This window comes from Embleya scabrispora DSM 41855 (assembly GCF_000372745.1).
Lineage (GTDB): Bacteria > Actinomycetota > Actinomycetes > Streptomycetales > Streptomycetaceae > Embleya > Embleya scabrispora.
Window position 1 is genome coordinate 22499 of sequence record NZ_KB889677.1, and the last position, 56138, is coordinate 78636.

Annotated in this window: 56 protein-coding genes and 1 other RNA gene (1 of these 57 cut by a window edge); 39 read left to right on the forward strand and 18 right to left on the reverse strand. The window is 71.1% G+C overall.

All coding sequences use genetic code 11. The annotated features are described in order from the left end of the window. Positions 1 to 287 (reverse strand): hypothetical protein (locus tag A3IC_RS71400; protein ID WP_245599579.1); only part of this gene is annotated, 287 nt, incomplete at its 3' end. Between the two features lie 708 nt (positions 288 to 995). Further along, positions 996 to 1178 carry a hypothetical protein gene (locus A3IC_RS0127695; RefSeq protein ID WP_020553325.1) on the reverse strand — a complete coding sequence of 61 codons (183 nt, stop codon included), beginning with the start codon at positions 1176 to 1178 and terminating at the stop codon, positions 996 to 998. A 236-nt stretch (positions 1179 to 1414) separates the two neighbouring features. On the opposite strand from A3IC_RS0127695, the gene ftsE reads away from it, so the two are divergent. The 7 genes from ftsE (at position 1415) to A3IC_RS0127725 (ending at position 7936) form a co-directional block, all read left to right on the forward strand. Further along, positions 1415 to 2104: a cell division ATP-binding protein FtsE gene (gene ftsE, locus A3IC_RS0127700; RefSeq protein WP_020553326.1), complete on the forward strand. Its 690-nt coding sequence runs from the start codon at positions 1415 to 1417 to the stop codon at positions 2102 to 2104. A 56-nt stretch (positions 2105 to 2160) separates the two neighbouring features. Further along, complete coding sequence (gene ftsX / locus A3IC_RS0127705; protein ID WP_020553327.1) at positions 2161 to 3066, forward strand: permease-like cell division protein FtsX; 906 nt, start codon at positions 2161 to 2163, stop codon at positions 3064 to 3066. 154 nt (positions 3067 to 3220) lie between these two features. Continuing rightward, positions 3221 to 4471, forward strand: a complete 1251-nt coding sequence (locus A3IC_RS0127710; RefSeq protein WP_158696121.1) for a M23 family metallopeptidase — start codon at positions 3221 to 3223, stop codon at positions 4469 to 4471. A gap of 93 nt (positions 4472 to 4564) precedes the next feature. Further along, complete coding sequence (gene smpB / locus A3IC_RS0127715) at positions 4565 to 5044, forward strand: SsrA-binding protein SmpB (RefSeq protein ID WP_026218821.1); 480 nt, start codon at positions 4565 to 4567, stop codon at positions 5042 to 5044. A 169-nt stretch (positions 5045 to 5213) separates the two neighbouring features. Continuing rightward, positions 5214 to 5583: a transfer-messenger RNA gene (gene ssrA / locus A3IC_RS63905) on the forward strand. 430 nt (positions 5584 to 6013) lie between these two features. Continuing rightward, positions 6014 to 7420, forward strand: coding sequence for an NAD-dependent malic enzyme (locus A3IC_RS0127720; RefSeq protein WP_020553330.1), 1407 nt, complete (start codon positions 6014 to 6016; stop codon positions 7418 to 7420). A gap of 234 nt (positions 7421 to 7654) precedes the next feature. After that, positions 7655 to 7936, forward strand: coding sequence for an HU family DNA-binding protein (locus A3IC_RS0127725; protein WP_020553331.1), 282 nt, complete (start codon positions 7655 to 7657; stop codon positions 7934 to 7936). 157 nt (positions 7937 to 8093) lie between these two features. Here the strand turns inward: A3IC_RS0127725 and murA are convergent, their stop codons facing one another. Next, on the reverse strand, positions 8094 to 9437 hold the full coding sequence (gene murA, locus A3IC_RS0127730; RefSeq protein WP_020553332.1) for a UDP-N-acetylglucosamine 1-carboxyvinyltransferase: 1344 nt from the start codon (positions 9435 to 9437) through the stop codon (positions 8094 to 8096). A 151-nt stretch (positions 9438 to 9588) separates the two neighbouring features. Here murA and A3IC_RS56875 point away from each other — a divergent pair, with 151 nt between their 5' ends. From A3IC_RS56875 to A3IC_RS0127765, 7 genes are all read left to right on the forward strand, one after another. Further along, positions 9589 to 9963 (forward strand): VanZ family protein, encoded by a 375-nt coding sequence (locus A3IC_RS56875; protein ID WP_020553333.1) that lies wholly within the window; start codon positions 9589 to 9591, stop codon positions 9961 to 9963. A gap of 4 nt (positions 9964 to 9967) precedes the next feature. Continuing rightward, the gene (locus A3IC_RS0127740) at positions 9968 to 10525 is read left to right on the forward strand and encodes a YqgE/AlgH family protein (RefSeq protein WP_020553334.1); all 558 of its coding nucleotides are present in this window, start codon (positions 9968 to 9970) and stop codon (positions 10523 to 10525) included. A gap of 120 nt (positions 10526 to 10645) precedes the next feature. After that, complete coding sequence (locus A3IC_RS0127745) at positions 10646 to 10963, forward strand: DUF3039 domain-containing protein (RefSeq protein WP_020553335.1); 318 nt, start codon at positions 10646 to 10648, stop codon at positions 10961 to 10963. A 292-nt stretch (positions 10964 to 11255) separates the two neighbouring features. Beyond that, a complete protein-coding gene (locus tag A3IC_RS0127750) occupies positions 11256 to 12089 on the forward strand; it encodes an FAD binding domain-containing protein (RefSeq protein WP_079026724.1) in 834 nt (277 codons plus the stop codon). Next, entirely contained in the window at positions 12086 to 12655 is a 570-nt protein-coding gene (locus tag A3IC_RS0127755) for a (2Fe-2S)-binding protein (protein WP_020553337.1), read from the forward strand. The genes A3IC_RS0127750 and A3IC_RS0127755 overlap by 4 nt, the downstream gene beginning before the upstream one ends. Positions 12656 to 12685: 30 nt before the next feature. Then, positions 12686 to 14857: a xanthine dehydrogenase family protein molybdopterin-binding subunit gene (locus A3IC_RS56880; protein ID WP_020553338.1), complete on the forward strand. Its 2172-nt coding sequence runs from the start codon at positions 12686 to 12688 to the stop codon at positions 14855 to 14857. 350 nt (positions 14858 to 15207) lie between these two features. Beyond that, positions 15208 to 16614, forward strand: a complete 1407-nt coding sequence (locus A3IC_RS0127765; RefSeq protein WP_020553339.1) for an MFS transporter — start codon at positions 15208 to 15210, stop codon at positions 16612 to 16614. Between the two features lie 428 nt (positions 16615 to 17042). On the opposite strand, the gene A3IC_RS0127770 is transcribed toward A3IC_RS0127765, so the two are convergent. Further along, on the reverse strand, positions 17043 to 18602 hold the full coding sequence (locus A3IC_RS0127770) for an MFS transporter (protein ID WP_425387364.1): 1560 nt from the start codon (positions 18600 to 18602) through the stop codon (positions 17043 to 17045). Positions 18603 to 19196: 594 nt separating this feature from the next. Here A3IC_RS0127770 and A3IC_RS0127775 point away from each other — a divergent pair. The 3 genes from A3IC_RS0127775 (at position 19197) to A3IC_RS0127790 (ending at position 23217) form a co-directional block, all read left to right on the forward strand. Continuing rightward, the gene (locus tag A3IC_RS0127775; protein WP_020553341.1) at positions 19197 to 20978 is read left to right on the forward strand and encodes a DEAD/DEAH box helicase; all 1782 of its coding nucleotides are present in this window, start codon (positions 19197 to 19199) and stop codon (positions 20976 to 20978) included. A gap of 701 nt (positions 20979 to 21679) precedes the next feature. Further along, positions 21680 to 22351: an IclR family transcriptional regulator gene (locus tag A3IC_RS0127785; protein WP_026218823.1), complete on the forward strand. Its 672-nt coding sequence runs from the start codon at positions 21680 to 21682 to the stop codon at positions 22349 to 22351. Between the two features lie 86 nt (positions 22352 to 22437). Further along, positions 22438 to 23217, forward strand: a complete 780-nt coding sequence (locus A3IC_RS0127790; protein ID WP_040877268.1) for a YlbL family protein — start codon at positions 22438 to 22440, stop codon at positions 23215 to 23217. A 132-nt stretch (positions 23218 to 23349) separates the two neighbouring features. On the opposite strand, the gene A3IC_RS0127795 is transcribed toward A3IC_RS0127790, so the two are convergent. The 5 genes from A3IC_RS0127795 to A3IC_RS0127815 form a co-directional block, all read right to left on the reverse strand. Then, positions 23350 to 24324: a glycine betaine ABC transporter substrate-binding protein gene (locus A3IC_RS0127795; protein WP_079026720.1), complete on the reverse strand. Its 975-nt coding sequence runs from the start codon at positions 24322 to 24324 to the stop codon at positions 23350 to 23352. Positions 24325 to 24326: 2 nt separating this feature from the next. Continuing rightward, the gene (locus A3IC_RS0127800) at positions 24327 to 25142 is read right to left on the reverse strand and encodes an ABC transporter permease (protein WP_020553345.1); all 816 of its coding nucleotides are present in this window, start codon (positions 25140 to 25142) and stop codon (positions 24327 to 24329) included. Continuing rightward, positions 25139 to 26395 (reverse strand): ATP-binding cassette domain-containing protein, encoded by a 1257-nt coding sequence (locus A3IC_RS0127805; RefSeq protein WP_020553346.1) that lies wholly within the window; start codon positions 26393 to 26395, stop codon positions 25139 to 25141. Before A3IC_RS0127805 ends, A3IC_RS0127800 begins: the two co-directional genes overlap by 4 nt. Further along, complete coding sequence (locus tag A3IC_RS0127810) at positions 26388 to 27035, reverse strand: ABC transporter permease (RefSeq protein ID WP_020553347.1); 648 nt, start codon at positions 27033 to 27035, stop codon at positions 26388 to 26390. Before A3IC_RS0127810 ends, A3IC_RS0127805 begins: the two co-directional genes overlap by 8 nt. 251 nt (positions 27036 to 27286) lie before the next feature. Beyond that, complete coding sequence (locus tag A3IC_RS0127815) at positions 27287 to 27757, reverse strand: Lrp/AsnC family transcriptional regulator (protein ID WP_020553348.1); 471 nt, start codon at positions 27755 to 27757, stop codon at positions 27287 to 27289. 72 nt (positions 27758 to 27829) lie between these two features. Here A3IC_RS0127815 and A3IC_RS0127820 point away from each other — a divergent pair, with 72 nt between their 5' ends. Beyond that, the gene (locus A3IC_RS0127820) at positions 27830 to 29197 is read left to right on the forward strand and encodes an FAD-binding oxidoreductase (RefSeq protein ID WP_020553349.1); all 1368 of its coding nucleotides are present in this window, start codon (positions 27830 to 27832) and stop codon (positions 29195 to 29197) included. Between the two features lie 487 nt (positions 29198 to 29684). Beyond that, on the forward strand, positions 29685 to 30533 hold the full coding sequence (locus A3IC_RS0127830; RefSeq protein WP_020553351.1) for a helix-turn-helix transcriptional regulator: 849 nt from the start codon (positions 29685 to 29687) through the stop codon (positions 30531 to 30533). Between the two features lie 367 nt (positions 30534 to 30900). On the opposite strand, the gene alaS is transcribed toward A3IC_RS0127830, so the two are convergent. Further along, positions 30901 to 32199 (reverse strand): alanine--tRNA ligase, encoded by a 1299-nt coding sequence (alaS, locus tag A3IC_RS56885; RefSeq protein ID WP_020553352.1) that lies wholly within the window; start codon positions 32197 to 32199, stop codon positions 30901 to 30903. Between the two features lie 241 nt (positions 32200 to 32440). Between alaS and A3IC_RS62750 the strand changes: the two genes are divergently transcribed. The 4 genes from A3IC_RS62750 (at position 32441) to A3IC_RS0127855 (ending at position 35873) form a co-directional block, all read left to right on the forward strand. After that, positions 32441 to 32803: an FmdB family zinc ribbon protein gene (locus A3IC_RS62750; protein ID WP_020553353.1), complete on the forward strand. Its 363-nt coding sequence runs from the start codon at positions 32441 to 32443 to the stop codon at positions 32801 to 32803. Between the two features lie 85 nt (positions 32804 to 32888). Then, a complete protein-coding gene (locus A3IC_RS0127845) occupies positions 32889 to 33695 on the forward strand; it encodes an SDR family NAD(P)-dependent oxidoreductase (protein ID WP_020553354.1) in 807 nt (268 codons plus the stop codon). Positions 33696 to 33890: 195 nt separating this feature from the next. Further along, a complete protein-coding gene (locus A3IC_RS0127850) occupies positions 33891 to 35195 on the forward strand; it encodes a nicotinate phosphoribosyltransferase (protein ID WP_020553355.1) in 1305 nt (434 codons plus the stop codon). 54 nt (positions 35196 to 35249) lie between these two features. Then, complete coding sequence (locus A3IC_RS0127855) at positions 35250 to 35873, forward strand: isochorismatase family protein (RefSeq protein WP_020553356.1); 624 nt, start codon at positions 35250 to 35252, stop codon at positions 35871 to 35873. Positions 35874 to 36035: 162 nt separating this feature from the next. Here the strand turns inward: A3IC_RS0127855 and A3IC_RS0127860 are convergent, their stop codons facing one another. Then, complete coding sequence (locus A3IC_RS0127860) at positions 36036 to 37835, reverse strand: immune inhibitor A domain-containing protein (protein WP_020553357.1); 1800 nt, start codon at positions 37833 to 37835, stop codon at positions 36036 to 36038. Between the two features lie 182 nt (positions 37836 to 38017). Here A3IC_RS0127860 and A3IC_RS0127865 point away from each other — a divergent pair, with 182 nt between their 5' ends. After that, positions 38018 to 38221, forward strand: a complete 204-nt coding sequence (locus tag A3IC_RS0127865) for a hypothetical protein (protein WP_158696122.1) — start codon at positions 38018 to 38020, stop codon at positions 38219 to 38221. Here A3IC_RS0127865 and A3IC_RS0127870 read toward each other — a convergent pair. Then, entirely contained in the window at positions 38205 to 38939 is a 735-nt protein-coding gene (locus tag A3IC_RS0127870) for an RDD family protein (RefSeq protein WP_020553359.1), read from the reverse strand. The genes A3IC_RS0127865 and A3IC_RS0127870 overlap by 17 nt on opposite strands. Positions 38940 to 39054: 115 nt before the next feature. Beyond that, positions 39055 to 39993 (reverse strand): RDD family protein, encoded by a 939-nt coding sequence (locus A3IC_RS0127875; protein ID WP_020553360.1) that lies wholly within the window; start codon positions 39991 to 39993, stop codon positions 39055 to 39057. Between the two features lie 116 nt (positions 39994 to 40109). Between A3IC_RS0127875 and clpS the strand changes: the two genes are divergently transcribed. The 7 genes from clpS (at position 40110) to A3IC_RS0127905 (ending at position 44861) form a co-directional block, all read left to right on the forward strand. Continuing rightward, positions 40110 to 40400, forward strand: coding sequence for an ATP-dependent Clp protease adapter ClpS (gene clpS, locus A3IC_RS0127880; RefSeq protein ID WP_020553361.1), 291 nt, complete (start codon positions 40110 to 40112; stop codon positions 40398 to 40400). Between the two features lie 76 nt (positions 40401 to 40476). After that, positions 40477 to 41076, forward strand: coding sequence for a DUF2017 domain-containing protein (locus A3IC_RS0127885; RefSeq protein ID WP_020553362.1), 600 nt, complete (start codon positions 40477 to 40479; stop codon positions 41074 to 41076). A gap of 195 nt (positions 41077 to 41271) precedes the next feature. Next, positions 41272 to 42681, forward strand: a complete 1410-nt coding sequence (locus A3IC_RS0127890) for an amino acid permease (protein ID WP_020553363.1) — start codon at positions 41272 to 41274, stop codon at positions 42679 to 42681. A gap of 72 nt (positions 42682 to 42753) precedes the next feature. After that, entirely contained in the window at positions 42754 to 43167 is a 414-nt protein-coding gene (locus tag A3IC_RS0127895; protein WP_020553364.1) for a M67 family metallopeptidase, read from the forward strand. 186 nt (positions 43168 to 43353) lie between these two features. Beyond that, the gene (locus A3IC_RS73095; RefSeq protein ID WP_321184084.1) at positions 43354 to 43452 is read left to right on the forward strand and encodes a putative leader peptide; all 99 of its coding nucleotides are present in this window, start codon (positions 43354 to 43356) and stop codon (positions 43450 to 43452) included. Positions 43453 to 43629: 177 nt separating this feature from the next. Beyond that, a complete protein-coding gene (locus A3IC_RS0127900; RefSeq protein ID WP_020553365.1) occupies positions 43630 to 43911 on the forward strand; it encodes a ubiquitin-like small modifier protein 1 in 282 nt (93 codons plus the stop codon). Further along, positions 43911 to 44861: a PLP-dependent cysteine synthase family protein gene (locus tag A3IC_RS0127905; protein ID WP_020553366.1), complete on the forward strand. Its 951-nt coding sequence runs from the start codon at positions 43911 to 43913 to the stop codon at positions 44859 to 44861. Before A3IC_RS0127900 ends, A3IC_RS0127905 begins: the two co-directional genes overlap by 1 nt. A 157-nt stretch (positions 44862 to 45018) precedes the next feature. Here the strand turns inward: A3IC_RS0127905 and A3IC_RS0127910 are convergent, their stop codons facing one another. Further along, positions 45019 to 45633, reverse strand: a complete 615-nt coding sequence (locus A3IC_RS0127910; RefSeq protein ID WP_020553367.1) for a TetR/AcrR family transcriptional regulator — start codon at positions 45631 to 45633, stop codon at positions 45019 to 45021. A gap of 125 nt (positions 45634 to 45758) precedes the next feature. Here A3IC_RS0127910 and A3IC_RS0127915 point away from each other — a divergent pair, with 125 nt between their 5' ends. From A3IC_RS0127915 to rdgB, 6 genes are all read left to right on the forward strand, one after another. Next, positions 45759 to 46733 (forward strand): quinone oxidoreductase family protein, encoded by a 975-nt coding sequence (locus tag A3IC_RS0127915; protein WP_026218826.1) that lies wholly within the window; start codon positions 45759 to 45761, stop codon positions 46731 to 46733. A gap of 178 nt (positions 46734 to 46911) precedes the next feature. Continuing rightward, positions 46912 to 47256 (forward strand): aspartate/glutamate racemase family protein, encoded by a 345-nt coding sequence (locus A3IC_RS56890; RefSeq protein ID WP_020553369.1) that lies wholly within the window; start codon positions 46912 to 46914, stop codon positions 47254 to 47256. Further along, a complete protein-coding gene (locus tag A3IC_RS0127925; protein WP_020553370.1) occupies positions 47253 to 48008 on the forward strand; it encodes an MBL fold metallo-hydrolase in 756 nt (251 codons plus the stop codon). The genes A3IC_RS56890 and A3IC_RS0127925 overlap by 4 nt, the downstream gene beginning before the upstream one ends. A 54-nt stretch (positions 48009 to 48062) precedes the next feature. Further along, positions 48063 to 48788, forward strand: coding sequence for a ribonuclease PH (gene rph / locus A3IC_RS0127930; protein ID WP_020553371.1), 726 nt, complete (start codon positions 48063 to 48065; stop codon positions 48786 to 48788). Between the two features lie 254 nt (positions 48789 to 49042). Beyond that, the gene (locus A3IC_RS0127935) at positions 49043 to 49441 is read left to right on the forward strand and encodes a hypothetical protein (RefSeq protein WP_020553372.1); all 399 of its coding nucleotides are present in this window, start codon (positions 49043 to 49045) and stop codon (positions 49439 to 49441) included. 77 nt (positions 49442 to 49518) lie between these two features. Then, positions 49519 to 50121: an RdgB/HAM1 family non-canonical purine NTP pyrophosphatase gene (rdgB, locus tag A3IC_RS0127940; protein ID WP_020553373.1), complete on the forward strand. Its 603-nt coding sequence runs from the start codon at positions 49519 to 49521 to the stop codon at positions 50119 to 50121. 48 nt (positions 50122 to 50169) lie between these two features. On the opposite strand, the gene A3IC_RS0127945 is transcribed toward rdgB, so the two are convergent. The 4 genes from A3IC_RS0127945 to A3IC_RS0127960 all read right to left on the reverse strand — a co-directional run bounded on the left by A3IC_RS0127945 (position 50170) and on the right by A3IC_RS0127960 (position 54748). Beyond that, entirely contained in the window at positions 50170 to 51741 is a 1572-nt protein-coding gene (locus A3IC_RS0127945; protein WP_020553374.1) for an ABC transporter permease, read from the reverse strand. Continuing rightward, a complete protein-coding gene (locus tag A3IC_RS0127950) occupies positions 51738 to 52631 on the reverse strand; it encodes an ATP-binding cassette domain-containing protein (protein ID WP_020553375.1) in 894 nt (297 codons plus the stop codon). The genes A3IC_RS0127945 and A3IC_RS0127950 overlap by 4 nt, the downstream gene beginning before the upstream one ends. A gap of 156 nt (positions 52632 to 52787) precedes the next feature. Then, the gene (locus A3IC_RS56895) at positions 52788 to 54086 is read right to left on the reverse strand and encodes a sensor histidine kinase (RefSeq protein WP_020553376.1); all 1299 of its coding nucleotides are present in this window, start codon (positions 54084 to 54086) and stop codon (positions 52788 to 52790) included. Further along, positions 54083 to 54748, reverse strand: coding sequence for a response regulator (locus tag A3IC_RS0127960; RefSeq protein WP_020553377.1), 666 nt, complete (start codon positions 54746 to 54748; stop codon positions 54083 to 54085). The genes A3IC_RS56895 and A3IC_RS0127960 overlap by 4 nt, the downstream gene beginning before the upstream one ends. A 103-nt stretch (positions 54749 to 54851) precedes the next feature. On the opposite strand from A3IC_RS0127960, the gene A3IC_RS0127965 reads away from it, so the two are divergent. Together A3IC_RS0127965 and A3IC_RS0127970 are read left to right on the forward strand one after the other, a co-directional pair. Beyond that, complete coding sequence (locus A3IC_RS0127965; protein ID WP_020553378.1) at positions 54852 to 55961, forward strand: PucR family transcriptional regulator; 1110 nt, start codon at positions 54852 to 54854, stop codon at positions 55959 to 55961. Between the two features lie 169 nt (positions 55962 to 56130). Then, positions 56131 to 56138: the start of a hypothetical protein gene (locus A3IC_RS0127970; RefSeq protein WP_020553379.1), read on the forward strand. It continues 655 nt past the right edge of the window; 8 of the gene's 663 nt are visible here — the first part of the coding sequence; its start codon is at positions 56131 to 56133; the stop codon falls past the right edge of the window.

Genomic DNA, 56138 nt, shown 5'->3' on the forward strand with positions numbered 1-56138 from the left:
ACGGGCACGTCCACCGGGACCTCGACGGGCACGTCCTCGGGTACTTCGACGGGCACGTCCACCGGGACCTCGACGGGTACGTCCACGGGCACCTCGACCGGGACCTCGACGGGTACTTCGACGGGTACGTCCACGGGCACCTCGACGGGTACGTCCACGGGCACCTCCGCGGGTACCTCGACCGGTACGTCCTCGGGCACGTCCAAGGGCACGTCCGCCGGGACCTCGACGGGTAACTCCGCCGGGACCTCCAGCGGAAACTCGGCGGGCACGTCCAAGGGGAGCACCAAGGGCTCCTCGACCGGTGGCGGCAACACGTGTGACGCCACGCACGCCTCCGGCGGCCTCGACCTGAACTGCGGTGGCGACGGGAACACCCGCACCACCAGCGGCAACGGCGACCAGCAGAACGCGCCCGTTCGCGACTTCGGTGGCGGCGACACCGCTCCGGCCGCGCAGCAGAACGCAAACAAGGAACTGGCCGAAACCGGCTCCGGCGCCAACATGGCGTTCCTGATCGTCGGCGGCGCCGCGATGGCGGCCGGTGGCTTCACCTTCACCGTGCTGCCGGCGCGGCTCAAGCGCCGTCAGCAGGCCTCCGCGGCCTGAGTCGAAGACTTGTGCCCCGGTGCGGCGGTTCCGGGGCACTGAATCCGCCGTCCCGACGTTCCGAGCCGGGCGCACCGTGTCATCGCGAGTGCGTCTGTGAAACGGTCGGCTCGAAACCACGGACGGTGGGCGGCACCGCAGTGCGACGCCGGGCCGAGGCCCGGCGTCGACAACGGGGCGCCCGCTCGGTTCGGTCCGCGTCGGACAGCTGCCGACAACGCCCGATCCGGGTTCCGGAAGCTGCGGAGCGCCGCTGTACCGCACGAAGGCCCTGGGGGCACCCAGGGCCTTCGTGTCGTCTCGACTTCGTATCGTCCCGAAGGGGTCACGCACGGGTGGACCACCCGCGCCGCCCCCGATTCACCGGCGGCTCGGCCGCGGCGGAATCAGCCGCCCACGCGGGCCAGCAGCAGTGCGCACACCAGGACCAGCAGTGCGATCGCCGCGAGCATCGCGGGATTGAGTCCACCGGAGCGTTGGAGCCGTTCACGGCTGGCCCGGCACGTCGGGCAGCGACCCTCCGCGACCAGGCCGGCACAGTTCGCGCACACCAGGCGGTCCAAGGTCATCTCGACTCCTCCGCCTCGATTGCTCCGCTATCACGCATCGACACCCATAACGCTCACGACGCGGTGCGAAGTTCCCATGGCCTTCCACTGTGCCGCTTACACTCACGGAATGGCCATGCCCGACGACCACTCTGTTCGAGCCTGGGCGCCCGGCTCCGGGCAGTGTGGTCCCTTGGGCCCCGCTGTTCCCCCGGCCGTATGCCCTGCCCCCTACACTGGCGCACCGTGATGCAACCGTGATCCGATTCGACAACGTCAGCAAGACCTACCCGAAGCAGCCGCGCCCCGCGTTGCACGACGTCTCCCTCGAAGTGGAGAAGGGTGAGTTCGTCTTCCTCGTCGGGTCCTCGGGCTCGGGTAAGTCCACCTTCCTGCGGCTCGTCCTCAAAGAGGAGCGACCGTCGCTGGGCAACATCTTCGTGGCCGGCAAGGACCTCGGCCGGTTGTCCAACTGGAAGGTGCCCGCACTGCGCCGCCAAGTGGGCACCGTCTTCCAGGACTTCCGTCTGCTTCCGAACAAGACGGTGTACCAGAACGTCGCGTTCGCGCTCGAGGTGATCGGCAAGCCCCGAGGCACGATCCGCAAGGTGGTACCGGAGGTTTTGGACCTGGTGGGCCTGGGCGGCAAGGAAGACCGCATGCCCGGCGAGCTGTCCGGTGGTGAACAGCAGCGCGTGGCGATCGCCCGTGCCTTCGTGAACCGGCCGATGATCCTCATCGCCGACGAGCCCACCGGCAACCTCGACCCGCAGAACAGCGTCGGCATCATGAAGTTGCTCGACCGGATCAACCGGACGGGCACGACGATTTTGATGGCCACGCACGACCAGGCGATCGTGGACCAGATGCGCAAGCGCGTCATCGAGCTGGAGCAGGGCCGACTGGTCCGCGACCAGTCGCGCGGCGTGTACGGCTACCAGCACTGATCCACCGGACCACCACGGCGCGGCAGTCCGGCCGCGCCCTTAGCGACTAGGACATCATGCGCGCCCAGTTCGTCCTCTCGGAGATCGGAGTCGGTCTCCGCCGGAACCTGACCATGACGATCGCGGTGATCGTCAGTGTCGCGCTGTCCCTCACGCTGGCCGGAGCGGGTCTGCTGCTGCGCGTTCAGGTGAACGAGATGAAGGACTTCTGGTACGACCGGGTCGAGGTCTCGATCTTCCTGTGCGGCAAGAGCGACAAGGACGCCGGCTGCGCGGGCGGCGAGGTGTCCAACGAGCAGCGCGAGGCGATCAAGGCCGAACTCAGCCGGATGCCGCTCGTGGAGAAGACCTATTACGAGACCAAGCAGGAAGCCTTCCAACACTTCAAGGACCAGAACAAGGAATCCCCGCTCTCCGGCAGCGTGACCGCCGACCAGTTGCCGGAATCCTTCCGAGTCAAGCTCAAGGATCCGACCAAGTACTCGGTGGTGGCGAGCGCGTTCGCCGGCAGACCGGGCGTGCAGTCCGTGCAGGACCAGCGCAAGATCCTGGAACCGTTCTTCAAGCTGCTGAACAACGCGCAATGGGCCGCCATCGGCGTGATGGGCTTCATGCTCCTGGTGGCGATCCTGCTCATTGTCAACACAGCCCGGGTCTCCGCGTTCAGCCGAAGGCGGGAAACCGGCATCATGCGGCTCGTCGGGGCGTCGAATCTCTACATCCAGCTGCCGTTCATCATGGAATCCGCCATCGCCGGCCTGTTGGGCGGCGCGTTGGCCTCCGGCCTGTTGAGCACCGGGTTCTTCTTCGGCGTCAAGAAGGGGCTCGGCCGGCAGTTCAACGCATTCGAATTGATCGGTTGGGGCCCGGTTCTGGCGACCCTGCCGCTCCTGGTCGTCTTCGGGGTGCTGATGTCGGCGATCGCGTCGTTCTTCACGCTGCTGAAGTACCTCAAGGTCTGACCTGGGTAGCCGACCTCGGGATCGACCCGACGGCCCCGTTCCGCCTCGGCGGGACGGGGCCGTCGAACGTTCGTGCGCGGCCGGATGGGTTCGTATTACTTCCATATCGGTGTGGGTCGTGGCAATTTCCGGCAACTCGGCTTTTCTTATGATCATGCGCAGAATTCGGACCAGACGACTCGGACTCCCGGTGCTCGTGGTGATCACGCTTGCCGCGGTGGGCTTCGTGCCCGCGCGCGCCGACGGCGACGACGGCGACGCGCCCGCCCGCAAGCAGCGCGCCGACGTCGCGGCCGAGGACATGCGGGCCGACCTGGACGCCTCGCCGGCCCGCCTGGCGTCCGCGGAGACCGCGTACGCCGAGGCCGAGGCCGCCGGGCCGGGTGCGCGTGCCGCCTTGGACGCGGCCCGGGCGCGGGTGGCCGAGGCGCAGGCCCGGACCGCCGACCTCGGGCACGACGTGGAGCTGGCGGACGCCGCGGTGCGCACCGCGACGTCCGAGCTGCACGACGTGGTGGCGTCGACCCAGGCGGTGCGCGACGACGTCACGCGGTTGGTGGGTCGGGCGTACCGCAACGGCGGCATGGCGCAGTTGTCGATGATCCTGCGCGCGCAGACCCCGGCGGAGCTGCTGAGCAGCCTCCAGGGCTATCGGGAGATGCTTCAAGCGGACCACGAGACGATCGCGCGGCTGGAGCGCACCCGCGACGCGATCGATCTCCGGCGGGCCGAGCTGGAGCGGCGCCGCGAGGAGGCCCGGGTCCGGCACGCGCAGGCCGGCCGGCAACTGGCCGAGGTGGTCGCGCTGGAGAAGACCGCGGCCGACGCGGCGGCGAAGGTGGCCGCGCTGGCGGCGCAGCGCGAGGCCGCGCTGCGCATCGCGCGCCAGGAGAAGGCCGCCGACCAGCAGCGCTACGAGGCGATCCGGATCGAGCAGAAGCGGCTGACCGAGTTGGTGAACCGGCGCAACGCGGCGGGCGGCGCCGGTCGACCGGGGGTCTCGACGCAGGGCGGCGCGCTGTCCTACCCGGTGCCCGGGTCGGTCAACTCGGGCTTCGGGATGCGCTACCACCCGATCCTGGAGTACACGAAGCTGCACACGGGTATCGACTTCGCGGTCCCCGAGGGCACCTCGGTGGCCGCGGCCCGCGAGGGCACGGTCGTGCAGACCGGCTACAACGCGGCGTACGGCTACCGCGTGGTGCTCTCGCACGGGCACGTCGGCGGGGTCGCGCTGACCACGACGTACAACCACCTGTCCCGAATCACCGTGCGTGAGGGACAGCGGGTCTCCCGCGGCGGTCGGGTCGGGCGCTCGGGCCGCACCGGCTGGTCCACCGGTGCGCACCTGCATTTCGAGGTGCTCGTGGACGGCGACTTCGTCGACCCGACCCTGTGGATGTGAGGCCGGACCCGCGGCGGCCCGGGATTCGGCGGCCGAAGAGCACCCACCCGGCCGGGTAATGGGCTTGCGGCCATGCGCGAGAATGCAGGGATCATGGCGAAAGAGACCGGGCGCAAGCTCATCGCGCAGAACAAGAAGGCGCGGCACGACTACCTCATCGAGGACACCCTCGAAGTCGGCCTCGTCCTGACCGGCACCGAGGTCAAGTCGTTGCGGGCCGGCAAGGCGTCCCTGGTGGACGGCTACGCGAGCATCGACGGCGGCGAGGTGTGGCTGCACAACGTGCACATCTCGGAGTACTCGCAGGGCACGTGGACGAATCACGCGGCGCGGCGCAAGCGCAAGCTGCTGCTGCATCGACACGAGATCGACAAACTGGTCCAGGCGACCCAGGAAACGGGTCACACCCTGGTGCCGCTCAGCCTGTACTTCAAGGACGGTCGGGCCAAACTCGAACTGGCGTTGGCCAAGGGCAAGAAGAACTACGACAAACGACAGACCCTGCGCGAACAGCAGGACAAGCGCGAGACGGACCGCGTGATGTCGAAGTACGTGCGCGGCCGCCGGCAGTGATCGGCGGGCGACGACCGTTCGCGGCGCGCACCGACGGGAATGAAGTGGACCGGTCCGACGTTGGACCGTACGATGTGCCTGGTTCGGGCCGAGCAAGTGTGGCGGGTCGGGCCGTCGAGCAGGACACCAGGGTTCCTCGGAGCCTCGGTGGTTGCTTGAAAATTCAATAGGGGGTGATCGGTTTCGACTGCGGCTGTCGAAGCAGAGGAAGCGAGCCGAGGAAGCGACAATGATCTCGTTAACCATATGTCGCAAACAAATAATCGCCGATACCAAGCGCGATTCCTTCGCCCTCGCTGCCTAAGCGAGTATCCGAAGGTGTCAGACCGGGTGCGTCCCCGCCCCGGACCCTGGCATAATCTAGGGGACTCCACCGTACGACCCGGTTACGGGGTCGTACGGGACAAAAAACAGTAACTGGGCCCGTCGGTGTCTTGTCCACGTGAACACCGGGGCCGAGAAAATCGTTGTGGACTGCGCTCGGAGAAGCTCTGGTTCCGCACCGTAGGACGCGGGTTCAATTCCCGCCACCTCCACCCCTGTTGACGAGAAGGCCCGGTGTGTTCGCACACCGGGCCTTTTCGCGTCCTCGTTCGGGTTCCGCGCCACGATCGCGGCCCGGCCCACAAACGCGACGAACCGGCGGTCCCTGGGGGACCGCCGGTTCGTGAAGTCGAGGACACCGACCCGCCAATGCTCGCCTCTCGGCAAGTGGTCCCTCGTAGGGACTAATGGTTGGGCCCGGGGGCTTGGATCGAGCCGGTGTCGTCGACCAGCGTAACCGACCACCCGCCCGGGGCCGGAATGATCGGCGAAGGACGAGGATCACAGTTTGCGGTGCCGCCCGTTCCGGGTAAGGCGGGCCGCGGCGCAGCCCCCGGCCCCGCCCGTGTCCACGAAATGAGACCATCGGGAGCGATGCGGCGCCGTGGGAAACGGGCGCCGCAGCGATCGGAGGAGAAAGAGTTCATGCCCGCAGCGCCCAGCGCCTCGTACTCGATCACGGCTCGACTGGAGGTCCCCGCGGGGGGCCGATCGGTCAGTCGACTCACCAACACGGTCGAATCCGCCGGGGGGTCGATCACCGCGCTCGACGTCACCGCGTCCGGCCACGAGCGCCTGCGGATCGACGTCACGATCGCCGCGACCTCGACGGACCACGCCGACCGGCTCGTCGAGGCGATCCGGGAGATCGAGGGCGTCACCCTCGGCAAGGTCTCGGACCGAACCTTCCTGATGCACCTCGGCGGCAAGATCGAGATGCAGTCCAAGCATCCGATCCGCAACCGTGACGACCTCTCGATGATCTACACCCCCGGCGTGGCGCGGGTGTGTCTGGCCATCGCGGAGAACCCGGACGACGCGCGCCGGCTGACCATCAAGCGCAACACCGTCGCGGTGGTCACCGACGGCTCCGCGGTGCTCGGCCTGGGCAACATCGGCCCCAAGGCCGCGCTGCCGGTGATGGAGGGCAAGGCGGCGCTGTTCAAGCGGTTCGCCGGGATCGACGCGTGGCCGATCTGCCTGGACACCCAGGACCCCGACGAGATCGTCCGGGCCGTACAGGTGATGGCGCCGGGCTTCGCCGGGATCAACCTGGAGGACATCTCCGCGCCGCGCTGCTTCGAGATCGAGCGTCGGCTGCGCGAGACGCTGGACATCCCGGTCTTCCACGACGACCAGCACGGCACCGCGATCGTGGTGCTGGCGGCGCTCACCAACGCGCTGCGGGTGGTCGGCAAGAAGATCGAGGATGTGCGCATTGTCATGTCCGGCGCGGGCGCGGCGGGCACGGCGATCCTCAAACTGCTGCTGTCCGCGGGCGCCGGCCATGTGGTGGTCGCGGACGTGCGCGGCGTCGTGCACACGGGTCGGGCTGACCTGGGCGAGGACCTGCGCTGGATCGCCGAGCACACCAACGAGCAGGCTCTGACCGGCACCCTCAAGGAGGCCGTGGTCGGCGCGGACGTGTTCATCGGCGTGTCGGCGCCGAACGTACTCGCCGGGTCCGACATCGCCGCGATGGCCCCCGACTCGATCGTGTTCGCGCTGGCCAACCCGGATCCCGAGGTGGACCCGGCGACGGCCCTGGAGCACGCCGCGGTGGTCGCCACGGGCCGCAGCGACTTCCCGAACCAGATCAACAACGTGCTCGTCTTCCCGGGTGTCTTCCGAGGTCTGGTGGACGCGCAGAGCCGGCACATCACCAACGACATGCTGCTCGCCGCCGCGCGGGCGCTGGCGTCGGTGGTCTCCGACGACGAAGTGAACCCGAACTACATCATTCCGAGTGTTTTCCACCCGGAGGTGTCCGCCGTGGTGGCGGCGGCGGTGCGGGACGCGGTGTTGGCGGAGCGTCAGAACCCTGCGGGATGATCGTCGTACTGTCCGTACGGATCCCGGTTGCAGAGGCCCCCGAACGGCCCCGTAATCTGCCGGAACCGCGAAATCACGGGGCTTTCCCAGTGATTTCGCGTGTCCTTGATTAGCTTCCGGGCATGGATGAGTGCAGGATTCGTCCCCGGGGCAAGAACAGCGAGTTGGACTGAACCACGTTTGCGACCACGTTCGTGGTCGTCGGCGGAGGTCAGCAAGACACGGGAGTGACACATGAACCGCAGTGAGCTGGTGGCCGCCCTCGCGGAGCGCGCCGACGTGACCCGCAAGGACGCGGACGCCGTACTGAGCGCGCTCGCCGACGTCGTCGGCGAGATCGTCGCCAAGGGCGACGAGAAGGTCTCGATCCCGGGCTTCCTCACCTTCGAGCGCACCCACCGCGCTGCCCGCACCGCGCGGAACCCGCAGACCGGTGACCCGATCGACATCCCGGCCGGCTACGGCGTCAAGGTTTCGGCGGGCTCGAAGCTCAAGGCCGCGGCCTCGGGCAAGTAGGTCCGTAGCGCCCCGGTGGAAAACCGGAAGGGCGGCTTCCCCTCGGGGAAGCCGCCCTTCCGGCGTATTCGGGCCCACCCGGGCCGTTTCCGGCCCTTCCCGGGCCCCTGTGGCCCCGGGAAGGGCCTACCGGGGCCCGGGCGGCCGGCGGGAATCGCTAGGCGACGCTCTCGGCGATCCGCATCGGCAGCTCCACGCGGGCGCCCAGGGCCTCCAGCTTGGCCTGGAAGTCCTCGTAGCCGCGCTCGATCAGGTCGATGCCGGTGACCCGCGAGGTGCCCTCCGCGGCGAGGGCGGCGATCAGGTACGAGAAGCCCGCGCGCAGGTCCGGGATGTCCAGGTCGGTCGCGTGCAGCTTGGCCGGTCCGGAGATGACCGCGGAGTGCTGGAAGTTGCGCTGGCCGAAGCGGCACGGCGTGCCGCCCAGGCACTCGCTGTACAGCTGGATCGTGGCGCCCATCTGGTTGAGCGCGGAGGTGAAGCCCAGCCGCCGCTCGTAGACCGTCTCGTGCACGATGGACAGCCCGGTGGCCTGGGTCAGCGCGACCACCAGCGGCTGCTGCCAGTCGGTCTGGAATCCGGGGTGCACGTCGGTCTCCAGCGCGATCGCGTTCAGCGGGCCGCCCGGGTGCCAGAAGCGGATGCCCTCGTCCTCGATCGAGAACGCGCCGCCGACCTGACGGAAAACGTTCAGGAAGGTCATCATGTCCAGCTGACGGGCGCCGCGGACGTAGATGTCCCCGTGGGTGGCCAGCGCCGCGCAGGCCCAGGAGGCAGCCTCCAGGCGGTCCGGCAGGGCGCGGTGGTCGTAGCCGACCAGCTTGGACACGCCGGTGATCCGGATCACCCGGTCCGTGGTCACCGAGATGATCGCGCCCATCTTCTGGAGCACGCAGATGAGGTCTATGATCTCCGGCTCCACCGCCGCGTTGGACAACTCGGTGCTGCCCTCCGCCCGCACCGCCGCGAGCAGCACCTGCTCGGTGGCGCCCACGCTGGGGAACGGCAGGCTGACCTTGGTGCCCTTGAGGCCGTTGGGCGCCTCGATGTAGAGCCCCTCGGGGCGCTTGGTGATCACCGCGCCGAATTCGCGCAACACGCTGAGGTGGAAGTCGATCGGCCGGTCGCCGATCATGCAGCCGCCCAGGTCCGGGATGAACGCGCGACCCAGTCGGTGCAGCAGCGGTCCGCAGAACAGGATCGGGATCCGGCTGGAACCCGCGTGCGCGTCGATGTCCGCGACGTTGGCCTGTTCGACCTGGGTCGGGTCCATCAGCAGCTCGCCGGGCTCCTCGCCCTCGCGCACCGCCACGCCGTGCAGTTGCAGCAGGCCCTTGACGATGCGCACGTCGCTGATCTCCGGGACGTTGCGCAGTCGGCTCGGCGCCTCGCCCAGGAGTGCGGCCACCATCGCCTTCGGCACCAGGTTCTTGGCGCCCTTGACGCGAACCTCGCCCTCAAGCGGGGAACCGCCGTGAACCAAGAGCACGTCGTCTTGCATGAATCCTCGCACTTCTGTGGGTACCGAAGCCGACAGGGGAGATGGGCCGACAGCGCTACACGGTAGTCGGATACGTACCGCTCCCGTGTCGGCTCGCGGAGCCGAAGGGCCCGGAAAAAAGGGTCGTTCGGCCCGTGACCGAAGGAGTGGGATGGTCGGCGGCAAGCTTGCGTACTGGGCATTCGCGGGAGCGGTGCTGGTGAATCTGGTCCTCCTGTTCAATCCGGGCAGTCCGGGAGACCCGGCGCCGTTTGTTCCGCATCGTGACAAGATCGTGCACTTTCTCTCGTTCGCGGCCATTGCCTGGACGGGTCGGCGTGTCGGAATCGGTCCGCTCGTGCTGGGCGCGGTGCTCGCCGCACACGCGGTGGAGAGCGAATCCATCCAGCACTTCGTGCTGGCGCATCGCAGTGGAGACCCGTGGGACGTGGTCGCGGACCTGCTCGGTACCACCGGCGCGCTCGTGCTCGCCGGCCGACTTCCTCGCGGGGTGGCACACCGCGACGCGGCGGTTGCGAGATCATGAGCGCATGACCGAGGTATCGCTCACCGGACGCCTGCTCGTGGCCACGCCCGCGCTGGCCGATCCCAACTTCGACCGGTGTGTGGTCTTCCTCCTGGAGCACGACGAGGACGGCACCCTCGGCGTGGTGATCAACCGGCCCAGCCCGGTGGACGTCAACGACGTGCTCGTGCCGTGGTCCAAGATCGTCAGCGAGCCGCCCGTGGTCTTCCAGGGCGGCCCCGTCGCGATGGATTCGGCGCTGGCCATCGCGTCGGTGCCGGGCGGTGCCGAGCCGTTGGGCTGGCGTCGCGTGCACGGCGGCCTGGGGTTGGTCGACCTGGACGTGCCGCCCGAACTGGTCGCCGCCGACTTCGGCTCGATGCGAGTGTTCGCCGGCTACGCGGGCTGGGGCCCAGGGCAGTTGGAGACCGAACTCAAGTCCGGCGCGTGGTACGTGGTCGACTCCGAGCCCGGCGACGCGTTCACGCCCACGCCGGACCGGCTCTGGCGGGCGGTACTGCGGCGGCAGGTGGGCGAGTTGGCCATGGTCGCCACGTACCCGGAGGATCCGACCCTGAACTGACCTCGGGTCCGGGCCCGATCGGGGCCGCGAGCGGGGTGTGCGCCGGCCGGCGGGACGCGGGACGCGCGCATGATCCAACGCGCCGTTCGGTGCCGCCGGTGTCTGGCTATCCTGGTGGGTATGACCACTCCCCAGAGCTTCCCGGAGCCGGAGCACGGGACGGGCACCGGCACGCTGATCGAGGAGACGCCGAAGCTCTCCCACGGCGACGGTGACCACGAGCGCTTCGCGCACTACGTCCAGCGCGACAAGATCATGGAAAGCGCGATGTCCGGGAGCCCGGTCATCGCCCTTTGCGGCAAGGTCTGGGTACCGGGTCGCGACCCGAAGAAGTACCCGGTCTGCCCGATGTGCAAGGAGATCTACGAGACGATGCCGGCCGGTGGTGGCGGCGGGGACAAGGACAAGAGCGGTGGCAAGAGCGGCGGTAGGCAGTAGTCGTTAGTCGCTGAGGTTCGCCGGGGGCGTCGGTCGCTTCGACCGGCGCCTCTCGCGTTGCGTCTCGGCCTCCCGCGTGGGTGTCTCGATGGGGTCGGGGTTCGTTCGCCCGCCGGCCCACCCGTTTCGTTTTGGTCGAAGGCTCGGGTTTCACCGCTTCGGGGTGGGTCTGTGCGCACCTGGTGGAGTGCGGGCGTGGTGAAGCTTCGGGTTGGCTCAAATCTCGGTCGGGACGGCCCGTTGGAGCGCGCGTGGCAATAGGGTGGGCGGCGCTGTGGACGCGACGATCTTGATGCCGCTGTCGCTCGACGAGGCCGTGGATGCCCTCGCGCGCGATCCCCGGGCACTGCCGGTGGCCGGGGGGACCGACCTCATGCCCCGCGTCAACGCCGGCACGGTGCGACCGCCGGCCCTGGTGGGCCTGGCGAAGGTCGCCGACCTGCGGCGGTGGGGTTACGAGGGTGACTTCGTCATGCTCGGAGCCGGACTCACCTGGGCCCGGCTCGCGGACGCCGACCTGGCCTCGCTCGTCCCGGCGCTGGCCGCCGCCGCCAACGAGGTGGGCACCGCGCAGGTGCGCGCGATGGGCACCCTGGGCGGCAACATCCTCAGCCGCGCTCGAGCCGCCGACTCGCTGCCCGTACTCGCGGCCCTGGAGGCCACCGTGTCGTGCCGTTCGCCGGGCGGGGTGCGTGAGGTGGCCCCGCACCTGCTCGCGCCCAAGGCCGGTGTGATCGCCGAACAGCTTTTGCGCCCGGGGGAGTTGATCACCGGGGTGCGGGTGCCGTTGCTGCGTGGCGTGCAGGAGTTCGTCAAGGCGCCGGTCGGTGGTGGGCGTGACCTGACGCTGGCGCTGGTGGCCGGCCCCGTGGTCGGCGACGTGCGCTGTGCGGTCGGTGGGGCGCATCCCGGTCCGGTGCGCGCGTTCGAGGCCGAACAGTGGCTGGCGGGACGGATGGACCCGCGTACGGGTCGGCTTTCGGACGCGCGCGACGCGGCCGACTTCGGCCGGCTGGTCGCGGACGAGGTCCGGCCGGACGCGGAACAGCGGGCCGCCCGGGCGCACCTGCGGCACGTGGTCGCGGTGTGCGCGCGGCGCGCGGTACAACGGGCGTTCGGCGGATGAGCGGCCCCGGGTTCGACTTCGACGCGGCCCCCACGACGTCGTACGTGCTGCGCGTCAACGGCGAGGCGCGGCTGATCGAGAACGCCTGGATCGGCGAGAACCTGCTGTACGTGCTGCGCGAGCGACTCGGCCTGCCCGGCGCCAAGGACGGCTGCGGGCAGGGCGTGTGCGGGACCTGCACGGTGCACCTGGACGGGGTCGCGGTGTCGGCGTGTCTGGTCGCGGCGGCCACCCTCGGCGATCGCGAGGTGCGCACCATCGAGGACCTGGACAACGACCCGGAGACCGCCGAGGTGCAGCGCGCGCTGGTGGAGTCCGGCGCGGTCCAGTGCGGATACTGCGTGCCGGGAGTGGTCGCGTCCGCGTGCGCGCTGCTGGCCCGCGAGTCGGAGCCGGGCGAGGTGGAGATCCGGCGTGCGCTGGACGGGCACCCCTGCCGGTGCGCCGGGCCGCATCCGATGGTGGACGCCGTGCGCGCCGCGGCGCGCAGGCGTGCGCCGCGCGAGACGCACTCGACGATGATGTTCAACGTGATCGCGCCACCGGTGGCCGGTGGCACCGAGTGATCGGCGAGACCAAGTGATCGGCACGAACCGGTGATCGGCGAGTCCGCACCGCGCCCCGACGGGGACGCCAAGGCGCGGGGGAGGTTCTCCTACACCGGCGACCTGTGGGCACCGGGCCTGCTGTGGTGCGTGCTGGTGCGCTCGCCGCACCGACACGCGCGGATCCTGGGCGTGGACGCGGCCCCGGCATACGCGGTGCCGGGCGTGCGCGGCGTGGTCACCGCGGCGGATCTGCCGCCGGGCGCGTACCACGGCGTGATCGTGGCGGACCGGCCGGTGCTCGCGGACGGTGTGGTGCGCTTCGCCGGGGAGGCGGTCGCGGCGGTCGCCGCGGAGACCCTGCACGCGGCGCGGGCCGGCGCCGCGGCGGTGCTCGTGTCGTACCAGCCGTTGGATGCCGCCTCCGATCCGGAACACGCCTTCGCCGGGCCGCCGTTGCATCCGGACGGCAACGTGCTGCGGCACGTCGCGCTGCGCCACGGGAAGCCGGTCAGGGTGCGCCGGGACGGTACGCCGGTGGACGAGGTGGTGGTCGAGGGGCTGTACGAGGTGCCCGCGCAGTACCAGGCCAACCCGGCCACCGACGCCGCGCTCGCGCTGCCCTCGCCGGACGGCGGCGTCGAACTGCACGTGGCCTCGCCGTATCCGCACGCGGACCGGGACCAGGTCGCCGAATGTCTGGGACTGCCCGCCGGGATGGTCCGGCTGATGCCCACCGGCGCGGGCGGCTCCTCCGGCACGCGCGAGGACGTCGGGCTGACCGCCGTGGTCGGGCTGCTGGCGCTGCGCACCGGGCGGCCGGTCAAGGCGGTGCTCGAGCGCGACGAATCGTTGCGGGTGGGCGGGCATCGGCACGCGGCGCGGATGAAGTACACCCACCGGGCGGACCGGGACGGTCGGCTGCTCGGGGTGGAGGCGCAGATCATCCTGGACGGCGGCGCGTACGCGGGCGTTTCGGCGGAGGTGGTCGGGCGGCTGATCGGCTGCGCGGCCGGACCGTACATGGTGCCGTACGCGGCGGTCGACGCGTGGGCGGTGCGTACCAACAATCCGCCGGCGGGGGCGATGCGCGGGTCCGGCGCGGTGCAGGTGTGCTTCGCACACGAGGCACAGATGGACAAGCTCGCGGACGCGCTCGGGATGGACCCGGTGGAACTGCGGCTGCGCAACGCGCTGAGCTCCGAAACGATGCTGACGACGGGTCAGGTACTGGACGGGCCGGTGCCGGTGGGAGCCGCGTTGCGGGCGGTGGCGGAGGCGGTGCCGCCGGCCGCGCCGCCCGCGCCCGGAACGTTGCGCGGGACGGGGTACGCGCTCGGGCTGATGCCGCTGCTGGGGATCGAGGGGGCCGACGAGTCCTCGACGGCGACCGTGCGGCTCGACGGCGGCGTGGTGACGGTGACCTGCGCGGCGGTCGAGGTGGGGCAGGGCTTCGTGACGCTGGTCCGGCAGATCGTGGACGAGGTGCTGGGGGTGTCGGACGCGATCGTGCTCCAGGCGGGCACCGCGTTGCCGACGGCGGGGGCGCCGGGGGTGGGGCGGCACACGTGGCTGACGGCCGGCGCGGTGGAGCAGGCGGCGCGGGAGATTCGCGAGCGGTTGTTGGCGCCGGTGGCGGCGCGCTACGGGATGACGGCGCGGTTGTTGGACGTGCGGGACGGGCGGATCAAGTCCTACGACGGGCTGATCGATCTGCCGGTGGACGTGATGTACGCGGACACCGCGACGGTGACCACGGCGGGCGCGTGCCGGGCGCCGGGCACCGAGCCGCTGGACGACGCGGGGCAGGGCAACGCGTATCCGGCGGTGGCCTTCTCGGCCTGTCGGGTCGTGGTCGATCTGGACCCGGAGTTGGGCACGATCCGGGTGGTGGACGTGACCGGGGCCTACGACGCGGGTCGCGTGCTGGATCCCGCGCAGGCCCGGGTGCGGGTGGAGAGCTCGGTGGCGATGGGGGTCGGGCTCGCGCTGACCGAGGACATCGAGTCGGCCTGGTCGCCGCCCGGGACGTGGGACGTGCCGTCGGTGCGGGTCGCCGCGTGGATCGAGGAGCCGCAACCGGGCGCACCGTTCGGCGCGAAGGGCCTGGGTGACGCGGCCGTCGTGCCGGTGCCGGCGGCGGTCGCGGCGGCGGTGCGGGATGCGACGGGTCTGGAACTGCCACGGCTGCCGCTGCGGCCTCGGGATGTGGTGGTGGATTAGGGGGTGGGGGTTGGCGGCTGGGTGGCCCGGTGGGTTGATTTGGTGGGCATGCCAGGTCGCCGGTTCGTTCGTCCGTCCCGGCGGCCCGCTTGGCGGCGGACCGCCCGGCGGCGCTGTGCCGCGGCGCTGCCGGCAGGGCGCTTGTGGCCGCCGGGCCGGCCGCCGGTCTCTTGTCTTCCGGCCGGTCCCCTCGCGGGCCGCGACTCAGCTGCCCTCCCGCCGGCCCCTTCGCCCGTCCGCCGGCCCTTACGCCCGGCCGCCGTTCGCCTGGCCGTTGTGCCGTCTTGACTGACAGCGTGGGGTGATTGCATTGATAAGTAGGTTGATATTGCAGGGTCTAGGCTGTCTCGGTGACAGTCGTAGGGGAGTCGAAGGCCGCGCGACGGGGCGCCGAGAAGTCCGACGGGGAGCCCGGCGTACTGACCCGGCCCTATCTTCAGCTCACGCTCGGGATCGTGTCGGTCGTCCTGCTGATCGCCTTCGAGGCGATGGCGGTGGGCACCGCCATGCCGGTGGCGGTCAAGGAACTCGACGGCGTGCCGCTGTACGCCCTGGCCTTCTCCGCGTTCTTCACCACGAGCCTGCTCGCCATGGTGGTCTCCGGCGAATGGTGTGACGCGCGTGGACCCCGGCTGCCGCTGTTCGGCGGGATCGGGGCGTTCGCGGTCGGACTCGTGCTGGCCGGCACCGCGCAGTCGATGTGGCCGTTCATCGTGGGCCGGGCCGTGCAGGGCCTCGGCGGCGGGCTGGTGATCGTGTCGCTGTACGTGGTGGTCGGCAAGGCATACCCGTCCGCGCTGCGCCCGCGGGTGTTCTCCGCGTTCTCCGCGGCGTGGGTGCTGCCCTCGATCGTCGGGCCGCCGGTGTCCGGTCTGGTCACCGATCACCTGGGGTGGCGCTGGGTGTTCCTGGCCATTCCGGTCCTCGTGGTGTTGCCGATCGTGATGATGCTGCCGCAACTCAAGCGGATGGCGGGCGAGCCGGACCCGGACGCGCGGATGAACCGGAACCGGATCGGCGCGGCGCTCGGCGCCTCGGTGGGCGCGGGCATGTTGCAGTACGGCGGGCAACACCTGAGCGTGGTGGGCGTACTGCTGCTGGTCGCCGGCCTGGCGCTGATGGCGGTGACGGTGCCTCGACTGTTGCCGGTGGGCACGTTGCGCGCGGTGCGCGGGCTGCCGACGGTGATCCTGTCCCGAGGTGTGCTCGCGGGTGCGTTCTTCGCGGTCGAATCCTTCGTACCGCTGATGCTGATCAGCGAGCACGGCCTGTCGCCGACCGAGGCGGGGCTGACGCTGACCGTGGGCGCGCTGTCCTGGGCGGTCGGGTCCTGGTATCAGGGCCGCTCGCCGCACGAGCGGCGGCCGCGCCTGGTGCAGGTGGGCTTCCTCTTCGTGGCGATCGCGATCGGCGGGGCGCTGCTCGCGCTGATCCCCGGGGTCTCGCCGTACGCGGTCACGGTCGGCTGGTTCTTCGGCGGCGCCGGCATGGGCATGGCCGTCTCGTCGGTGAGCGTGCTCACCCTCGACCTGTCCACCCCGGAGGAGTCCGGCACCAACTCCTCCTCCCTCCAGGTCGCCGACTCGCTCGGCACGATCGTCATGGTCGGCCTGGCCGGCGCCATCTTCGCCGCCCTCCACGAGGGCACCGGCAAGGACGCCGGCGTCTTCACCCTGATCTTCGCCATCATGCTCGGCGTGGCCCTCCTCGGCGCCCTCCTCGCCCCCAGAGTCCGCCGCCCCGACCCGAACCCCTGACCCCTTCGGGACCCGGCCACCGGCGATTCCACTACACACACCGAATCCCCCGGCTGCCATGGGCTCGACAGCCTGCTCCGACTCGGCTTCCCGATTTCGGCGGCATGCGGCGGCTCGTGGCGTGTCCGAGCGGATCCGGATTCGGATCAGGACGACAGGCTGGAGAAGGTGGCGGGCGACCGGACCCGGCAGACCGGGACCCCTACGCGTGCCTCACGGCGTCGTCGACCGATTGCGAAGCGGTTTCCGGTCAGCCTTCACGATCGCACCGGGGCATCTCCAGGTGTGTCGGGCCGAGTTCGCTGCGGTGGGTCTTGTCTTCCACGTCGTCGGGGAGGCGACGACGGACTGTCGGGTGGAGTCGGTGAACGCGTTCGGTGTCTCTCGACCGCTTCCCGGTGTGGCCTGGAAGCACCAGAGGACCGACATCAGTCTGCTTCCCGCGGATCCTGGCGGCTCTCCAGTCGAGATGCCGGTCGGCGGGTGGATCGGGGGAGTAGGGCGAGGGTGGTGAGGCCGAGGGTGAGGGTGGCTGCGGCGGTGATGAGGAGGGTGGGGGTGGGGCCGAGGGTGGNGGTTGCGGGGCCGCCGAGGGCGGTGCCCAGGGGGACCGGGAGGGTGCGGGTCGCGGAGAGGACGGCCAGGACGGCGGGGAGGTCGGCCGAGGGCGTCGTGTGTTGGAAGAGGGTGGTGGACATGGAGGAGTACGGCGGCCACATGAGGCCGACCAGGGCGAAGCCGGCCAGGGCCGCGGGGGTGGGGGCGCCGAGGCCCAGGGGGAGCAGGGCGAGGCCGGAGAGGGCGACGATGGCTGCGGTGGTGGGGGCCGGGGGGAGCCGGCGGAGGTAGCCGGTGAGGAGGGAGCCGAGGACGGCTCCGGCGCCGAAGAGGCTGTAGAAGGCGGCGAGGGGGCCGGCGGAGGCGTGCAGGTCCTGGGTCACGTGCAGCGGGAGGGCGACGTAGACCGGGCCGAAGAGGAAGAAGAAGCCGACGCTGAGCATGAGCAGGTTGCGCAGCGCGCGGTCGCGGCGGATCACGGTGAGGCCGCCGGTGCGGGAGCCGGCCTGCGGGCCGGGCGGCTGGTCGGCGGGATCCGGTGTGGCGGTGGGGGCGGCGCACAGCAGGGTGCCGGCCAGGATCGCGAAGGACGCGGCGTCGACGGCGAGTACGCAGGCCGCGCCGCCCCACATCACCAGGGGTGCGGCGAGCAGGGGGCCGGCGATGGTGGAGCCCGATCCGATCGTGGACAACACCGCGTTGCCGGCGAGGTGGTCGCTCTCGTCGAGTTGGCGGGCGAGCAGCGTGTAGGTGCCGGCCTGGCCCCATGAGTGCAGTACCGAGGATGTCGCGAGCAGGGCGATGTACAGGCCGATCGTCAGTGCGCCGATGCTCTGGGCCAACGGGATCGCGCCGAGTGCGCCGGCCCGCAGGAGCGCGTCCCACGTGGCCAGTCGGGCGGGGTCGCGACCGCGCAGCAGGCGGCCGAGGACGATCGCGCCCAAGGCCCCGGGCAGCGTGTAGGCCGCGGCGGCGAGTGCCACCCACAGGCCGCGACCGTCGGCGGGTGCGAGGTCGACCGCCAACCAGCCGACCGCGACCACGGCCATGCCGTCGCCGAGGGCCGAGACCGCGTAGCCGGGCAGCAGCCGGCGGAGCACGGGATGGGCGAGCACGGGCCGGTAGGGGGACTGCCGGATTGCCCGCGACAAGGTGCGTGCCATCTGCGCCTCCGAGGTGCCGAGTCGTCGAAACGCCCGGACGGGAGCCGTCGAGGCCGCTGGACGATGATTTCCCGGGAATGGGGGCGGAGTGTCGCTTTCCGTGTCCGGCGTAATGGAGATAAATGGCTTCGGGGTGGGGGCGGGAATGGCTGATCTGGGGTTGCGGGAGGCTGCGGGGGAATTGCCTTCGGCGGTGAATGTGCAGCTCAGCGATTTGTTGGAATGGATCGGCGGCCGGCGGGAGGAGGTTTGTCCGGCGTCTGGCATTCCGCTCTCGGAGGATTTCTTCAGCTATCCGCGAAATGCGGTCGGTGGGGTCGGGGTTCGGGGCTTGGGGCTTGCGGGCTTGGGTCTCGGCGGCCTCGGCGGCCTCGGCGGATTGGGGGCTTCGGGTCTGCGGGTCCCGCGTCCTGGGTCATCCCGGGGGAGGGTTCGCCTCCGGTGCATATCCGGGACCGGATTCGACCCGTCGTGTGCCCGGGGGCGGGTGCGTCCTGTCGGCGTCCGGGGCCGGACTCGCCGCATCGGTTGACCCGGCCGGCGCCGCTTCGTGGGGTGTGCGGGGCCCACGGCCCGGCCCGCGCAACCCTGAGCCGATTCCGCCTCGTGGGTGCCCACGGCTGTGGCCGTTCCGCGGGCCTCCCGAGCGGCGCCGTTCCGTGGGGTGTTCGGGTCATGGCGGGGGGTTTGTCGCGACGCGCCCGGGACGGGGCGGGAGTGGTCGGCGTTGTGGGTCAAGGGGCGGCGGGCGGGGCGGGATTGGCGGCGGGTGGGGTCGTGTGCGCGGGGATCGCGTTGGTGCTCGGGTAGCCTGATCGCTTGCCCTCGATCGCCCCCTCGGCTTGGAGCAGACCCGTCGCAGTGAGTACCGCAGCCGCGTCCCATCTGTCCCCGGCCTTCCCGAATCGTGCCTCCTGGGGCACCGCGAACAAGCTGCGCGCGTGGCAGCAGGGGGCCCTCGACACCTATCTCGAACGGCAGCCGCGCGACTTCCTCGCGGTGGCCACGCCGGGTGCCGGCAAGACCACGTTCGCGCTGCGGATCGCCTCGGAGTTGCTGGACGCGCACGTGATCCACCAGATCACCATCGTCGCGCCGACCGAGCACCTCAAGAAGCAGTGGGCCGAGGCCGCCGCGAGGATAGGTCTGCGGATCGACCCGAACTACTCCAGCGCCTCGGGCCCGGTGTCGCGGGAGTACCACGGCATCGCGGTCACCTACGCGGGCGTCGGCGTGCACCCGATGCTGCACCGGCGCCGGGTGGAGAACCGCAAGACGCTGGTGATCCTGGACGAGATCCACCACGCGGGCGACAGCAAGTCGTGGGGCGAGGCGTGCATGGAGGCGTTCGAACCGGCCACCCGCCGACTCGCGCTGACCGGCACCCCGTTCCGCTCGGACATCAATCCGATCCCGTTCGTCGCGTACGAGGAGGGCAAGGACGGCATCCGCCGCTCGTCCGCCGACTACACCTACGGCTACGGCCACGCGCTCGCGGACGGCGTGGTGCGCCCGGTGATCTTCCTGTCCTACTCGGGCGACCTGCGCTGGCGAACCAAGGCCGGCGACGAGATCGCCGCCTCGCTCGGCGAGCCGATGACCAAGGACGCGATCAGCCAGGCATGGCGTACCGCGCTGGATCCGCAGGGCCTTTGGATGCCGCAGGTGTTGCGCGCCGCCGACAAGCGACTGGGCGAGGTACGCAAGGCCATCCCGGACGCCGGTGGCCTGGTGATCGCCACCGACCACGAGTCGGCCCGGGCGTACGCGCGGATGATCCGCGAGATCACCGGGCAGGGCGCCACCCTGGTGCTGTCCGACGACACCGGTGCGTCCAAGAAGATCGAGGACTTCTCCGCGTCCGAGGACCGCTGGATGGTCGCGGTGCGGATGGTCTCCGAGGGTGTGGACGTACCGAGGCTGTCGGTGGGCGTGTTCGCCACCACGATCTCCACGCCGCTGTTCTTCGCCCAGGCCGTGGGCCGCTTCGTCCGGGCCCGGCGCCGGGGCGAGACGGCGTCGGTGTTCCTGCCCTCGGTGCCGACGCTGCTCCAGCACGCGAACGAGATGGAGATCGAGCGCGATCACGTGTTGGACCGCCCGAAGAAGGAGGGCGGGATGTACGACGAGGAGGACGCCCTCCTCGCGCAGGCCAATGCGCAGAAGGACGAGCCGGGGCAGCAGGAGGAGTTCGCGTTCGAGGCGCTGGAGAGCGAGGCGCGGTTCGACCGGGTGCTGTTCGACGGCGCGGAGTTCGGGCTTCAGGCGCACGTGGGCAGCGAGGAGGAAGAGGAGTACCTCGGCCTGCCCGGTCTGCTCGAACCCGATCAGGTGCAGATGCTGCTTCAGTCGCGCCAGGCCAAGCAGGTGGCCAAGAGCCGGCGCAAACCCGACCACCAGGCCGACCTGTCGGAGAAACCGGCGGACCAGCGCCCCGTGGTGATGCACCGTCAGATGACCGCGATGCGCAAGGAACTCAACACGATGGTGGCCGCGTGGCACCACCGCACCGGGCAGACGCACGGGCAGATCCACAACGAGTTGCGCCGGGTGTGTGGTGGGCCGGCGGTGGCTCAGGCGTCCGCCGGGCAATTGGAGGCGCGAATCGGGAAGATCCGCGAGTGGGCCACCTCGGGGCGTTGAGGCTCGGGTCGGGCGGTGACGCGAGGTCGCGTCGCGGTCGTGGGGCCGCCGGGTCGGGAGCGCGCCGAGCCGGCCGCGCCGAACCGAAGGCGCGCCAAGGCGGTGAAGCCGGGCGGCCGCCGTGGAGCCGGCAGCGATCGGCGGCCTCGGCCCGACCCCAGCCCCGGCTCCGGGCGCCGCTCGAAGCCCGCACCGCCGGTCCGGATCACCGCCGGGGCGTGGGTGCGGACCCACGCCCGGGCCGTGGGAGCGGCGTCGAATCCGGGTGTCGGCGAAGTCGGCCGCGAGCGCGGATTCGGGTGTCGATCCGGGTGGCGATCTCATGGGTTGGGACGGTGCGTCCGACTGGTGAGTACGGGGCCGCCCCGATCCGCTCTCGGAGCCACGTGTCCGGGATCGCGCTCGGTGATTTGTGGCATATGTACTGTACATCCCGATTCGGCGGATATTTTTCCTGTCCGTATCCCGGATATCCAGTGCCAAAACTGCCCTCTCTGGTTAGCGTGATCTTCCGACGCGGCGCGAAGGAGAAACCGTCCTTCGCGGGCGTGGGAAATCCGTTCGGCCTGCCCGCCGAGTGGTGACGAGTACGTGTCCTGGCCCCATGACCTGGCGCCGCACAGCCTCGCGAATGTGGTGTTTCGTTCGGGGATCGAACGCCGCTGGACGTAATGCAACGTCACGCGAAGGGAGGGGGGCCGGTGGTCGCCGAAACGTCACAGACCCTGGATCGAGGGCTCAAGGTCCTCGAACTGCTCGCCGATGCCACGGACGGCTTGTCGGTACACGACCTGGCCGCCGCGCTCGGCGTCAACCGCACCGTCGTCTATCGCATCCTCGCCACGCTGGAACAGCACGGCCTCGTCCGGCGCGACGAGAGCGGACGCACCAAACTCGGCCTGGGCGCGCTGCAACTGGCCCGTCGGGCACACCCGCTGGTCCGCGACGCGGCGGTGCCCTGTCTGCGTCGACTCGCCGAGGAGACCGGCGCCACCGCGCACCTGACCATCGTGGACGGCATGGAGGCCCTGGTGGTCGCGGTGGCCGAGCCCACCTGGACCGACTACCACGTGGCCTACCGGGTCGGTTCGCGGCACGCGCTGGACGCGGGTGCCGCGGGTCTGGCCATCCTGGCCGCACGCCGGGTGATGGCGGGCCTGGACGGGCCCAGGTCCTACGTGTACGCCCCCGGCGACGGTCGGCACACGGTGCCCGGGATCGCGGCCTCGGTGCCGGATCTCGCGGCGGTCGAGTCGAGCGTCGGGATCGTCTCGCTCGGCAACCTGGACACCGAGCGGCTGGGCCGCCGGGTGGCCGAGGCGGCGGCCGAACTGTCCGACGAACTGGGCGGAGTGCGGGTCTCCGCCGCGTAGTGCCGGGTGTCGCGGCGAGCCGCGGATCGTCGACCGCGTCACGATGAGGCGAGTCCGGTACGGCGTACGGGGCCGCGCCGTGTTTAATGCCAGGCGTGGCCCGTACCAAGCTCACCCTCCCGGTGTCCCTGCTCCTCGTCGCGATCCTGTTCGGGTTCGCGTTCCTGGTGCCGATGCCGTACGTCCTGATCACGCCGGGATCGGTGGCCGACACGCTCGGCGAGGACGGGGGGCGGCCGGTGGTCGAGATCTCCGGTCCCGCCGCGGTGTACCCGACGACCGGACACCTGCTCCTGACCACGATCCACGCGAGCGGACGCGACGAGAAGCATCGGCTGGCGTCGTTGATCGATTCGTGGTGGGACACGGACGAGGCGGTCGTGCCGCGCGAGTCCGTCTACCCGGAAGGCAAGTCGGTCGAGCAGGTCGTCGAGACCAACGTCAAGGACATGGTCAAGTCGCAGGACGCCGCGACCGTCGCGGCGCTCAAGTACCTCGGCAAGTCGCCCGACCAGGTCAAGGTCACGCTGCACCTGAACGACGTCGGCGGGCCGAGTGCGGGGTTGTTCTTCGCGCTCGGCATCGTGGACAAGCTGACCGAGGGCCAACTCACCGGCGGGCGGACGATAGCCGGCACGGGGGCGATCGACGCGGACGGCAAGGTCGGCGAGATCGGTGGGCTGCCGATGAAGCTGCGGGCTGCGGAGAAGGCGGGGGCGACGGTTTTCATCCTGCCCAAGGGGGAGTGCGGGGAGGCCGGGCGGGTGGGGTCCGGGGGGCTTCGGTTGGTTCCGGTCGAGACGCTCTCGGGGGCGGTCGAGGCGCTTACGGCGTTGAACGCCGGGGGCAAGGTGGCCTCGTGCTGATGCCGGCTTTCGGCCTCATGCGCCGGCCGGGCCGAATCGGCCTCGAACGCCGGCCGGGCCGAGTGGCGTCGAGCGCCGGCGCGACTTCTCGGCCGTCGAGTGTCGTCGGGGTGTGGAGGGGATCGGTTGGGTTCAGCGGATGAAGCCTTCCTGTTTCAACCAGTCCTCGGCTACGTCTTTGGGTTCGCGGCCGGCTACGTCGACCTCCGCGTTGAGGGTGCGCATTACGTCGGTGGTGAGTTTTGTGCTGATGGGGGCCATGACCTCGCGGATGGCCGGGTATTTTTTGTAGGTTTTGGCGTTGATGGTGACGGCGGCGTTGTAGTTCGGGAAGAAGTGTTTGTCGTCGGCCAGGACTTTCAGGTTCATTGCGGCGACGCGGCCGTCGGTGGTGAATACCTCGCCGAGGAGGCACGTGCCGCCCTTGGCGGTTTCCGTGTAGATCAGGCCGGACTGCATCTTGCGGATGTTGCCGGCCGGGACCTTGATGCCGTAGGCCGCCAGCATGCCGCCCAGGCCGTCGGCCCGGGCCGCGAACTCGTTCTCGACGCAGAAGGTGACCGCGCCGCTGTCCCGTTCGGCGAGGGCGGCCACGTCGCTGAGCGTGTTCAGGTCGTATTTGCGCATGTTCGCCTGGGTGCCGGCGAAGGCGTACGTGTTGTTCAGCGGCGCGGGCGGCAGCCAGACGATGCCGTTGCGCAGGTCCTGCGCGGCCACCGCCTCCCATTGCGCCTGCGGGTCCACGATCGGCTCGGTGTGGCCCAGGTAGTTGATCCACGCGGTGCCCGTGTACTCCCAGTACAGGTCCAGCGAGCCCTTCTTCAGTGCCTCGCGCGCGCCGATCGAGCCCTTGATGTTGGTCTTGTCGATCACCTTCGCGCCGGCCACCTTGAGCGCGATGCCCGCGATCTCGCCGAGTACGAGTTGCTCGCTGAACTCCTTCGAACCGACGGTCAGGGTCTTGCCCTCCAGTGAGGGTTGCGGGCGGATCGAGCCCGGCTCGGCGTCCACCGTGAGCGGCAGTCCGCTGGTCAACCCGCAGCCGGTCGGCGACGCCGCGAGCAGAGTCAGTGCCAGTACGCCTGCCCGCCAGCTCGCATGACGCATCGTCAACCCCCGTTCCGCAGCCCGCGCGGGCGCAGGCCCTGTTCGGCGAGGGACGCCAGCCAGTCCACGGTCAGGGCGAGCACGACGGTCAGCACGCTGCCGACGATCAGCACGACCGTGCGCTGGAGCAGGATCCCGTCCTGGATGATGTCGCCGAGTCCGCCCGCGTTGACGAACGTGGCCAGCGTCGCGGTACCCACGTTCAGCACCAGCGCGTTGCGTACGCCGGCGAGCACGAGCGGTACCGCGAGCGGGAATTCGACCTTGAACAGGACCCCGGGCATGGACATGCCGATCCCGCGAGCCGCCTCGACCAGTTGCCGGTCCACGTCCTCGAGTCCGGCGATGGTGTTGCTCAGCACCGGCAGCACCGCGTAGGCGACCGCGCCGATGATGGCCACCTTCACCCCCACGCCCAGCCACAGGGTGAGCAGTACGAGCAGGCCGATCGCCGGGGTGGCCTGGCCGACGTTGGCCAGCGCGAGGGCGAACGGCGCGAAGCGCCGGGCCTGCCGGCGGGTCAGCAGGATGCCCAGCGGAATCGCGATGATCAGCACCAATACCGTGGACAGCGCGGTGAGTTGAATGTGCTCCACGATCCGGCGCCGGACGTTGGGCCAAGCCAGCGTGACGCGTTCGATCGGGTCCAGGTCCTGGTGGCTGATCCACTGCCACAACACGAGCAGGACCAGCCCGAGGAAGACCGGCATCACCACGAAGTCGGTCCACCCGAAGCGCGAGGGCAGCGCCGGGGGGCGTGCGGCCCGGGTCTCGGCGTCCACCGCGGAGCCGACCGGCCGGACCGGCCCGCCGCTCACCGCTGGTCGCTCTCGGCCGGGTGCGCGCCGTCCTCGTGGCCGGCGCGCTCCTGCTCCTCGACGCGTTGCACCTCGCGCTGCGCCTCCAATTCGTCCAGATGCTCGCGCGCGGCCTCGCGGTCGGCCTCGAGCATCTCCTGGATCGAACCCATCAGCGTCTCGATCGAGACCACCCCGATGTACTCGCCGCGCGGCCCGGTGACCGCGACCTTGCCGCCGCCCTCGGTCAGGATCGCGTCCAGCGCGTCACGCAGCGTCGCGTCGCGGGTGACCGTGTCGCCCACCTCGTGCGCGGTCACCGCGAGCCCGGCCCCGCCGCGCCGGACCTCCTCGCGACGCAGCCAGCGGGTGGGCCGGCGTCGTTCGTCGAGCAGCAGCACCTCGTCGGCCCCGTACTCGCGTGCGGCCCGTCGGATCGTCGCGATGTCGTCGCGCATGCCCGCCGTGGCGAACGGCTTGACCTCGACGTCGCGCACCCGGGACAGGGTCAGCCGCTTCAGCGCGGCGCCCGCCCCGACGAAGCCGGCCACGAACTCGTCGGCGGGGTTGGTCAGGATCGCCTCGGGGGTGTCGTACTGAGCGATGTGCGACTGTTCACGCAGCACCACGATCTTGTCGCCGAGCTTGACCGCCTCGTCGAAGTCGTGCGTGACGAACACGATCGTCTTGTGCAACTCGTGCTGGATGCGGATCAGTTCATCCTGGAGGTGGCCGCGCGTGATCGGGTCCACCGCGCCGAACGGCTCGTCCATCAACAACACCGGCGGGTCGCCCGCGAGCGCCCGGGCCACGCCGACTCGCTGCTGCTGACCGCCGGAGAGCTGCCGCGGATAACGGTTGCGGAACTCGACGCTGTCCAGGCCCACGGTCTCCAGGAGTTCGTCCACCCGGGTGGACACCCGGGACCGACTCCAGCCGAGCATCCTCGGCACCAGGGCGATGTTCTGACCGACCGTCATGTGCGGGAACAGGCCGCTGTTCTGGATCGCGTAGCCGATCTTGCGGCGCAGCTTGACCGGATCCAGGTGGGTCACGTCCCGATCGTCGATCGAGATCAGTCCCGAGGTCGGCTCGATCAGCCGGTTGATCATCTTCATCGTGGTGGTCTTGCCACTGCCGGACGGGCCGACGAACACCACCAGTTGGCCCGCCGGGATCTCCAGGGTGACCCGATCGACCGCGGCGATCTTTTGACCGGGGAAGTGCTTGGTGAGCTCTTCGAGTCGAATCGTCGCACCGGTGACGTCAGCCACGGATCCCCCTGGGTACGGTCAGCCGGCCGAGGAGCGCATAGGCGGCGTCGAAGAGAAGGGCGAGCACGACCACGCCCAAAGTGCCCGCCCAGGCCGCGTTGATCGCGTTCGCGCTGCCCAGGCGGGCCAGGCCGGTGAAGATCTCGTTGCCCAGACCCGGCCCGGACACGTAGGCGGCGATCGCCGCGATGCCCATGATCATCTGGGTGGACACCCGGATGCCGGTGAGCAGCGCGGGCCACGCGAGCGGCAGCTCGATCCGAAGCAGGATCATCACCCGGTTCATCCCGATCCCGCGCGCGGCGTCCACAAGCTGTGGATCGACGCCGGCCAGTCCGACGATCGCATTGCGCACGATCGGCAGCAGCGCGTACAGCACCAGCGCGACCACCGTCGGGGCGACGCCCAGGCCGAGCATCGGGATCAACAGGCCCAGCAGCGCGAACGAGGGGATGGTCAGGACGGTCGCGGTGGTGCCGATCGCGATGCGGGACGCGAGCGCGCTGCGATAGGTCGCGATCGCGACCACGACTCCGATCAGCGTTGCGATCACCATGCACTGGAACACGGCGCTCGCGTGCATCCAGGTCTCGATCCAGAGCTGCTCGCGGCGGCTGGAGACGTAGTCCCAGAAGCTCAAATCGGCCCTTCCCGCAATCCCGGTGATGACCGCAGACGGTTACCGCCGTCGCCCTACCGGGAAACGCACGATGGGCCGAGTGTGCGCATTCGTCACCCGTTCCAGGTGCGCTGTCATGCGTTCGGGTGCGCCGTCACCCGTCACCCGTCACCCGGCCGCCGGGCTCCGCCGCGGCCGCGCCGCCCGCAGCCGCCTGCCGGGATCGGCCCCGTGCCCGCCGACGCCGCGGTCCGCAGGCGACGGAGCCGTCCTCACCCCTCCGTCACCGCGCACTCCACCAGCGGCAGCACCCGGTAGGGCACCGGGTTCTCCAGCGCGATCGTGGTGGACGCGCGGACCACGCCGTCCAGATTGATGATCTGCTCGATCACCCGTTGCAGGTCCGCGTTCGAGCGCGCGACGATCCGACACAGCAGGTCGCCCCGGCCGGTGATCGCGTGCACTTCGAGCACCTGCGCCACGCACTCCAGCTGTTTGCGCAGGTCGCGCCCCTGACCCTGGCGGATCTCCAGGGTCGCGAAGGCGGTCACCGAGAAGCCGAGCGTGGCGGGATCCACGTCCGGCCCGAAGCCCCTGATCACCCCGGCCTCGCGCAGCCGATCCAGGCGCGCCTGTACCGTTCCGCGCGCCACCGCCAGCCGGCGCGAACACTCCACGACACCGATCCGCGGTGTTTCCACCAGCAGCCGGATCAGCGCGGCATCCAACCGGTCGATCTGCAAGGTGCCCTCCCTCGGGGGACTGGTTTCCCGGTGCCTACCCTGGGGCCATTCACGGCCACACCGGGAGGCAGCATGACCACCGACCTGATCGCGGCACTGCGGGAGGAGCTTCCCGCGCACACCCTGGTGACGGACGCGGACATCGCCGCATCGTACGCGCGCGACATGGCCGGCCTGTGTGCGGCCGGTGACCCTGCGGTGGTGGTCCTGGCCGAGACCACCGAGCAGGTGCAACACGTCATGCGGGTGGCCACCCGAATGCGGGTACCGGTGGTTCCGCAGGGTGCGCGCACCGGTCTGTCCGGCGGCGCCAACGCGGTCGACGGCTGCATCGTGCTCTCACTCGTACGAATGAATCGCATCCTGCACATCGACCCCGTCGACCGTACGGCCGTGGTCGAGCCGGGGGTGATCAACGCCGACCTGTCCAAGGCGACCGCCGAGTACGACCTGGTCTACCCGCCGGACCCGTCCAGCTGGGAGACCTGCACGATCGGCGGCAACATCGGCACCGGCGCGGGCGGGTTGTGTTGCGTCAAGTACGGGGTGACCGCCGAGTACGTGCTCGGCCTGGAGGTCGTGCTCGCCGACGGGCAACTGCTGCGCACCGGGCGGCGGACCGCCAAGGGCGTCGCGGGCTACGACCTGACCCGGCTGTTCGTCGGCGCGGAGGGCACGCTCGGCGTGGTCACCCGGGCCACCCTCGCGCTGCGCCCCACGCCGCCGCCCGCGCTGGTGACGGTGGCCCAATTCGCGAGCACCGCCGCGGCGGGCGGCGCGGTCTCGGCGATCATGGCGGCCGGACACACACCGTCGCTGATGGAGCTGATGGACGGCACCACCCTGCGTGCGGTGAACGCGCTGGCGAACATGGGCCTGCCCGAGCACAGCGCCGCGCTGCTCCTGGTCGCGGTGGACACTCCGGAGCCCGCCGCCGAGTTGGCCGCGATCGAGGCGATCTGTACCGAGGCGGGCGCGTTCGAGGCGTTCACCGCCGAGGACGCCGAGGACTCGGCGCTGTTCATGCAGGCCCGTCGGCTCGCGCTGCCCGCGCTGGAACGGTTGGGCACGAGCATGATCGACGACGTCGCGGTGCCACGCTCGCGGCTCGGCGACATGCTCGACGGGGTGGCCGCGATCGCCGAGCGGCACGACACGGTGATCGGGGTGTGCGCGCATGCGGGGGACGGGAACACCCACCCGATCGTGATCTTCGACGCGACCGACCCGGCGGCGGTCGAGCGGGCCGGGGTCGCGTTCGACGCGATCATGCGCCTGGGGCTGGACCTCGGCGGCACGATCACCGGCGAGCACGGCGTCGGCGTGCTCAAGCGGGACTGGCTCGCCGAGGAACTGGGGCCGGTGGGTGTGCGGGTGCACCGGGGCGTGAAGGCCGCGTTCGACCCGCTGGGCATCCTCAACCCGGGGAAGGTGATCTGAACCCGGGGCCGGACTCCGTCGGAAGTCCCATCGCGTACTCCCGGGGTGGCATGCCTCGGGGGTACCCCGGGGTTCGGGTCGTCCTCCGGTAGTAGGGCCGATCGGCACTCCCGGGCGACGCCGCACGGGGGGTGCGACACCTAGGTTTGTGGATGTCGCCCCTGCCGGGGCGCGCGGTGTCGCCTTCTCGGGCGGGACGGGTTCGTTCGGAGGTGGCGGTCGTGGAGAAGCGGGACAGTCGAGAGGTACGGGTCGCGGCGATCGCGCTGCGCCGCCGTCGACAGGCACGCGCACAGGCCACCGCCCGACTCGTCACCGCGATCCGCCGGGCCGCCTGATCCCTTCGGTCGCCCGCGTGGCGGGTGCGGGCCCGTGCGTTTCGATTGCCCGCGCATCCGGGTCACCTGCGAAATGCCCAACCGGGGACCGGTGATCCAGGGACGGATGGTCCCTGGATACCGGACATGGGACGTCGGATCCTGAGGGCATGAGCGATCGAGAGGAACTGGCCGGCTTTCTGCTGCGCTGCCGGGAACGGCTGTGCCCGGCGGAGGTGGGGCTGCCCGACGGGGTCCGCCGGCGTACGGCCGGGCTGCGCCGTGAGGAGGTCGCGCGGCTGGCCGGGATGTCGGTCGACTACTACGCACGCCTGGAACAGAACCGGGGGCCGCACCCGTCGCCGCGACTGCTGGCCGCGCTGGCCCGCGCGTTGCGGTTGGAGCAGGACGACCGCGATCACCTCTTCCACCTGGCCGGGCACGTTCCGCCGGGGCGGTCCTCCGGTGGTGACGAGCACGTGTCGCCCGCGATATTGCTGATCCTGGACCGCCTGCACGACGTGCCGGCGCAGGTGATGTCGGATTCGGGCGACGTGCTCGCGCAGAACGCGATGGCGGTGGCGCTGCTGGGGCCGAACGTCGGGCGCAACGTCGTGGTGCGGTGGTTTACCGAGCCGGCCTCGCGGTTGCGCTTTCGCGCGGCGGACGCGGATGGGATGTCCCGGGCGTACGTGGCCGATCTGCGGGCCACGCTCGTGGGGCGGCCGGACGATCCCGGGCCCGCGGCGGTGGTGGCGCGGTTGCGCGCGGGGTCGGCCGAGTTCGCCGCGCTGTGGGACGCGGACGCAGAGGCGGCCGGGGGCGAGGGGACCGGGCGGCGCGGGATGGGCGAGACGGTTCGGCATCCGGAGATCGGGGAGATCACGGTGCGGCGTCAGGTGCTCGTGGCCGTCGAGGCGGGGCAGCGGGTGATCGTCCACACCGCGCCTGCGGGGAGCCGGGCGGCGGGGCAGTTGGCGTTGCTGCGGGTTGTCGGGGCGCAAACGATGTCGGCCTAGGGCGCGTCTTCAATCCCCCGTCGGGCTCCGCGGCGTTCGGTGCCGTGCGTCGCCGTGCCGGGGAAGCGCTCGCACAGTGGTTCTCTTCGGGTGTTTCACCGGGGCGGCGAGGTGAGCGCGGCGAGGAGCCCGAAGGGCGGATGCCGGGCGTCGTGGTGCTCGGCGGGGGATTGAAGACACGCCCCGGCGGCGGGCACCACCGCGCGGCGCGCCGGCTCGGCCGGGTGGCCTTCGGGCGCCGGCCGGGTCGAGCCGCCTCGGGCGCCGGCCGGGGTGCACGTGTGCGGCCGGCGCCGGGCGTTGGAGTCGGTTTCGAGTGCCGGCCCGGTTGGGGGGCTCGGATTCGAGTGATGGCGGGGCTGTGCGATCAGGGGTGGTGATGCGGACTGAGCAGGGATCGGACATGGGGGTCGTCTACGGTCAGGCCCGCTTCGTGGGCCGCTTCGATGGTGAGGTCCGGGGGGAAGCCGTGCGAGTCGTAGAGGGTGAGGACGGTTTCCGCGGGGAGGTCGCGGTGGCCTCCTTCGAGGCGGCGGCGGATTGCCCTGTCGAGGAGGCGGGTGCCTCGGCGGAGGGTGCGGTCGAAGGACTCCTCCTCGCGGGTGGTCAGGTCCTCGATCAGGGACGCCGCGCGGGTGAGTTCCGGCCACGCGGGTCCCAGGTTCGCGACCACGCTCGCGGTGACCGGCGGCAGGACCGGGCCCTCGATGCCCAGGCGGCGGCCGTGTCGGATCGCCCGTCGGATCAGCCTGCGCAGCACGTACTCGGTGCCCTCCTTGCCCGGCCGGATGCCGTCCGCGAGCAGGAACGCGATCGCCCGCGCGTGGTCGGTGAGGACCTCGAAGGACACCCGACAAGGGTCGTCGCGGTCGGCGGGGGAGTAGTCCCGGCCCGCCAGTTCCTCCACCGTCGCCGGCGTGGGTCGCAGCAGGTCGGTCTGTACGGCGCTGTCCACCCCCTGGAGCACGGTCGCGAGTCGATCCAGGCCCAGGCCCGTGTCGATGCCGGTGCGCGGCAGGTCGCCCAGTACCGGGAAGCCGCCGCCGGGTTCGGTCTCGCCGCGCAGGCTGCGCATGAAGACCAGGCTCCACAACTCGACGAAGCGCTCGGAGTCGACCGAGGGTCCGCCGTCGCGGCCGTACGCCGGGCCCCGGTCGTAGGCGACGTCCGAGCACGGACCGCACGGTCCCGGTACGCCCATCGACCAGAAGTTGTCCGCCGCGCCCAGGCGTTGGATCCGCTCCGGCGGCACGCCGACCGAGCGCCAGACGCGCGCCGACTCGTCGTCGTCCTCGTAGACGGTGATCCACAATCGGTCGGGGGAGAGGTCGAAGTACCCGGTCAGCAACTCGTACGCGTACCCGATCGCCTCGGTCCTGAAGTAGTCGCCGAAGGAGAAGTTGCCGAGCATCTCGAAGAAGGTCGAGTGCCGGCGGGTGTGTCCGATGTTGTCGATGTCCACGGTGCGCACGCACTTTTGCACCGACGTCGCGCGCGGGAAGTCCGGTTCGACGTCGCCCAGGAACCAGGGCTTGAACTGGTTCATCCCCGCGTTGGACACGAGCAGGCTCGGATCGGGCGGCAGCAGCGACCCGGACGGCACGAGGCGGTGTCCGCGCGCGGTGAAGAAGTCGAGGAAGGTGGAGCGGATCTGTGGCGAGAGCATGGCGAATCGGCCTTTGCGAGAGCGACGGGCGGTGGAGTACACACACGCCGAGCCGGGCCGAGCGGCGCTATCGCGCCCGGTTCGCCGGCCCGACGCCGGTAGCTCGCCGCCCGTTGATCCACATGCCTCGACGATAACCGAGGAACCGCCGGAGTCGACGGGATTATCGCGCCGCGCACCGGGCGGCGCCCGGCCGCACACCGACGCTCCCCGGCTGCGGGCATGGCCTACCGTGACTGTCATGAGCGACCAGTCGAGCAGCGAGGCGCCGTACGGCCAAGGTGCCGATCTGCGGCCGGACATGGCCGACCGGTTGCGCTCCTACTGGGGCTTCTCCGCGCAGCGTGAACGCCAGGCCGCGATCGGCCGGGCCGCGCCGCGCAAGCGGCGGCACGTCGAGGTGCAGTGCGGCAAGTGCGGCTCGACCAAGGTGAGTACCGACATCGTCGGCGACTACGTCTGCGGCTCGTGTGCCGCGCGCTGGCGTCCGCCGACCGCGGCGGACGGTCCCACGTGTCCCGAGTGCGGCTCGGGCAAGGTGTCCTCGATGCCGTACGGGGACCGCAAGTGTCGGGACTGCGATCACCAGTGGCGTCCCAGCTGACCTGCGGTTACGCCGGGAAGCCCTTGTTTTGTAAGGCTGTTGCGGATACCCACGGACGCAAACGATCAACGTGGGAGGCAGCGCCATGGCAGGACGTCTTCAGGACCACGTCGCGGTGATCACCGGCTCCGGGGCGGGCATCGGGCGCGGGATCGCCCGACGGTTCGCGGCCGAGGGGTGTCGGATCCTGGTCAACGACATCCGGGCCGAGTCGGCGGATCGAGTCGCCGCCGAGATCACCGACGCGTTCGGCGTCGACACGCTCGCGGTCGTCGCCGACGTCACGGTCAAGGCGGACGCGGTCGGCCTGGTCGAGGCCGCGCTGGCCCGGTGGGGCCGGTTGGACACGCTGGTGAACAACGCGTGGGGCGGCGGTCGGATCAATCGCCTGGAGAACAAGACCGACGAGATGTTCCGGCACGGGCTGGACATGGCCCTGTGGGCCGGCTGGTGGACGATGCGCGCGGCGTTCGAGCCGATGCGGGACGCGGGTGGCGGCAGCGTGATCAACATCGCCAGTCTGAACGGTGTCAACGCGCACCGGTTCACCGCCGAGTACAACGTCGGCAAGGAGGCGCTGCGGGCGCTGACCCGCTCGGCCGCGCGCGAGTGGGCACCGCATCAGATCCGGGCCAACGTGATCTGTCCCGGGGCGAAGACCGAGGCGTTCGCCGCCTATGCCAAGGCGAACCCGGAGGCCGCCGCGGTCGCCGAGTCGGCCAATCCGATGGGCCGGATGGGCGACCCGGAGACCGACATCGGCGGCGCCGCGCTGTTCCTGGCCAGTGACGACTCGCGCTACGTCACCGGCAACACGCTGTTCGTCGGCGGCGGCACGCACATCAACGGCTCGACGTGGGCGCCGACGCCGGAGGAGGACCGGCTCGGTTAGGCCCGAAGGCCGGGTGACGGGTGCCGAGAACCGGTGGACGTCTGCGGTCACGGCACCGGCCGGGTCCCCTACGGCGGCCGCGGGCCGGCCGGAGAAGCGCGAAATATCAGGCCATTGGGCAGGTGAATACCCGTGATGCGCACCACTCTTACGAGTAATCGTCAAACTGACGAGTAATCGTGTTATGCTGACGACATGAACACCGCAACCACGGCCTTGCTGACGGACCACTACGAGCTGACGATGCTCGAAGCCGCACTGCGCAGCGGTGCGGCGCATCGCCGTTCGGTGTTCGAGGCCTTCTCCCGCCGACTGCCGGACGGTCGACGCTACGGCGTGACCGCCGGCACCGGGCGGCTGCTCGACGCCATCGAGAACTTCCGCTTCGACGACGAGACGCTGCGCTTCCTCGGTGACGCCGGCGTGGTCGGTCCGGCGACGCTGGATTGGCTCGCCGGCTACCGGTTCACCGGCAACATCTGGGGCTATGCCGAGGGTGAGTGCTGGTTCCCCGGTTCACCGCTGGTCGTGGTCGAGGGCACCTTCGCCGAGGCGGTGGTGCTGGAGACGCTGATCCTGTCGATCCTCAACCACGACGCCGCGGTCGCCGCCGCCGCGTCCCGGATGACGTCGGCCGCCGCCGGACGGCCGTGCATCGAGATGGGCTCGCGCCGCACCCACGAGCAAGCGGCGGTGGCCGCGGCGCGGGCCGCGTACATCTGTGGCTTCGCGAGCACCTCGAACCTGCGTGCCGGGCAGCGGTACGGGATCCCGACCCGGGGCACCAGCGCGCACGCGTTCACCCTGCTGCACGACGAGGAACGCGAGGCGTTCGCGGCACAGGTGGCCGCGCTCGGCGCGGACACGACGCTGCTCGTGGACACCTACGACGTGGCGAGTGCGGTGCGCACCGCGGTGGAGGTGGCCGGGAACGAACTCGGCGCGGTCCGCCTCGACTCGGGTGACCTGCTCCTGCTCGCGCACCGGGTGCGGGCCCAGCTCGACGAACTCGGCGCGGTCAAGACCCGGATCGTGGTCACCAGCGACCTGGACGAGTACGCGATCGCCTCGCTGCGCGCGGCTCCCGTGGACGCGTACGGGATCGGTACCCAGCTGGTCACCGGCTCGGGGCAGCCGACCGCGTCGCTGGTCTACAAGCTGGTCGCGCGGGCGATGAGCGACGCGCCGGACGCGCCGCTGGTGTCGGTGGCCAAGAAGTCGCCGGGCAAGCCGAGCCACGGCGGTCGCAAGAGCGCGGTGCGGCGCTACGACGCGGACGGGGTGGCCGAGGCCGAGGTGCTGCGGCCCTTTCGGGCCGATGCGGGGGCTGTGCCGGGCGAGCGGGAATTGTTGGTTCCGTTGGTCGTGGACGGGGAGATCGTGGGGCGCGAGCCGCTGTCGGCGGCGCGTGCGCGGCACGCGCGTTCGCGTGAGGAGTTGCCGCTTTCGGCTACGCAGCTCTCCCGCGGGGAACCGGTACTTCCGACCATCTACGAGTAGACGCGGAGCGGGTCCGTCGGCTTCGACGGGCCGGTCACGAGGAGGCACGAAGCGATGACCCGGGCATTGATCGTGGTCGACGTACAGAACGACTTCTGCGAGGGAGGCAGCCTCGCGGTCGCCGGCGGGGCGGCGGTCGCCGAGGCGATCCGGCACCACGTCGCGGCCAATGCGGCCGAGCAGCCGCCGGACCCGGTGCACGCGGAGACGCCGGCGTACGCGCACATCGTGGCCACGCGGGATTACCACGTGGATCCCGGGGCGCACTTCTCGGCGACGCCGGACTATGTGGGGACCTGGCCGGTGCACTGTGTGGCCGGCACCGAGGGGGCCCGATTCCACCCGGCGTTCGCGTCGGTGGTCGAGTCGGGACGGGTCGAGGAGGTCTTCTCCAAGGGCGCGCACGCGGCCGCCTACAGCGGGTTCGAGGGGGTGTCCGCGGACGGTACGTCACCGGCGGACTGGCTGCGGGCGCGTGGGGTCACCCAGGTGGATGTGGTCGGGATCGCGACGGACCACTGTGTGCGCGCCACCGCGCTCGATGCGGTGCGGGAGGGGTTCGCGACGCGGGTGCTGTTGGGGTTGACGGCGGGGGTGGCGGAGGAGACCACCGCCGGGGCGCTCGCCGAGCTTCGGGGGGCGGGGGCGGTTCTTGTGGGGGAGCCGGCTTCGCCCTGAGGCCGGGCGGGCTGCCGGGCCTCATGCGCCGACCGGGCTGGGTGCCCTCATGCGCCGGGCAGGCCGGGTGGCCTCATGCGCCGGCCGGGCCCAGTGGCGCCGAGTGCCCGTGATGGACGTGTGTTGGCTCGGGCTTCGGGTGGGGGTGTGAGGTGGGGTGGGTCAGTTGGTTGGGCCTACTGTGAGTCTTGTGGCGTTGCCGTTGCGGGTGGGGCCTTCCGCGGTGATTCGGGTGCCGGTGGCGGGGACTTTCACTCCGATGTCGGGGGCTGTGGCGGACCAGTATTCGATGGTGTCGGTGAAGGTCGGGACGCCGGGGCGGGAGGGGAAGTTGCCCAGGCGCCCCAGGTTGATCGCGGAGGTTTGTTCGTCCGGGGCGGTCAGCGCGGCGTCGGCGGTCTGGAAGCGGGCGGGCAGGGGTTTGCCGTTCGGGTCCAGGAGCGGGGTCGGGTGGATGTCGACCGGCAGAATCAGGCCCTCGCCCGGATGCCGGGACACGTCGTTGTCGGTGTACGAGGTGTCCCACAGCCAGATCAGCACGCCCTCGCCGTACGGGAAGTGGGTCGCCACCCGTTTGCCGGAGGTGATCTGGTACGGGCCGGCCACGAGCGCGGTGTCGGCGCCGACGTATTGCCGGTTCTCCACGAGGTACCAGCGTTTGCCGCCGCTGCCGCGCCGCGGCGGCAGCGGGATCAGCAGTGCCTGGGGGTCTCCGGTGGACTGGTTCGGGGCGAGCTGGACCACGGTCCTGCGGGTGCGATCCACGACGCGTACGTCCAACCAGCCCAGTTGCAGCTTGTCCCACGCGGACAGCGAGCCCGGCAGCGAGCCCGCGCCGTCCTCGTCGCCCAGATAGCCGCCGAGCGCCATCAGCGACCAGAATCCGGGCGGCCCGTCCGTCGAGTCGTCCCGGTCGTACAGATCCGGCAGGCCCAGGTTGTGCCCGAACTCGTGGGCGATCACGCCCAGTCCGCCGTTCTCCGACTGGATCGTGTAGTCACCGACCCAGATCCCGGAGTCCCCGATCGGCGTGCCGCCCGCGCGGTTCGCCGCCGGCCCGGTGTGACCGGTCCGGTCCGCGTACGCGTACCACCGGTGCGACCACACCGCGCCCCGGCCCTGTTCGCCGCCGCCCTGGGCCTTGTCCACGCCGGCGTGCACGATCTCCACGTTGTCGAGGTAGCCGTCCGGCTCGTCGAAGTCGCCGTCGCCGTCGAAGTCGTCCCGATCCCACCGATCGAACGAGGCCAACTGCTCGCGGACCTGCGCGGGGGTCAGCCCCTGGGCCAATCGGCCGTCGTACCAGACCTTCATCGCGTCCTGGACCAGGTCCCACACGTCCCGGCAGACATTGCGGCCACACCCGTCGTTGCCGTAACGCGCCTCGTTGTACGGCACCCGGACCCAGTCGGTGACCTCGCCGTCGATCGAGTAGCGGCCCGCGGACTGGCCGCGGTAGTACGACGCCAGCGAGGGAGCGGCCGTGCCCGGCCCGAAGAACAGGTCCTGGTAGTGGTCGCGTTCGTAGCTCGGTCGCCACATCGTCGTGGTGTCCCGGGCCCGGTCCGGCGCCGGGATCGCACCGTGCCGAGGACCCGGCCGGCTGCCGTACCGCTGCGCGTTCGGCGCGTCGAGGCGATCGCCGAACTCGACCAGGATCACGAACACCCGCGCCTCGGCGGGCGGACGGGTCTCCGCGGTGCCGACCTTGCCCGCCGGCACGGTGCGCGCGGCGAGTCCGGGTTTCTCGGTGATCGCCCGCACCGCCGCGTCGCGCCGCTGTCTGCGGCGCTCGGTGAACGGATGCGGCAGATCGTCGTCGCGTTCGACGAAGGATTCGGCGTCGGCCGTGTGCTCGGCCGGGGCCTCGGCCGCGCTGCCGGGCGCGGCCGGTGCGGCGGACAGGACGAGCAGCGCACACAACGCGGCGACGACGGCGGGAGTGACGCGCCTGGGTTTCACGTGGACTCTCCGGGTCTCGGGCGGTCCTGGCCCGAAGATCACCGCTTCGGTCGGTCGCGAGAGGGTGCCCGGAGTCGGAACCGATAAATCCCGATCGCAATCGAATGGTTACATCGCGCCGGCCGAGCAGTAGCGTGAGAGCGGGGGGCGTGCACAAAGGGGTGCAGGGGAGGTGGTGCGTCGTGGCAAGAGGAGATTTCTTCCGACTCGGCTACGGCGTATTCGTCACGATCGTCTTGACGGTCTCACTATTGGCGGCCTGGGAGCCGCGCACCGTGGCGGGAGCTGCCGTCGCCATGGGCATCGGGGTCGCGCTGGGCACGACGACGGCAGTGCTCGGCATTCGCGCCCGGCATCACCCGTCCCGGGTCACGACCCGCGGATGACGGTGGTCCGGGCGGCCTTGTCGTGCAGACACTGGTGCCACGGCTGATCCCAGAGTTGCCACAACACGTTGACCAGCCAGAAGAGCGTGCCCAGGCAGGGCACGATCAGGGGCAGCGTGTACACGCCGGCGCGGGTCCATGCGGCCGATGCACCGATGGGCCCGCCGTCGGCCACTCGCACCACCTTGATGTTCAACGCCCGCTTGCCGAGCGTGCGGCCGTACCGGTCGAGTTGGAAGCCGTCGTAGACGAAATACAGCAGCGAGAAGATCAGCCCCGAGCTGAACTGCGCACCGAAGGACACGTCGTCGTAGTCGTTGTCGATGACCGGCCACGAGATCAGGCCCGCGACCACGCCGACGATGATGCTGTCGATGATCCGGGCTAGCAATCGCCGCAACGGACCACCGAGGGTGGGCCCCGCGCCGTAACCGCCGCCCCCGGGGCCGGTGCCGTACGACGGGTCCTGGCCGTAGGGGCCGCCCTGACCGTAGGGGTACTGTCCGGTCGGGTCCTGGCCGTAGGGCGGTTGCCCGGAAGGATCCTGCCCGTACGGCTGCTGCTGCCCGGCCGGTCCCTGGTCGCGCGGTGGCTGCTCGCCGTGCGGCGGTTGGCCGGACGGCGGTTGCCCGTGCGGAGGTTGCTGCCCGAATGGGTCGCGACCCGAGGGGTCGTCACCGTACGGGCCGGGCGGCGGAGGCGGCGCGCTACCTGTCATATGGCCGAGTAAAGCGGACAAAAGCTGGCGTAAGCGTGACGTATCCGATTAACCCGGGTGTGTCGCGTCTGTACGGGTGATGGGTGACGGGGGCGGGGGGACGCGACCGGCGCGCTCAGTCCCGGGCGACGAACGTGCGCGCCGCCTTGTCGTGCAACCCCTGTCGCCACGGCCGGTCGAACAGCCCCCACAGTGCGCCGAACACCCCGACCACGAACACCCCCGGGACATAGAGCACCAACCACCGTCGCAGCGATTGCCACAGCGACGGGGTGTCGTGGCTGTCCAGGTCGGCGACGCGCAGGCCGAACAGGGTCTTGCCGAGTGAGCGGCCCCACTTCCAGGTGGGCAGCGCCTCGTACAGCAGCGCGGCCACCAGCACGGTGCCGAGCACCACGGCGAGCGCGGTGCCGGTGGTGCCGTCGATCAGCCAGACGGTGGTGTCGCGGCCCTCGTAGCGGGCCCGGTCGATCTTGTCGCGGATGTGCTCGACCGCGTCCGGGACGAGCGGGATGCCGACCGCGACACCGGCCGCGAGCGGCACCAGCGCGTCGGCGATCCGGGCGAGCAGCCGCCGACCCAGGTGCGCCGGGCGCCGTTCGTTGCTGCCGAAGATGTCGGCCTGGACCGGTCGCCACGGCCCCGGCTCCTCGCCCGCGCGCTGCGGCGGCACCCCGGTGTCCGACGGTGTCGCGCCGGGCGTCGGACCGGTGGGGGCGGTGGGCCCGGTCGGGCCGGAGCGTGCCGCACCCGGGTCGGCCGGGCCGGCGGGTCCGGGCGTGGTGGTCGGCGGGGCGTACATGCCCGTCGAGGACATGTCGTACAGCCCGCCGGTACGCACGGACAGCACCTCGCCCCGGATCACCCGGCCGCCCTGCTCGATCGCCTCGGGGGCGTCGGACTGTGCGTCCCGGTCCGGTTGTTCGGCGGCGGGCCGGCCGGATTGCTCGGCCGGCCGACTGCTGTCGGGCACCCAGGCACCGCCGTCCCAGTAGCGGATGTGGCCGGTGATCTCCGGATCCGGGTACCAACCCGGTGCGGGTGCAGAGGACATGGGCGGGATTTTGCCGTACGGGAGGGGTGACGGGTACGCCCCGGGTCACATCCGGGCCCGATCGCTCTCGTCGAGCCGGTTCGCCCGGGCTCGGCCCGGATGGCAGCATGGGACCCATGAGTGTCGCTCCCATCGAGGTCGAGAAGCACAAGCCCGACGAGGACGTCCGGGCGGAGACCCCTTGGGTGTGCATCGTCTGGAACGACCCGATCAACTTGATGTCGTACGTGACCTACGTCTTCCAGTCCTACTTCGGCTATCCGAAGAAGAAGGCCGAGAAGCTCATGCACGACGTGCACAACAAGGGTCGGGCCGTGGTTTCGTCGGGGACGCGCGAGGAGATGGAGCGCGACACCACCGCGATGCACGGATTCGGCCTGTGGGCCACCATCCAGCACGACAAGTGACACTCGCGCGGTTCGCCCGCTCGGCCCGCCGACCCCTCCGGTTCCCGCCCCACACTCTCCGGGAGTTGCACAGCCTGTGAACGGCCTCTTCATGCGCGGACGCTCGGGTGGACCCGAGATCGTCCTGGAGGACATGCACGTGCGAGTGCTGGCCGATCTGTGCGGTCAACTGGTGGAGATGGTCTCGCCCGAAGACGAGGCGACCGATCCGCTGGCCGCCGAGCTGGGCCTGACCGGGCTCGGCTCGACCGACGTGCCGGTCACTCCGGACGACCCGGCGCTGGCCCGACTGCTGCCGGACGCCTACGCCGAGGACGCCGAGGCGGCGGCCGAGTTCCGCCGCTACACCGAGACCGACCTGCGGCTGCGCAAGCGGGACAACGCGCGGATCGTGCTCGCCGACCTGGCCGAGTTGGTCGATCTGACCGAACCGGCGGACGCCGAGGAGCTGCGCGCGCAGGGCGGCGAACACCGCGTGGTGCTCGACCCACAGGGCGTGCAAGCCTGGCTGGGCACGCTCAACGACCTGCGTCTGGTGATCGGCACCCGGCTCGAAGTCACCGAGGACATGGAGGCGTTCGAGGCCAAGCTGGCCGACGACGATCCGCGGCGCTGGTTGTTCGCGGTCTTCCACTGGCTGGGCGGGTTGCAGGACTCGTTGCTCGGGGCGCTGTAGGCGTTCGGCGCATCGGGCACGCGGCGCAGCGGCCTGCCCGGGGCCGCACCGCGCCAGATCGCTCGGTGCCGCGCGGTGCGCACCGGTGATCGCGGCTTATCCGCCGAAAGAGGGATACGCCGGACCGATCGGAATCCGGGTTTCCGCTCGTTCTCGTTGGTAATACGGCCTGCGTACCAACGAACGGGAGCGATCATGACGGACACCGAGGCCGAACCGAACACGAGTGCGGCCGAACCGAGTGTCGGCGCGGAAGGGTACGAACGAGGACTCAACAGCCGCCAGATCCAGATGATCGCGATCGGCGGCGCGATCGGCACCGGGCTCTTCCTGGGCGCGGGTGGCGCGATCGAGAAGGCCGGACCGTCGCTGATCGCGGCCTACGCGGTGGCCGGCGTACTGATCTTCTTCGTCATGCGCGCGCTGGGCGAACTGTTGATGTACCGCCCGGTGGCGGGCAGCTTCGCCGAGTACGCCCGGGAATTCTTCGGGCCGTTCGCCGGCTTCGTGACCGGCTGGACGTACTGGGTGATGTGGGTGGTCACCGGGATGGCCGAGATCACCGCGGCGGGCGTCTACGTGCAGTACTGGTGGCCCGCGGTTCCGCAGTGGGTGACCGCGCTGGTGGTGCTGCTCGTGCTGTTCGCCGCCAACCTGATCTCGGTCAAGCTGTTCGGCGAGTTCGAGTTCTGGTTCTCGATGATCAAGGTGACCGCGATCATCGGGATGATCCTGGTCGGCATCGGGGTGCTGATGTTCGGCTTCGGTGAGGCCGGCGACCAGGCGTCCGTCTCGCATCTGTGGTCGGACGGCGGGTTCGCGCCCCATGGCGTCGGCGAGACGTTGATGGTGCTCCAGATCGTGATGTTCGCCTTCCTGGGCGTCGAACTGGTCGGGGTCACCGCCGGCGAGGCGCAGGACCCGGAGAAGGTGCTGCCGCGCGCGATCAACACCATTCCGTTCCGGATCGGGCTGTTCTACATCGGCGCGCTGGTGGTCATCCTCTCGCTCGCGCCGTGGACCGACTTCCACGCCAAGGAGAGCCCGTTCGTGCTGGTCTTCGACCGGGTGGGCATCCCGGCCGCGGCCGCGATCATCAATTTCGTCGTGCTCACCGCCGCGCTGTCCTCGTGCAACTCGGGCCTGTACTCGACCGGCCGGATGTTGCGCACGCTCGCGGTCGAGGGGCAGGCGCCGCCACAGGTGAGCAGGCTCAGCTCGCATCGGGTGCCCGCGATGGCGATCATCGTGTCGGCGATCGTGATGGGCGTCGGCGTACTGATCAACGCGCTGGTGCCGGACAAGGCGTTCATGTACATCACCTCGGTGGCCACCGTGGGCGCGCTGTGGACGTGGGGGATGATCGTCGCCTGCCAGATGCGCTACCGGCGTGCGGTGGACCGGGGTCGGTTGGAAGGGCACGGGTTCCGGATGCCGGGCGCGCCGTACACGGGCTGGGCGGTGCTGGCCTTTCTGGCGATGGTGGTGATCCTGCTCGGGTTCTCCGCGGACACCAGGATCGCGTTGTATGTCGTGCCGATCTGGGTGGTGTTCCTGGTGGCGGCGTACATCCCGGCGCGGCGTGGGAAGCCGATGAAGGTCTGATCGGCGCCCGGGTCGTGGGCGGCGGAGCCGAGGCGTCGCGCGGGCCCCGGAGGCGCTCAGTACGCTCGGGGCATGCTCACCATCACCGCAGCCCTGCGCGATCGGATCGTCGCCCACGCCCGTGCCGACCACCCCGACGAGGCGTGCGGCGTCGTCGCCGGGCCCGAGGGCACCGACCGCCCCGAGCGGTTCATCCCGATGCTCAACGCGGCACGGTCGCCCACGTTCTACGAGTTCGACTCGGCCGACCTGTTCAAGCTCTACCGGGAGATGGACGACCGGGACGAGGAGCCCGTGATCGTCTACCACTCGCACACCGCGACCGAGGCGTACCCGTCGCGCACGGATGTGTCGTACGCGTCCGAGCCCAACGCGCACTACGTGCTGGTGTCGACGCGGGACGAGCAGACGTACGAGTTCCGGTCGTACCGGATCGTCGACGGGGTGATCACCGAGGAGGAGGTCAACGTGGTGGATGCGTATTGATCCGGTCGGTGGCTCCGCGGGGCCGGGTGATTCGGGGTGATGTGACGGAAATGGTGAGTGTTCGCGGGCGTCCGCGTCTCACCTGTCGGTATGGCCTGTTCCGGTATGCGAGATCACATCGGAGCGGAACGAGGGAATGGCTAGCATGACCATATGCGTTATGCGGGCGTGAATACGACGGAAGCGGTGCCGGGCGGTGCCCCGGGCGTGCTTCTCGTCGCGCGCCTGCACGTCGATCTGTGCCGACTCTCCAGCGCCCTCTGTCGCGCTGCGCGCGTGGGCTGATCCCGCTTTCGGATCGGCTCATCAGGCACCCCAGGCAGCAGGCAAGTCCCGCAGCACCGGCGCATGCGAACGATCCCCCGCCCCACGGTCTCCACCGTCTCCGCTGGAGCGTCCGGGGTGCGGCCCGCGTCCGGACTGCGTTCTCTCCGTTCGAGTCACCACCAGAGGAGCGCATCCATGGCCATCGAGGTCCGCATCCCGACCATCCTCCGCACCTACACCGACGGCGCCAAGGCCGTACCCGGCTCCGGCGACACGCTCGCCGACCTGCTGGTCGACCTGGAGGCCCGGCACCCGGGCGTGCGCGCTCGCCTGGTGGAGGAGAACGGCGAACTGCGCCGCTTCGTCAACGTCTACCTCAACGACGAGGACGTGCGCTTCACCGGCGGGCTCACCACCAAGCTGGACGACGGCGACACCGTCACCATTCTTCCGGCGGTCGCCGGCGGCTCGATCTGATGCGCTACGAATCGCTGCTCGACTCGGTGGGCCGCACCCCGTTGGTCGGTCTGCCGAATCTGTCGCCGTCGCCGACCGTGCGGGTGTGGGCCAAGCTCGAGGACCGCAACCCGACCGGTTCGATCAAGGACCGCCCGGCCCTGCACATGATCGAGGCGGCCGAGCGGGACGGGCTGCTCACCCCCGGCTGCACCATCCTGGAGCCGACGTCGGGCAACACCGGCATCGCGCTGGCGATGGCGGCCAAGCTCAAGGGTTACCGGATCGTCTGCGTGATGCCGGAGAACACCTCCCAGGAGCGCCGCGAGCTGCTGCGCATGTGGGGTGCGCGGATCATCGGATCGCCGGCGGCGGGCGGCTCCAACACCGCGGTACGGGTGGCCAAGGAACTCGCGGCCGAGAATCCCGACTGGGTGATGCTGTACCAGTACGGCAACCCGGCCAACCCGGACGCGCACTACGCCACGACCGGCCCCGAGTTGCTCGAGGACCTGCCGACGATCAGCCACTTCGTGGCCGGGCTGGGCACCACCGGCACGCTGATGGGCGTCGGCCGCTACCTGCGGGAGAAGGTTCCGGGCGTGACCATCGTCGCGGCCGAACCGCGTTACGACGACGTCGTGTACGGCCTGCGCAACCTGGACGAGGGCTTCGTGCCGGAGCTGTACGACGGCGACGTGCTGACCACGCGCTACTCGGTGGGCTCCGCCGACGCGGTGCGTCGTACCCGGGAACTGCTGGAGAAGGAAGGCATCTTCGCGGGCATCTCGACCGGCGCGGTGCTGCACGCGGCTCTGGGGATCGCCCGCAAGGCGGTCAAGGCGGGCGAGTCCGCGGACATCGCGTTCGTGATCGCGGACGCGGGTTGGAAGTATCTGTCCACCGGGATCTACACGGCCGAGACCACCGAGGCGGCGGTCGAGGGCCTGCAGGGTCAGTTGTGGGCCTGAGTCTCGCGTGGGGCGCCGGCCTGCGGGCCTGAGCTTCGAGCGGGTTCCCTCCCGCCGCCCCGAGCGCCCGTCGCCCCCGAGTGCCGATTCGTCCCGGCGCCGGGGGCGATCGATTTTCGGGGCCGGCGATACCGTGCGCTCGCGATGCGGCGGACCGTCAGCCGGTGGTGTCCTCGGTCGGGGCGTGCAGCAGGGCGCGGGCCAGGGAGCGCAGGGCGGCGGCCAGGCGTTCCGCCTCGCCCTGTTCGAGCAGGAGCAGGATCGACCGACTCTGTAGGCCGGCCAGCAGGATGTGCGCCTGGAGTTCGGCGTCCAGATCCGGGCGCTCGGCGGTGAGCAGGTCGGCGATATGCCCGTGCCAGAAGCCGTAGACGGGGTGCGCGGTGCGCGGGTCCTCATCCGACTTCGCGGTGGTCGTGTCGGCGTGGCCGAGCGCGGCCAGCAGGCCCTTGTTGCGGGCGATCACGTCGACGATGGCGTCCAGGAAGGCAAGCAGCCGCTCGGCGGCCGGGGCGCCCGGACCCAGCGGGGGCGGCCCGACGGAGACGGCCTCGGTCAGGGCGAGCGCGCGCTCCGCCATCAGCGCGTGCATCAGGCCCATGCGGCTGCCGAAGCGGTGGAACACCGTGCCCTTGCCGACGCCCGCCGCTGCGGCGACCTGCTCCATCGAGATCTGCTCGGGCCGGTACCGGGCCAGCAGTTCCTCGGTGGCCAACAGGATCGCGCGCCGATTGCGGGCCGCGTCGGCGCGTTCGGGGCGGTCTTGCGTCATCGCGTTCCTCGTCGAGTCGATGGACAACTGGACCAGCGGTCCAGTACGTTCGAAATAACTTGACTAATGGTCCAGTTCGGTCGGGTCGGGATTCCCCCATGCTCCCAGTTGCCCAGGAGGATCGGATGCGGCGAGTCCGCTATCACCAGTACGGCGACCCGGATGTACTGACCGTCGAGGAGGTCGACCGCCCCGAACCCGGGCCGGGGCAGGTGCTCGTTCGCACCGAGGCGATCGGCGCCAACTTCGTGGACACCAGGTTCCGGCGCGGGCCGGCGGCCGGGCCACTGTTCCGGCGGCCGTTGCCGGGAGTGCTCACGGGTGATGTGGTGGGCGTGATCGAGGCCGTCGGTCCGGATGTGACGCGGTGGCGGATCGGTCGGCGGGTCGCGGGACTGGCGGAGGACGCGTTCGCCGACTTCGTCGTCGCGGACGCCGAGTGGCTCGTCGAGGTGCCCGACGGGCTGGACGCCGGCGCTGCGGGCGCGTTGCCGATGGCCGCACCGGTGGCGCTACGGGCTCTGCGCACCGGTCGACTCGCGCCCGGGGAAACGGTGTTGATCCATGCCGCGGCGGGCGGTATCGGCCATCTCGCGATGCAACTCGCCAAGTTGCTCGGCGCCGGTACGGTCATCGCCACGGTCGGGTCGGCGGACAAGTTCGCCTTCGCCAAGGAGTACGGCGCCGACTTCGCGTTCGACTACACCGACCCCGACTGGCCGGCGCGGGTGCGCGAGGTGGCGCCGCAGGGGGTGGACGTCGTGCTCGACTCGGTGGGTGGCGAGATCCTGCGGCAGAGCTTCGATCTGTTGGCTCCGTCGGGTCGGATCGCGGTGTACGGCGCGGCGAGTGGCGAGATGGCCGCGATTCCCGTCACGGACCTGTTCGCGTTGCGGTCGGTGGCCGGGTTCTCGCTGCTCGCCTGGCGGGCGGCGAGTCCGCCGGAGGCGCGTCGGGACCTGGCCGAGTCGGCCGACCACCTGGGTTCGGGCCGGTTGCGCGTTGCGGTCCACGCGCGGCTGCCGCTCACCGAGGCGGCGGAGGCGCACCGGGTGCTGGAGGCACGGGAGCAGTCGGGGCGGGTGGTGATGGTGCCGTAGGCGGGGGCGGGGTGGGTGCCGTCCGGGGCGGTGAACGAGTCGTCGACCGGTGATCGACGAGCCTGCGAGGAGAGCGGCGGAGCCGCCGCCTCGCGCGGAGCGCGGTTCTGTATGACGTCGGTCACCCCCATGCCCGTTGTGCACCGGGACGTACCCCTCCACTGCGTACTCTCGGGGAGTGGCATTCGCATCCAACGACGCGCCGGTCGGAACCCTCGACTCCGGCTTTGCCGGCCAGACCGTGGCCAGGGCCGTGCTCGACCGGCTTTCGAACGAGCCGATCCGCTGTCTCGGCGACACCGCGCGGCAGCCCTACGGGCCGAGGCCGAGCGCGGAGGTGCGCCGGGACGCGCGCGAGCGGTACGCCGTCCCGGTGATCGACGTGATCACGCCGGCCACCCTGCGGGCCGCGCCCGACCACCGATTCCTCACCACGGGCGATCCCGCCCGGTTCCGCGACGTGGGTCGCCGGTTCCTCGGCCCCGAACTCGCGCACGTCGACGCGCTCGGAGCCCTCACGTGAAACTCACCGTCGTCGGCTGCTCCGGCAGCTTCCCCGGGCCGGACGGCCCCTGCTCGTGTTACCTCCTGGAAGCCGACGGGGTCCGGATCCTGATCGACCTCGGCAACGGCGCGCTCGGCGCCCTGCAACGGCACACCACGCTCGCCTCGGTGGACGCGGTGCTGCTCAGCCACCTGCACGCCGACCACTGCCTCGACCTCGCCTGCTACTTCGTGGCCCGCAAGTACTGCCCGGCCGGCGAACTGCCTCGGCTGCCGGTGTACGGACCGGCCGACACGCACGAGCGGATCGCGCGCGCGTACGACGTCGAAGGCGCGATCGACAACGGGCGGATGGCCGACGTGTTCGACTTCCGCACGGTGGTCACCGGCACGTTCGAGGTCGGCCCGTTCCGGATCACCGCGGACCGCATGCCGCACCCCGTCGAGTCGTACGCCTACCGGATCGAGGTCGGCGGCCGATCGCTCGTGTACTCCGGCGACACCGGTGTCAGTGATGACCTGGTGCGGATCTCACGCGGCGCCGACCTGCTGCTGTGCGAGGCGTCCTTCGAGTACGGCCGGGAGGATCTGCCACACGTGCACCTGAACGGCCGGCAGGCCGGCGAGCATGCCGAACGGGCAGGAGTGGGAAGGCTGTTGCTCACCCACATCCCGCCGTGGACGAGTCGCGGGCGCAATCTGGAGGACGCCCGCAAGACCTTCTCCGGCGCCGTCGAGCTGGCCCTGCCGGACGCCTCGCACACGGTCTGAGGCGCGCCGGGCGGCCGGTCCGAAACCGTGCGTGGCACCGCTTAGGCTGGGTCCATGTCACGAGTAGACGGCCGTACCCCCGACCAGCTCCGCCCGGTCACGTTCCAGCGCAAGTGGCTCGACCACGCCGAGGGCTCGGTCCTCGTCGAGTTCGGCCGTACGCGCGTCCTGGTCGCCGCGAGCGTCACCGAAGGTGTGCCGCGCTGGCGCAAGGGCAGTGGAGAGGGCTGGGTCACCGCCGAGTACTCGATGTTGCCGCGCGCCACCCACACGCGCGGCGACCGCGAGTCGGTCAAGGGCCGGATCGGCGGGCGTACGCACGAGATCTCGCGGCTGATCGGTCGTTCGCTGCGTGCGGTGATCGACACCAAGGCGCTCGGCGAGACCACGATCCACCTCGACTGCGACGTGCTCCAGGCCGACGGCGGCACCCGGACCGCGGCGATCACCGGCGCCTATGTCGCGCTCGCCGACGCGGTGACCTGGGCGCGTGAGCGCAAGCTCACCCGCAAGGGCGCCAATCCGCTGATCGGCTCGGTGGCGGCGGTCAGCGTCGGCATCATCGACGGCGTGCCGATGCTCGACCTCCCCTACGAGGAGGACGTTCGTGCCGAGACCGACATGAACATCGTGTGCACCGGCGACGGGCGCTTCGTCGAGGTGCAGGGCACCGCGGAGAAGGAGCCGTTCGACCGCGCGCTGCTGAACGGTCTGCTCGACCTGGGCGCGCGGGGCTGCGAGGAACTGACGATGCTTCAGCAGCTCGCCCTGGAGTCCTGAGCGCCCCACCGCCGAGCGGGTGACGAAGTCGCCGAGGCGTCGGGAGCGGCCCCGGTGGGTGCTTTCCCCGCATACCACCGCAAACGGTGGTCACGTGCCGGTTGCGAGTGTCACGTACACGCAACCGGCACGTGCCGGGTATGCCACCGTCGGCCCGTCGCGGGGCCGGACACCAGTACGGTCGTGGCACCTGGTCATCCCGATCAGCGGCAGCCACGACCGGGCCGATCGGCCCGTCCCTGACGAGGAGCTCCATGTTCCGCGCCACGTACCGTTCCCGCCGGGTCCTGCGCACCACGATCGCGGCCACCGTCATGGCGGGCGCGTTGTTCGCCACCGCCGCGTGCGAGCAGGCGCAGCAGGCCATCTCGTGTGCCGAACTGGCCACCAACCTCACCAACGACATCGCCACGCTGAGCAATGTGCTGAACGACCCGGCCGCGGCTCGCAAGGCGCTCGACAACCTGCAGAAGACCTTGGACGACAAGACCAAGGACCTGGACTCGAACGACGCCAAGAACGCCGCGAACGGCCTCGGCGACGTGATCACCCAGCTCAGCACCAAGGCCGCCAACGGCGGAAGCCTGAGTGCCGGCGACGTGCAACCGCTGATCAACGGCGCGAAGAACCTGGCCGCGATCTGTGTGAAGTAGCAGGTCCGCGAGGCGGTCCGGATCCGATCCGTGGCCGCCGCAACCCTCGTGCCGCACGGCGACACTAGGCTTGCCGCATGAGCCGCCTCGTACTCGCCACACGCAACGCCAACAAGGTCCTCGAGCTCCGGCAGATCCTCCTGGACGCCGGGCTGGACGTGGAACTCGTCGGCATGGACGCGTATCCGGATGTCCCCGACGTGCCCGAGACCGGCCTCACCTTCGCGGCCAACGCCCTGCTCAAGGCGCACGCCATCGCGCGGGCCACGGGACTTGCGGCGATCGCCGACGACTCCGGCCTGTGCGTGGCCGCGCTCAACGGGATGCCCGGCATCTTCTCCGCGCGCTGGGCCGGCACGCACGGCGACGACGCGGCCAACCTGCGGCTGCTGCTCGCGCAGTTGTCCGACATCGGCGACGAGCACCGCGCCGCGTGGTTCGCCTGCGCGGCGGCGCTCGCCCTGCCGGACGGCACCGAGCGGGTGGTCGAGGGCCGGTTCGAGGGCACCTTGACCCGCGAACCGCGCGGCACCGGTGGCTTCGGCTACGACCCGATCCTCCAGGTCGCCGACGACACCCGCACCGCCGCCGAGCTGAGCGCCGCCGAGAAGAACGCGATCAGCCACCGGGGCAAGGCATTTCGCGCCCTCGCGCCGATCGTTTCCGAACTGATCGGCTGACACCCCCACCCGCTTGGAAGCGACCGCTCGGCCGCGGGCCGCCCGTACTCACCGGCGGTCCGGCCGGCGCGCCGCGCCGATACCCATCGCCACCGCGAGGAGTACGGCCGCCAGCGTCGCGACCGCGAGCCACGGCGGTCCGGCCGGTTCGCCGTGTCGGCGGATCGCGCCCATGAAGTCCAGGCCGGTGATGTTGTTCAGGATGCCCCACCACAACGGCAGGTAGAGCGCCTGGAAGAGCCGGTGCGTGCGACTCGCCAACCCGATGCACAGCGCGAAGGACGGGATCAGCAGCGCACCGGCGGCCCACGCGGCCAGGCCCGGGGTGTCACCCGCGACCACCATGCGGATGGCCGGGGCGAGTCCGACCAGCGCGGTCAGCAGCAGTCCGGCCGTCCACTCGGCGAACAGCCGTCGACGGGGCGTCGGATAGGCGCCGAGCAGGCCGGCCATGTCGTGTTCGACGCGCTGGGTGCCCAGCCGCGACCACACCATGAGCGGCCAGATCCACAGGGCGGGCAGCACCGCCGAGGTCACCACGTCCCCGGTCGCGGCCAGGCCGAGCGCGGACAGCAGCGCGGTCACCGCCCACCAGCGGCGGGACACGCCCTGGACCAGGACGCGCAGTTCGCCGGCGAGCAGGCGCGGCAAGGTGAAGCCGACGCGGGCCGGGGTGTGCGGCAGGACGGGGGGCGTGCTCGGCGGGTACGCCCGGGCCGCCGCGGCCGGCGGCTCGTTTTGAGCGGCGCCGCGGGTGCCGCCCCGGGCCGGGTCGAAACGGGCGAACCACAGCGCGGGCAGGATCGCGACGGCGACGGCCAGGAGCATCAGGGCCGTCCGCTGAAGCAGGAAGATGCCGCTCGGGGTGAAGCCGGTCCAGTCGAAGGTCCGCAGCGGCTCGTCCCGCCAGGTCAGCCCGAGACTGAACTCCTGGCCGGCCAAGTCGCCGTGTTGCGAGACGAGTTCATCGCGCATCGAGGCGACCGCCGCATGTACGCCCAGGCCGCCCAGAGGCGCGGACCCGGACTGTCCGCCGAGCGCGACGGTGAGCGAGACGAAGAACCACACCACGTTGCCCAGGGCGCCGCGCAGCCGGGGAATGGTCTCGAACAGCAGCGCCGCCGCGGCGGTCACCACCACCAGGGGCAGCGTGATGGTGACGAACGGCAGGAGCAGCGCGACCGGTTCGATCCGCCGGTCCTCGCCACGCAGCAACTGCATACCGGCGGCGGTCAGTGCCAGCACGCCCACCATGGAGGCGAGCACCAGCACGTTGCCGAGGAGCTTGGCCGCGAGGTAGGCCCACGTGCGCAACGGCGTCGCGGCCAGCAACCGGCCGACCCGGGTGCGCTCGTCCCGGCCGATCGCGTCGCGCACCACGTGGAAACCGCCCAGCGTCAGCCACAGCGCACCCGCCAGCGCGGTGGCCGTGCCCACGTAGGCGCTGTCGTACCGGCCCCGGTAGTCGCCGACGTTCATGATCGTCCAGTGCGCGTCCGGGCCGGGGATGGCCACGTAGGCCAGCGCCACCGCCGCGGCGAGGGTGACCAGGTACGCCGGGCGGCGGACGCGCTCGCGGAAGTCGGCGCCGGCCAGGCGCACCACGATGCCCGCGGTCACGGCCGCACCGCCGCGTCGGCGTTGGCGACCAGGCCGGAGACGATCGCGAGATAGGCGTCCTCCAGGTCGGGCACGACCGGTACGGCGGTCCCGGCCGGTTGGTGCGGCGCGAGCACGCGCAGTCGTACGCCGGCCGTGGTGCGCACCATCCGGCTCACCACCCAGCGTCCTCGGGCGGCCGACACCTCGGCCTGAGGCACCGTCATCTCCCAGACCACGTTTGCCACTTCGTGCAGCAACTGCTCCGGGCTCGCGCGGCGCAGCAGGCTGCCGCGGGCGAGCACCGCGATGTCGGAGGCGACCGACTCGACGTCCGAGACGATGTGCGTGGACAACAACACCACACGATCCACCGCGAGTTCGGCCAACAGGTGACGGAAGCGGACCCGCTCCTCGGGATCCAGACCGGCGGTCGGCTCGTCCACGACCAGCACGCGCGGGTCGGCGAGCAGCGCCTGTGCGATGCCCACCCGGCGCAACATGCCACCGGAGAACTTGCCCAGCGGGCGCTTGCCGACGTCGGCGAGGTTGACCGCTTCGAGCAGTTCCTCGATTCGGGCCTTGGCGGAGCGCGCGGTCAGACCCTTGGCGGCGGCGAGGTAGGCGAGGAACTCCCGGGCGCCGAGGTTCGGGTAGACCCCGAAGTCCTGCGGGAGGTAGCCCAGCGAGCGGCGCAGCGCGTCCGGGTCGGCGAGTACGTCGACGCCACCGAAGCGGATGTGTCCGGAGGTCGGGCGGGTGACGGTGGCGATGATCCGCATCAGCGAGGATTTGCCCGCGCCGTTGGGGCCCAACAGCCCGAGCAGGCCCGGTTCCAGGCACAGCGTGACGCCGTCGACGGCGCGTTTGCCGCCGGGGTAGTCCTTGGTGACGTCGATCAGTTCGAGCATGTCGGTCTGCCCTTCGCGATGGCGCGCGGGTCGCGCCGCGCCGCGAGGTGGTCCGCGGCACCGGGCCAGCCTGCGCGTTCGCGCGGGCGCGGACATCTGCCGTTCGGGAGATATCCGGTGGGTCCGTGCCGCCCGGGGGCCTCGGTGCTCGGGCGATCAGCCGGGGTACCTCGGTGCTCGGGTAAGCCGCCGGGACGGGCCCGCCGGGTCGTGCGGTTCCTCGGGCGCGGGCCGTCGGGTCGGGTGCCCGGGAGTGCGGGCCGGTCGGTGCTGTCGCGTGGTGGGCAGGAGGCCGACCACGCGCCAGCCGCCCTGGTGCGGTCCGGCCGTGAGGCTGCCGCCCAGTGCTTCGAGGCGCGCTCCGAGTGCGGCCAACCCGGTGCCGCCGCCGTCCCGTTCGGCCGGCGCGGGACGGGAGGCGCCGCCGAGGTCGGTCACCGATACCTCGATCCCTCGGGTGCGAGCCGGGCCGACCGCGACTGTGACGCCGGCCGTGTCCGGGGCGTGTCGGCGGACGTTGGTGAGGGCCTCCAGGACCACGAAGTAGGCCGCCTCGTCCAGCGGGCCGGGCAGCGCGCCGGCCAGGTCCGGAGCCAGGTCGAGTTCGGCGCGTACCCGGCCCGAGCCGGCGAAGCGCTCGACCAGGACCGGTAGATCGGCCATCCCGTACACCCGGGTCGGCGGCTCGGGCAGCTCCGCCGCGTCGTCCTCGCCGGCGCTCTCGCGCAGGGTCCGTACCGTGCGATCCATCGACTCCAGCGCACGCAGTCCGGCCTGCTCGATCCGGGCGAGCAGGGCGCGGGTGTGCTCGGCATCCGCCCCGGTCGGCTCGTCGAGCTGTCCCGCCTGGGCCTCCAGGACGATCCCGGTCACCTCGTGGGCGACGAAGTCGTGCAGGTCACGGGCCACCTCCAGGCGCTGGAGTCGACGGGCCAGGGCGACCGCGCGGGTGCGGCGGTCGTCCAGCGAGCGCAGGTACAGGCCCACGCCCGCGGTGGCCGCGGCCGGCAGCAAAGCGACCGCGCACATCGCGACCGACGCCTCCCAGGTCACCGCGGGGGCGCGCAGCGTGAAGCGCAGCGGGAGCGCCGCGATGGCCAGGCCGAGCGCCGAGCCGAGCCACACGGCGGCGCGCCCCGGCAGCCGGCGGACCACCCGCTCGACCGTCAACCACAGGCCGACGAACTCGAACGGCATCCAGAAGCCCGCGAGTTGGTGTGGCCCGGGATAGCAGATGTCGATCAGCAGCGAGGTTGCCACCGCCGCCCACGCGGCGCCCGTCAGGGACACCCGCCCGATCGGCCACCGGGGCAGCGCGCCGCCGACGGCGAGGGCGGCCGGGAGCGCGGCGAGGACGCCGACGGGTGCGGCGAGCGGAAGCGGCAGCAGTACCAGGGACACGGCTGCGACGGTCCAGCCGATCCGGCGCCGTTGCCCGGGCGGAGCGGTGGTCATCGTGATCCGGTCGGTGCGTAGCCCATCTCCCAGGCGTGCACCGCGATGCCGACCCGGTTGCGGACGCCGAGCTTGCGCCCGATGGCGGCCACGTGGGTCTTGACCGTGCCGGGCGAGATGAACAGATCGCTCGCGATGTCGGCGTTGGTCTTGCCCTCGGCGACATGGCCGGCGATCTCCACCTCGCGCTCGGTCAGCGCCTCGATCGGCGCGGGACGCGTCGGCGCCGGCTTGGGTCGGGTGACGTGCTTGAGCAGGCGGACCGTGATCGAGGGGCTGATCAGACTGTCACCGGCCACCGCCGCGCGAATCGCCTCCACCAGCAGGGCCGGGCCCGAGCGTTTGAGCAGGAAGCCCGACGCGCCGTTGCGCAGTGCCGGGTAGACGTACTCGTCCAGGTCGAACGTGGTCACCACGACCACCTTGACCGGCACCTCGGCGGTCGGTCCGGCCAGAAGCCGGGTCAGTTCGAGCCCGTCCATCCGAGGCATCCGGATGTCCACGAGCGCCACATCCGGCCGCAGCCGCCGTGCCGCCTCCAGCGCGGCCACCCCGTCGGCGGCCTCGCCGACCACCTCGATGCCCGCCTGCCGCTCCAGAATGCGCCGCATCCCTCGCCGCACCATCTCCTGATCGTCCGCCAGCAACACCGAGATCGTCACAACTCCCGATTCTGCCGGCGGCGGTTCCTGCCGGGAATCGGCAATGTTGGTAGCGTTTCGGCGCCGGGTTCGGCGACGTGGCAGGGCTTCGGGGGGACCGGGAGTGGAGAGCGACGACGAGATACCCGTCGAATTCGTGGCCGGGTGGGCCGAGGTGCTCGGGGAGGTCTCCGGGACCGGGCGGCTGTTGCGGCGGGCCGAGTTGCACGCGCTGGCGGAGTCGGGTGAGCGGGCGGCGGAGGCCGGGCACGATTGGCGTCCCCTGGTCGGGTTGTACGTGCGCGAGACGCGCCGCGCGTGGGGCACGTTGCCGGGCATCGGGCGCGCGGCGAGTGTGAGCGACGCGGCCCGGGGCGGGGACGCGGTGCTGGCCGCGCTGGATGCGGCGATCGCCGCTCTCGGTGCCGGGTACGAGCACGCGCGGCGGCTCGCGGTTCGCCGGGAGGAGGCCGCACGGCGCGAGTTCGTCGACGACCTGCTCTACGGCCGAAGCGACCCGGGACGGTTGGCCGAGCGCGCCGAGCGGTTCGGGCTGCGCCTGGCCCGGGCGCACGCGGTCGCGGTGGCCGTGGGCGCGAGCGACTACGACGAGGTGCATCCGCTGGTCCGCCGGGTCGAGCGCGAGTTGATCGGTCGGTTCGGCGAGCGCGACGTGTTGCTGACCACCAAGGACGGCCGGCTCGTGTGCATCGCGGCGGACAACGAGCAGTCGGTGCTCACCGCGTTCGCCCGGTACGCGACCCGGACCGACGCCGGCCGCGAGGTCGCGCGTCGGGTCGCGCTGGGCCGACCGCACGCCGGCGCGAGTGGCGTGGTGTTGTCCTACGAGGAGGCGCTGGGCGCGCTCGACCTGGCCGTGCGGCTGGATCTGCCGGCCGGCGTGCTGGACGCCGGCGACCTGCTGGTCTTCCCGGTGCTGATGCGCGACCGGGCGGCGATGGCCGATCTGGTCCGCAGCGCGCTGGGTCCGCTGACGCACGCGCGCGGCGGCGCGGGCCCGCTCCTGGAGACGATCACCGCGTGTGCGGCGGCCGGTTACGTCAATGCCGAGGCCGCCCGCCGGTTGCGGATCAGTGTGCGCACGCTGTCCTACCGGCTGGAGCGGATTCGCACGCTGACCGGATACGACCCCGGCGACGCGCTCCAGCGGTACACCCTGGAGACCGCCGCCCTGGGCGCCCGGCTCCTGGGCTGGCCGGATACCCCGCTTTGATCGTGCCTCGCCGCTTGCGCCCCGCTGTGACCGCGCCCGCTGGGGCGTGGTCGCCCGGGGCCCGGTACCGGATATCAAGCAGGCGTCAACACTGCCGGCATCCGGCAATGCGCGCGTCCTGCCACCGGTGCCACGATGTCGGCGCACGGCGGGCCGAGGGGGTGGAACGGTGGGGGA

Bases quoted from the DNA above. Each gene is read 5' to 3' on its own strand.
- A3IC_RS0127695 (WP_020553325.1), bottom strand. From the start codon at position 1,178: ATGACCTTGGACCGCCTGGTGTGCGCGAACTGTGCCGGCCTGGTCGCG.
- ftsX (WP_020553327.1), top strand. From the start codon at position 2,161: ATGCGCGCCCAGTTCGTCCTCTCGGAGATCGGAGTCGGTCTCCGCCGG.
- A3IC_RS0127710 (WP_158696121.1), top strand. From the start codon at position 3,221: ATGCGCAGAATTCGGACCAGACGACTCGGACTCCCGGTGCTCGTGGTG.
- smpB (WP_026218821.1), top strand. From the start codon at position 4,565: ATGGCGAAAGAGACCGGGCGCAAGCTCATCGCGCAGAACAAGAAGGCG.
- A3IC_RS0127720 (WP_020553330.1), top strand. From the start codon at position 6,014: ATGCCCGCAGCGCCCAGCGCCTCGTACTCGATCACGGCTCGACTGGAG.
- A3IC_RS0127725 (WP_020553331.1), top strand. From the start codon at position 7,655: ATGAACCGCAGTGAGCTGGTGGCCGCCCTCGCGGAGCGCGCCGACGTG.
- murA (WP_020553332.1), bottom strand. From the start codon at position 9,437: ATGCAAGACGACGTGCTCTTGGTTCACGGCGGTTCCCCGCTTGAGGGC.
- A3IC_RS56875 (WP_020553333.1), top strand. From the start codon at position 9,589: ATGGTCGGCGGCAAGCTTGCGTACTGGGCATTCGCGGGAGCGGTGCTG.
- A3IC_RS0127740 (WP_020553334.1), top strand. From the start codon at position 9,968: ATGACCGAGGTATCGCTCACCGGACGCCTGCTCGTGGCCACGCCCGCG.
- A3IC_RS0127745 (WP_020553335.1), top strand. From the start codon at position 10,646: ATGACCACTCCCCAGAGCTTCCCGGAGCCGGAGCACGGGACGGGCACC.
- A3IC_RS0127750 (WP_079026724.1), top strand. From the start codon at position 11,256: ATGCCGCTGTCGCTCGACGAGGCCGTGGATGCCCTCGCGCGCGATCCC.
- A3IC_RS0127755 (WP_020553337.1), top strand. From the start codon at position 12,086: ATGAGCGGCCCCGGGTTCGACTTCGACGCGGCCCCCACGACGTCGTAC.
- A3IC_RS0127790 (WP_040877268.1), top strand. From the start codon at position 22,438: ATGCCAGGCGTGGCCCGTACCAAGCTCACCCTCCCGGTGTCCCTGCTC.
- A3IC_RS0127795 (WP_079026720.1), bottom strand. From the start codon at position 24,324: ATGCGTCATGCGAGCTGGCGGGCAGGCGTACTGGCACTGACTCTGCTC.
- A3IC_RS0127820 (WP_020553349.1), top strand. From the start codon at position 27,830: ATGACCACCGACCTGATCGCGGCACTGCGGGAGGAGCTTCCCGCGCAC.
- A3IC_RS0127830 (WP_020553351.1), top strand. From the start codon at position 29,685: ATGAGCGATCGAGAGGAACTGGCCGGCTTTCTGCTGCGCTGCCGGGAA.
- alaS (WP_020553352.1), bottom strand. From the start codon at position 32,199: ATGCTCTCGCCACAGATCCGCTCCACCTTCCTCGACTTCTTCACCGCG.
- A3IC_RS62750 (WP_020553353.1), top strand. From the start codon at position 32,441: ATGAGCGACCAGTCGAGCAGCGAGGCGCCGTACGGCCAAGGTGCCGAT.
- A3IC_RS0127845 (WP_020553354.1), top strand. From the start codon at position 32,889: ATGGCAGGACGTCTTCAGGACCACGTCGCGGTGATCACCGGCTCCGGG.
- A3IC_RS0127850 (WP_020553355.1), top strand. From the start codon at position 33,891: ATGAACACCGCAACCACGGCCTTGCTGACGGACCACTACGAGCTGACG.
- A3IC_RS0127855 (WP_020553356.1), top strand. From the start codon at position 35,250: ATGACCCGGGCATTGATCGTGGTCGACGTACAGAACGACTTCTGCGAG.
- A3IC_RS0127870 (WP_020553359.1), bottom strand. From the start codon at position 38,939: ATGACAGGTAGCGCGCCGCCTCCGCCGCCCGGCCCGTACGGTGACGAC.
- A3IC_RS0127875 (WP_020553360.1), bottom strand. From the start codon at position 39,993: ATGTCCTCTGCACCCGCACCGGGTTGGTACCCGGATCCGGAGATCACC.
- clpS (WP_020553361.1), top strand. From the start codon at position 40,110: ATGAGTGTCGCTCCCATCGAGGTCGAGAAGCACAAGCCCGACGAGGAC.
- A3IC_RS0127890 (WP_020553363.1), top strand. From the start codon at position 41,272: ATGACGGACACCGAGGCCGAACCGAACACGAGTGCGGCCGAACCGAGT.
- A3IC_RS0127895 (WP_020553364.1), top strand. From the start codon at position 42,754: ATGCTCACCATCACCGCAGCCCTGCGCGATCGGATCGTCGCCCACGCC.
- A3IC_RS0127900 (WP_020553365.1), top strand. From the start codon at position 43,630: ATGGCCATCGAGGTCCGCATCCCGACCATCCTCCGCACCTACACCGAC.
- A3IC_RS0127905 (WP_020553366.1), top strand. From the start codon at position 43,911: ATGCGCTACGAATCGCTGCTCGACTCGGTGGGCCGCACCCCGTTGGTC.
- A3IC_RS0127910 (WP_020553367.1), bottom strand. From the start codon at position 45,633: ATGACGCAAGACCGCCCCGAACGCGCCGACGCGGCCCGCAATCGGCGC.
- A3IC_RS0127915 (WP_026218826.1), top strand. From the start codon at position 45,759: ATGCGGCGAGTCCGCTATCACCAGTACGGCGACCCGGATGTACTGACC.
- rph (WP_020553371.1), top strand. From the start codon at position 48,063: ATGTCACGAGTAGACGGCCGTACCCCCGACCAGCTCCGCCCGGTCACG.
- A3IC_RS0127935 (WP_020553372.1), top strand. From the start codon at position 49,043: ATGTTCCGCGCCACGTACCGTTCCCGCCGGGTCCTGCGCACCACGATC.
- rdgB (WP_020553373.1), top strand. From the start codon at position 49,519: ATGAGCCGCCTCGTACTCGCCACACGCAACGCCAACAAGGTCCTCGAG.
- A3IC_RS0127950 (WP_020553375.1), bottom strand. From the start codon at position 52,631: ATGCTCGAACTGATCGACGTCACCAAGGACTACCCCGGCGGCAAACGC.
- A3IC_RS56895 (WP_020553376.1), bottom strand. From the start codon at position 54,086: ATGACCACCGCTCCGCCCGGGCAACGGCGCCGGATCGGCTGGACCGTC.